Source organism: Cellulomonas triticagri (assembly GCF_003696205.1).
In the GTDB taxonomy this organism is placed as follows: domain Bacteria; phylum Actinomycetota; class Actinomycetes; order Actinomycetales; family Cellulomonadaceae; genus Cellulomonas; species Cellulomonas triticagri.
This window is the reverse complement of the sequence record NZ_RFFI01000009.1, coordinates 1-54,114: the sequence shown is the minus strand read 5'-3', so window position 1 is coordinate 54,114 and position 54,114 is coordinate 1. Positions and strand designations below refer to the sequence as shown.

General features: G+C 74.1%; 64 protein-coding genes (1 of these 64 only partly in view). 26 read left to right on the top strand and 38 right to left on the bottom strand.

The annotated features are described in order from the left end of the window. Together EBM89_RS03060 and EBM89_RS03055 are read right to left on the bottom strand one after the other, a co-directional pair. On the bottom strand, positions 1-452 hold the 5' portion of the coding sequence (locus EBM89_RS03060) for an FBP domain-containing protein (protein ID WP_122147986.1). Its footprint begins 34 nt before the window's first position; only the first 452 of its 486 coding nucleotides appear in the window; the start codon lies at positions 450-452; the stop codon falls past the left edge of the window. Between the two features lie 280 nt (positions 453-732). Next, positions 733-1,188 carry a MarR family winged helix-turn-helix transcriptional regulator gene (locus EBM89_RS03055; RefSeq protein WP_122147985.1) on the bottom strand — a complete coding sequence of 152 codons (456 nt, stop codon included), beginning with the start codon at positions 1,186-1,188 and terminating at the stop codon, positions 733-735. Positions 1,189-1,246: 58 nt separating this feature from the next. On the opposite strand from EBM89_RS03055, the gene EBM89_RS03050 reads away from it, so the two are divergent. Both EBM89_RS03050 and EBM89_RS03045 read left to right on the top strand, forming a co-directional pair. Continuing rightward, positions 1,247-1,618, top strand: a complete 372-nt coding sequence (locus EBM89_RS03050) for a VOC family protein (protein ID WP_122147984.1) — start codon at positions 1,247-1,249, stop codon at positions 1,616-1,618. Between the two features lie 261 nt (positions 1,619-1,879). Next, positions 1,880-2,386, top strand: a complete 507-nt coding sequence (locus EBM89_RS03045; protein WP_122147983.1) for a GNAT family N-acetyltransferase — start codon at positions 1,880-1,882, stop codon at positions 2,384-2,386. A 294-nt stretch (positions 2,387-2,680) separates the two neighbouring features. Here EBM89_RS03045 and EBM89_RS03040 read toward each other — a convergent pair whose 3' ends face one another. Then, positions 2,681-3,253 (bottom strand): GNAT family N-acetyltransferase, encoded by a 573-nt coding sequence (locus EBM89_RS03040; protein ID WP_122147995.1) that lies wholly within the window; start codon positions 3,251-3,253, stop codon positions 2,681-2,683. 326 nt (positions 3,254-3,579) lie between these two features. On the opposite strand from EBM89_RS03040, the gene EBM89_RS03035 reads away from it, so the two are divergent. Next, positions 3,580-4,599, top strand: a complete 1,020-nt coding sequence (locus EBM89_RS03035) for a hypothetical protein (RefSeq protein ID WP_147463430.1) — start codon at positions 3,580-3,582, stop codon at positions 4,597-4,599. A gap of 114 nt (positions 4,600-4,713) precedes the next feature. Here EBM89_RS03035 and EBM89_RS03030 read toward each other — a convergent pair whose 3' ends face one another. Then, positions 4,714-5,334 carry an HAD family hydrolase gene (locus EBM89_RS03030; protein WP_233571500.1) on the bottom strand — a complete coding sequence of 207 codons (621 nt, stop codon included), beginning with the start codon at positions 5,332-5,334 and terminating at the stop codon, positions 4,714-4,716. A 260-nt stretch (positions 5,335-5,594) separates the two neighbouring features. On the opposite strand from EBM89_RS03030, the gene EBM89_RS03025 reads away from it, so the two are divergent. Next, positions 5,595-6,125: a DUF1214 domain-containing protein gene (locus EBM89_RS03025; RefSeq protein ID WP_199731952.1), complete on the top strand. Its 531-nt coding sequence runs from the start codon at positions 5,595-5,597 to the stop codon at positions 6,123-6,125. Here the strand turns inward: EBM89_RS03025 and EBM89_RS03020 are convergent. Beyond that, positions 6,115-6,285, bottom strand: coding sequence for a formylglycine-generating enzyme family protein (locus EBM89_RS03020; RefSeq protein WP_233571499.1), 171 nt, complete (start codon positions 6,283-6,285; stop codon positions 6,115-6,117). The genes EBM89_RS03025 and EBM89_RS03020 overlap by 11 nt on opposite strands. Positions 6,286-6,700: 415 nt before the next feature. On the opposite strand from EBM89_RS03020, the gene EBM89_RS03015 reads away from it, so the two are divergent. Together EBM89_RS03015 and EBM89_RS03010 are read left to right on the top strand one after the other, a co-directional pair. Then, positions 6,701-8,245 (top strand): sulfatase-like hydrolase/transferase, encoded by a 1,545-nt coding sequence (locus tag EBM89_RS03015; RefSeq protein ID WP_122147980.1) that lies wholly within the window; start codon positions 6,701-6,703, stop codon positions 8,243-8,245. Between the two features lie 254 nt (positions 8,246-8,499). Further along, positions 8,500-10,212 (top strand): thioester domain-containing protein, encoded by a 1,713-nt coding sequence (locus EBM89_RS03010; RefSeq protein WP_199731951.1) that lies wholly within the window; start codon positions 8,500-8,502, stop codon positions 10,210-10,212. A 256-nt stretch (positions 10,213-10,468) separates the two neighbouring features. On the opposite strand, the gene EBM89_RS03005 is transcribed toward EBM89_RS03010, so the two are convergent. After that, the gene (locus EBM89_RS03005; RefSeq protein WP_122147978.1) at positions 10,469-10,981 is read right to left on the bottom strand and encodes a PspC domain-containing protein; all 513 of its coding nucleotides are present in this window, start codon (positions 10,979-10,981) and stop codon (positions 10,469-10,471) included. Beyond that, a complete protein-coding gene (locus EBM89_RS03000) occupies positions 10,978-11,301 on the bottom strand; it encodes a PadR family transcriptional regulator (RefSeq protein ID WP_122147993.1) in 324 nt (107 codons plus the stop codon). The genes EBM89_RS03005 and EBM89_RS03000 overlap by 4 nt, the downstream gene beginning before the upstream one ends. A 256-nt stretch (positions 11,302-11,557) precedes the next feature. Here EBM89_RS03000 and EBM89_RS02995 point away from each other — a divergent pair, with 256 nt between their 5' ends. Beyond that, a complete protein-coding gene (locus EBM89_RS02995; RefSeq protein ID WP_122147977.1) occupies positions 11,558-13,063 on the top strand; it encodes an MFS transporter in 1,506 nt (501 codons plus the stop codon). A gap of 41 nt (positions 13,064-13,104) precedes the next feature. Next, positions 13,105-13,653 carry a TetR/AcrR family transcriptional regulator gene (locus tag EBM89_RS02990; RefSeq protein ID WP_122147976.1) on the top strand — a complete coding sequence of 183 codons (549 nt, stop codon included), beginning with the start codon at positions 13,105-13,107 and terminating at the stop codon, positions 13,651-13,653. 254 nt (positions 13,654-13,907) lie between these two features. Here EBM89_RS02990 and EBM89_RS02985 read toward each other — a convergent pair whose 3' ends face one another. Then, complete coding sequence (locus tag EBM89_RS02985; RefSeq protein ID WP_122147992.1) at positions 13,908-14,768, bottom strand: helix-turn-helix transcriptional regulator; 861 nt, start codon at positions 14,766-14,768, stop codon at positions 13,908-13,910. 147 nt (positions 14,769-14,915) lie between these two features. On the opposite strand from EBM89_RS02985, the gene EBM89_RS02980 reads away from it, so the two are divergent. Continuing rightward, entirely contained in the window at positions 14,916-15,770 is an 855-nt protein-coding gene (locus tag EBM89_RS02980) for an SDR family oxidoreductase (RefSeq protein WP_122147975.1), read from the top strand. Between the two features lie 38 nt (positions 15,771-15,808). Here the strand turns inward: EBM89_RS02980 and EBM89_RS21005 are convergent, their stop codons facing one another. The 3 genes from EBM89_RS21005 to EBM89_RS02965 all read right to left on the bottom strand — a co-directional run bounded on the left by EBM89_RS21005 (position 15,809) and on the right by EBM89_RS02965 (position 18,367). Further along, entirely contained in the window at positions 15,809-16,288 is a 480-nt protein-coding gene (locus EBM89_RS21005) for a CPBP family intramembrane glutamic endopeptidase (RefSeq protein WP_158609466.1), read from the bottom strand. A 268-nt stretch (positions 16,289-16,556) separates the two neighbouring features. Further along, positions 16,557-17,744 carry a PrsW family intramembrane metalloprotease gene (locus EBM89_RS02970; protein WP_122147973.1) on the bottom strand — a complete coding sequence of 396 codons (1,188 nt, stop codon included), beginning with the start codon at positions 17,742-17,744 and terminating at the stop codon, positions 16,557-16,559. Then, positions 17,741-18,367, bottom strand: a complete 627-nt coding sequence (locus EBM89_RS02965; RefSeq protein ID WP_147463429.1) for a hypothetical protein — start codon at positions 18,365-18,367, stop codon at positions 17,741-17,743. The genes EBM89_RS02970 and EBM89_RS02965 overlap by 4 nt, the downstream gene beginning before the upstream one ends. Before the next feature lie 132 nt (positions 18,368-18,499). On the opposite strand from EBM89_RS02965, the gene EBM89_RS02960 reads away from it, so the two are divergent. After that, the gene (locus tag EBM89_RS02960) at positions 18,500-18,724 is read left to right on the top strand and encodes a hypothetical protein (RefSeq protein ID WP_122147971.1); all 225 of its coding nucleotides are present in this window, start codon (positions 18,500-18,502) and stop codon (positions 18,722-18,724) included. A gap of 29 nt (positions 18,725-18,753) precedes the next feature. Here the strand turns inward: EBM89_RS02960 and EBM89_RS02955 are convergent, their stop codons facing one another. Both EBM89_RS02955 and EBM89_RS02950 read right to left on the bottom strand, forming a co-directional pair. Beyond that, positions 18,754-19,029, bottom strand: a complete 276-nt coding sequence (locus tag EBM89_RS02955) for a hypothetical protein (protein WP_122147970.1) — start codon at positions 19,027-19,029, stop codon at positions 18,754-18,756. Further along, complete coding sequence (locus EBM89_RS02950) at positions 19,026-19,487, bottom strand: hypothetical protein (protein ID WP_122147969.1); 462 nt, start codon at positions 19,485-19,487, stop codon at positions 19,026-19,028. The genes EBM89_RS02955 and EBM89_RS02950 overlap by 4 nt, the downstream gene beginning before the upstream one ends. Positions 19,488-19,574: 87 nt before the next feature. Here EBM89_RS02950 and EBM89_RS02945 point away from each other — a divergent pair, with 87 nt between their 5' ends. After that, positions 19,575-19,877 carry a hypothetical protein gene (locus tag EBM89_RS02945; RefSeq protein ID WP_147463428.1) on the top strand — a complete coding sequence of 101 codons (303 nt, stop codon included), beginning with the start codon at positions 19,575-19,577 and terminating at the stop codon, positions 19,875-19,877. A 12-nt stretch (positions 19,878-19,889) separates the two neighbouring features. Here EBM89_RS02945 and EBM89_RS02940 read toward each other — a convergent pair whose 3' ends face one another. The 3 genes from EBM89_RS02940 to arr are packed head-to-tail and all read right to left on the bottom strand — an operon-like array spanning position 19,890 to position 21,082. Next, positions 19,890-20,309, bottom strand: coding sequence for a hypothetical protein (locus tag EBM89_RS02940; protein WP_122147967.1), 420 nt, complete (start codon positions 20,307-20,309; stop codon positions 19,890-19,892). Between the two features lie 7 nt (positions 20,310-20,316). After that, on the bottom strand, positions 20,317-20,649 hold the full coding sequence (locus EBM89_RS02935) for a hypothetical protein (protein ID WP_122147966.1): 333 nt from the start codon (positions 20,647-20,649) through the stop codon (positions 20,317-20,319). 22 nt (positions 20,650-20,671) lie between these two features. Then, entirely contained in the window at positions 20,672-21,082 is a 411-nt protein-coding gene (arr, locus tag EBM89_RS02930; protein WP_122147965.1) for an NAD(+)--rifampin ADP-ribosyltransferase, read from the bottom strand. A 43-nt stretch (positions 21,083-21,125) separates the two neighbouring features. Here arr and EBM89_RS02925 point away from each other — a divergent pair, with 43 nt between their 5' ends. Then, entirely contained in the window at positions 21,126-21,524 is a 399-nt protein-coding gene (locus EBM89_RS02925; RefSeq protein WP_158609464.1) for an SMI1/KNR4 family protein, read from the top strand. Here EBM89_RS02925 and EBM89_RS21000 read toward each other — a convergent pair. The 5 genes from EBM89_RS21000 to EBM89_RS02900 all read right to left on the bottom strand — a co-directional run bounded on the left by EBM89_RS21000 (position 21,521) and on the right by EBM89_RS02900 (position 23,948). Further along, entirely contained in the window at positions 21,521-21,799 is a 279-nt protein-coding gene (locus EBM89_RS21000) for a hypothetical protein (RefSeq protein WP_158609462.1), read from the bottom strand. The genes EBM89_RS02925 and EBM89_RS21000 overlap by 4 nt on opposite strands. Positions 21,800-21,809: 10 nt before the next feature. Continuing rightward, on the bottom strand, positions 21,810-22,022 hold the full coding sequence (locus EBM89_RS02915; protein WP_122147963.1) for a hypothetical protein: 213 nt from the start codon (positions 22,020-22,022) through the stop codon (positions 21,810-21,812). A 45-nt stretch (positions 22,023-22,067) separates the two neighbouring features. Continuing rightward, positions 22,068-22,481, bottom strand: a complete 414-nt coding sequence (locus tag EBM89_RS02910; RefSeq protein WP_122147962.1) for an arsenate reductase ArsC — start codon at positions 22,479-22,481, stop codon at positions 22,068-22,070. An 86-nt stretch (positions 22,482-22,567) separates the two neighbouring features. Further along, on the bottom strand, positions 22,568-23,302 hold the full coding sequence (locus tag EBM89_RS02905; RefSeq protein WP_122147961.1) for a GOLPH3/VPS74 family protein: 735 nt from the start codon (positions 23,300-23,302) through the stop codon (positions 22,568-22,570). A gap of 73 nt (positions 23,303-23,375) precedes the next feature. Then, positions 23,376-23,948 carry a DUF4303 domain-containing protein gene (locus EBM89_RS02900; RefSeq protein ID WP_122147960.1) on the bottom strand — a complete coding sequence of 191 codons (573 nt, stop codon included), beginning with the start codon at positions 23,946-23,948 and terminating at the stop codon, positions 23,376-23,378. A gap of 43 nt (positions 23,949-23,991) precedes the next feature. On the opposite strand from EBM89_RS02900, the gene EBM89_RS02895 reads away from it, so the two are divergent. After that, positions 23,992-24,825: a TrmH family RNA methyltransferase gene (locus tag EBM89_RS02895; RefSeq protein ID WP_122147959.1), complete on the top strand. Its 834-nt coding sequence runs from the start codon at positions 23,992-23,994 to the stop codon at positions 24,823-24,825. A gap of 35 nt (positions 24,826-24,860) precedes the next feature. Here the strand turns inward: EBM89_RS02895 and EBM89_RS02890 are convergent, their stop codons facing one another. Both EBM89_RS02890 and EBM89_RS02885 read right to left on the bottom strand, forming a co-directional pair. Further along, entirely contained in the window at positions 24,861-25,031 is a 171-nt protein-coding gene (locus EBM89_RS02890) for a DUF1059 domain-containing protein (protein WP_122147958.1), read from the bottom strand. A gap of 51 nt (positions 25,032-25,082) precedes the next feature. Next, positions 25,083-26,183 carry an EAL domain-containing protein gene (locus EBM89_RS02885; RefSeq protein WP_158609460.1) on the bottom strand — a complete coding sequence of 367 codons (1,101 nt, stop codon included), beginning with the start codon at positions 26,181-26,183 and terminating at the stop codon, positions 25,083-25,085. 177 nt (positions 26,184-26,360) lie between these two features. On the opposite strand from EBM89_RS02885, the gene EBM89_RS02880 reads away from it, so the two are divergent. Further along, the gene (locus EBM89_RS02880) at positions 26,361-27,137 is read left to right on the top strand and encodes a DinB family protein (protein WP_369408617.1); all 777 of its coding nucleotides are present in this window, start codon (positions 26,361-26,363) and stop codon (positions 27,135-27,137) included. A gap of 6 nt (positions 27,138-27,143) precedes the next feature. Here EBM89_RS02880 and EBM89_RS02875 read toward each other — a convergent pair whose 3' ends face one another. The 4 genes from EBM89_RS02875 to EBM89_RS02860 all read right to left on the bottom strand — a co-directional run bounded on the left by EBM89_RS02875 (position 27,144) and on the right by EBM89_RS02860 (position 30,214). Beyond that, on the bottom strand, positions 27,144-27,875 hold the full coding sequence (locus tag EBM89_RS02875; RefSeq protein ID WP_122147956.1) for a hypothetical protein: 732 nt from the start codon (positions 27,873-27,875) through the stop codon (positions 27,144-27,146). Positions 27,876-27,939: 64 nt separating this feature from the next. Then, positions 27,940-29,229, bottom strand: a complete 1,290-nt coding sequence (locus tag EBM89_RS02870; RefSeq protein ID WP_233571502.1) for an RNA polymerase sigma factor — start codon at positions 29,227-29,229, stop codon at positions 27,940-27,942. Between the two features lie 83 nt (positions 29,230-29,312). Further along, positions 29,313-29,744 carry a YciI family protein gene (locus EBM89_RS02865; RefSeq protein ID WP_122147954.1) on the bottom strand — a complete coding sequence of 144 codons (432 nt, stop codon included), beginning with the start codon at positions 29,742-29,744 and terminating at the stop codon, positions 29,313-29,315. 134 nt (positions 29,745-29,878) lie between these two features. After that, on the bottom strand, positions 29,879-30,214 hold the full coding sequence (locus EBM89_RS02860) for a cupin domain-containing protein (protein WP_122147953.1): 336 nt from the start codon (positions 30,212-30,214) through the stop codon (positions 29,879-29,881). Between the two features lie 126 nt (positions 30,215-30,340). Between EBM89_RS02860 and EBM89_RS02855 the strand changes: the two genes are divergently transcribed. After that, positions 30,341-31,078, top strand: coding sequence for a methyltransferase domain-containing protein (locus EBM89_RS02855; RefSeq protein WP_122147952.1), 738 nt, complete (start codon positions 30,341-30,343; stop codon positions 31,076-31,078). Positions 31,079-31,087: 9 nt separating this feature from the next. On the opposite strand, the gene EBM89_RS02850 is transcribed toward EBM89_RS02855, so the two are convergent. Beyond that, positions 31,088-32,245 (bottom strand): AI-2E family transporter, encoded by a 1,158-nt coding sequence (locus tag EBM89_RS02850; RefSeq protein WP_122147951.1) that lies wholly within the window; start codon positions 32,243-32,245, stop codon positions 31,088-31,090. A 161-nt stretch (positions 32,246-32,406) separates the two neighbouring features. Here EBM89_RS02850 and EBM89_RS20995 point away from each other — a divergent pair, with 161 nt between their 5' ends. Continuing rightward, positions 32,407-32,571 (top strand): hypothetical protein, encoded by a 165-nt coding sequence (locus tag EBM89_RS20995; RefSeq protein ID WP_158609459.1) that lies wholly within the window; start codon positions 32,407-32,409, stop codon positions 32,569-32,571. Between the two features lie 36 nt (positions 32,572-32,607). Here the strand turns inward: EBM89_RS20995 and EBM89_RS02845 are convergent, their stop codons facing one another. After that, the gene (locus EBM89_RS02845; RefSeq protein ID WP_122147950.1) at positions 32,608-33,273 is read right to left on the bottom strand and encodes an MBL fold metallo-hydrolase; all 666 of its coding nucleotides are present in this window, start codon (positions 33,271-33,273) and stop codon (positions 32,608-32,610) included. Positions 33,274-33,424: 151 nt separating this feature from the next. Between EBM89_RS02845 and EBM89_RS02840 the strand changes: the two genes are divergently transcribed. After that, on the top strand, positions 33,425-34,195 hold the full coding sequence (locus EBM89_RS02840) for a ParA family protein (protein ID WP_122147990.1): 771 nt from the start codon (positions 33,425-33,427) through the stop codon (positions 34,193-34,195). A gap of 41 nt (positions 34,196-34,236) precedes the next feature. Here EBM89_RS02840 and EBM89_RS02835 read toward each other — a convergent pair whose 3' ends face one another. After that, the gene (locus EBM89_RS02835) at positions 34,237-35,352 is read right to left on the bottom strand and encodes a LacI family DNA-binding transcriptional regulator (protein WP_122147949.1); all 1,116 of its coding nucleotides are present in this window, start codon (positions 35,350-35,352) and stop codon (positions 34,237-34,239) included. A 182-nt stretch (positions 35,353-35,534) separates the two neighbouring features. Here EBM89_RS02835 and EBM89_RS02830 point away from each other — a divergent pair, with 182 nt between their 5' ends. The 7 genes from EBM89_RS02830 to EBM89_RS02800 are packed head-to-tail and all read left to right on the top strand — an operon-like array spanning position 35,535 to position 46,021. Continuing rightward, a complete protein-coding gene (locus EBM89_RS02830) occupies positions 35,535-36,824 on the top strand; it encodes a sugar ABC transporter substrate-binding protein (protein WP_158609457.1) in 1,290 nt (429 codons plus the stop codon). Next, a complete protein-coding gene (locus tag EBM89_RS02825; protein ID WP_122147947.1) occupies positions 36,821-37,771 on the top strand; it encodes a carbohydrate ABC transporter permease in 951 nt (316 codons plus the stop codon). Before EBM89_RS02830 ends, EBM89_RS02825 begins: the two co-directional genes overlap by 4 nt. Positions 37,772-37,773: 2 nt before the next feature. Continuing rightward, positions 37,774-38,673, top strand: coding sequence for a carbohydrate ABC transporter permease (locus EBM89_RS02820; RefSeq protein ID WP_233571498.1), 900 nt, complete (start codon positions 37,774-37,776; stop codon positions 38,671-38,673). 59 nt (positions 38,674-38,732) lie between these two features. Next, positions 38,733-40,976, top strand: coding sequence for an exo-beta-d-1,3/1,6-glucosidase (locus EBM89_RS02815; RefSeq protein ID WP_122147945.1), 2,244 nt, complete (start codon positions 38,733-38,735; stop codon positions 40,974-40,976). Beyond that, positions 40,973-41,839 (top strand): DUF624 domain-containing protein, encoded by an 867-nt coding sequence (locus EBM89_RS02810; protein ID WP_122147944.1) that lies wholly within the window; start codon positions 40,973-40,975, stop codon positions 41,837-41,839. The genes EBM89_RS02815 and EBM89_RS02810 overlap by 4 nt, the downstream gene beginning before the upstream one ends. Position 41,840: 1 nt before the next feature. Continuing rightward, a complete protein-coding gene (locus EBM89_RS02805; RefSeq protein ID WP_122147943.1) occupies positions 41,841-45,242 on the top strand; it encodes a hypothetical protein in 3,402 nt (1,133 codons plus the stop codon). Next, entirely contained in the window at positions 45,239-46,021 is a 783-nt protein-coding gene (locus EBM89_RS02800; protein ID WP_158609455.1) for an endonuclease/exonuclease/phosphatase family protein, read from the top strand. Before EBM89_RS02805 ends, EBM89_RS02800 begins: the two co-directional genes overlap by 4 nt. 114 nt (positions 46,022-46,135) lie before the next feature. Here the strand turns inward: EBM89_RS02800 and EBM89_RS02795 are convergent, their stop codons facing one another. The 8 genes from EBM89_RS02795 to clsA form a co-directional block, all read right to left on the bottom strand. Next, positions 46,136-46,720, bottom strand: coding sequence for a MerR family transcriptional regulator (locus EBM89_RS02795; protein ID WP_122147941.1), 585 nt, complete (start codon positions 46,718-46,720; stop codon positions 46,136-46,138). A 142-nt stretch (positions 46,721-46,862) separates the two neighbouring features. Beyond that, the gene (locus tag EBM89_RS02790) at positions 46,863-47,417 is read right to left on the bottom strand and encodes a bifunctional nuclease family protein (RefSeq protein WP_122147940.1); all 555 of its coding nucleotides are present in this window, start codon (positions 47,415-47,417) and stop codon (positions 46,863-46,865) included. Between the two features lie 71 nt (positions 47,418-47,488). Next, complete coding sequence (gene ftsR / locus EBM89_RS02785) at positions 47,489-48,310, bottom strand: transcriptional regulator FtsR (protein ID WP_233571497.1); 822 nt, start codon at positions 48,308-48,310, stop codon at positions 47,489-47,491. Further along, entirely contained in the window at positions 48,307-48,819 is a 513-nt protein-coding gene (locus EBM89_RS02780; RefSeq protein ID WP_122147939.1) for an FHA domain-containing protein, read from the bottom strand. Before EBM89_RS02780 ends, ftsR begins: the two co-directional genes overlap by 4 nt. 110 nt (positions 48,820-48,929) lie before the next feature. Continuing rightward, positions 48,930-49,727 carry a DUF881 domain-containing protein gene (locus tag EBM89_RS02775; RefSeq protein ID WP_158609453.1) on the bottom strand — a complete coding sequence of 266 codons (798 nt, stop codon included), beginning with the start codon at positions 49,725-49,727 and terminating at the stop codon, positions 48,930-48,932. A 1-nt stretch (position 49,728) separates the two neighbouring features. Continuing rightward, entirely contained in the window at positions 49,729-50,061 is a 333-nt protein-coding gene (locus EBM89_RS02770; RefSeq protein WP_122147937.1) for a small basic family protein, read from the bottom strand. After that, positions 50,058-50,981, bottom strand: coding sequence for a DUF881 domain-containing protein (locus EBM89_RS02765; RefSeq protein ID WP_122147936.1), 924 nt, complete (start codon positions 50,979-50,981; stop codon positions 50,058-50,060). Before EBM89_RS02765 ends, EBM89_RS02770 begins: the two co-directional genes overlap by 4 nt. 1 nt (position 50,982) lies before the next feature. Continuing rightward, positions 50,983-51,624: a cardiolipin synthase ClsA gene (clsA, locus tag EBM89_RS02760; RefSeq protein WP_233571496.1), complete on the bottom strand. Its 642-nt coding sequence runs from the start codon at positions 51,622-51,624 to the stop codon at positions 50,983-50,985. A gap of 91 nt (positions 51,625-51,715) precedes the next feature. Between clsA and EBM89_RS02755 the strand changes: the two genes are divergently transcribed. Beyond that, positions 51,716-52,132, top strand: coding sequence for a CoA-binding protein (locus EBM89_RS02755; protein ID WP_122147988.1), 417 nt, complete (start codon positions 51,716-51,718; stop codon positions 52,130-52,132). 221 nt (positions 52,133-52,353) lie between these two features. Then, the coding region (locus EBM89_RS02750) for a DEAD/DEAH box helicase (protein ID WP_122147987.1) at positions 52,354-54,114 on the top strand (1,761 nt) is incomplete at its 3' end.

Genomic DNA, 54,114 nt, shown 5'->3' with positions numbered 1-54,114 from the left:
CTGCGCTCCTTCAGCCCGGCGACCCGGCGCTGCACGACGGCCTCGGCGTCGTCTCCCGCCTCGACGATGGTCGGGCGGCGCCGGACGTTCTTCGAGCACGCGAAGTCCGCGCAGATCAAGGTGCCCACGGTGTCGCCGTTGCGTCCGGCGGTACCGGCGCGCTTGGCGACGAGCAGCGACACCTCGTTGGTGGCGATGACGTCCTCGCACCACGAGCACACCGCGCTGCGGCGGGTCGCGCCGTCGGCCGTGCGCAGCACGATCCCGGTCGGCCGGTCGTCGACCCATGTCACGACGTAGGCGCGGCGTGGGTTCTTCGGGTCGGTCCAGCCGAGGTAGTCCAGCCGGTCCCAGTCGAGGGCGGACAGGTCGGGCAGGACGGCCTGGGCGGCCTCGCGGCGGGTGGAGTTGACGAAGGACGCGTGGATCTCGGGTGCGGTCAGGGCACGCATGGGGGACTCGCTCTCACGGGAGGTGGGGGCGCCCGGGCGGTCGACGCCGCGCGGGCATGACGAGGCGGCCGTCGCGGGGGACCTGGCTGCTCACCCTCGGGTGGTGCGGTCCGGCGCGACGGGCGGGGCCCCGTCACACAAGGTGGCCTGTGCGGCCGACCTCGTTCCCTGCGGACATCCGCGATCTCCTCGTGCTGGTCCGTGCCGCAGCGGTTCGCGCGGCACCCGACGTCCACCCTGCACCTCGGGACCCTGTCCTGTCACGCGGATTGCGTGCGGGCTACGGCTCGGTGGGTGCGTCCGGTGCGTCGAGCGCCGCGACGAACGCGCTCAGGTCGGTGCGCACCCGGGCGAGCGCGGCGGGGGAGAGGGCCGCCACCATCCGCTGCTCCACCGCCGCGACCGCGGTGCTCGCGGCCGCCAGCGCGGCCCGGCCCTCGCCGGTGAGGTCGGTGGGCAGCGCCCGGCCGTGCGGGGCGCTCGCCGGGCGGGTCAGCAGCCCGCGCTCCTCGAGGCCGCGCAGCAGCGCGTGCATCGACTGCCGGGTGACGAAGACCGCCCGGGCGAGCTCCGACCCGGACATGCCGGGTCGGGCGCCGAGCTGCTCCAGGCACGCGTACTGCGACACCGTGAGCGACAGCGGGCGCAGGGCCGCCTCCATCGCGGTCCGGAGCGCCGTCGCGGCCTGCTTGAGCAGGTAGCCGACCGACGTGTCGAGCTCCACGCGTGCATCCATGTCAGAAGTCTGACATACAGTGGGTGTTGTCAACTTCCTGACATCGAAGGAGCCTGCTGTGCCTACCGTGACCGGACCCGACTTCCTCGCCCTCCAGGTGCGCGACCTCGACGTCGCCGCGACGTTCTACGAGACGCACCTCGGACTGCGGCGCGCGGCCGCGAGCCCGCCCGGCGCCGTGGTGTTCGCGACGACGCCCGCGTTCGCCGTCCGCACGCCGCTGCCGGGGGTCGACCTCGACGCGATCACACCCCGTCCCGGCGCGGGGATCGCGCTGTGGCTGCACGCCGACGACGCCCAGGGGCTGCACGACGCGCTCGCCGCGGCGGGCGTGGAGATCCTCGCGGCACCGACCGACACGCCGTTCGGGCGGACGTTCACGTTCGCCGACCCGGACGGGTACGCGGTCACGATCCACGACCGGGCGTGAGTGCGGGGGAGAGGAGCGGGCGACGGCCGGTCCGCGCGTGTCCGCGCGTCGCCGCCCGGGCCCGCGTCGCCGCGGGGTCCGAGTCCGTCCGGGTGCGTCCGGGTGCGTCTACCGCCGACGCCGGTCGGCGTGGGACTGTCGCGGTGGGCGCCGGGACGACGGCGCACCGGCTGGCCGCCGCTCGGCGGCGACCCGCGCTACAGGTTATGACAATTCGACCGTTCGGTGCCGGTCGTGGTCGGGGATGGCAGGGTGTGTGCCGTGATCGCCGCCCTCACACTGCCGACGACCGTCCCGCTCCCGCGCGGCACCCTCGCGCTCCGTCGTGCCGTCCTGGACGACATCGCGCCGCTGGCGCGCCTGCTCGCCGACGACGAGATCAGCGCGACCCGCGGCGACCGGGCGGCTGACGACGACCTCGACGCGTACCGGGACGCGCTCGGTGGGATCGTCGCGGACGGCTCCAACGACCTCGTCGTCGGCTCCGACGGCGACCAGGTCGTCGCCGTGCTGCAGCTCACCCGCATCCCGGGACTGTCGCGGCGTGGCACGACGCGGCTCCAGGTCGAGGCCGTTCGGGTCGCGAGCGACCGCCGGTCGGCAGGCATCGGGACGGCGTTCCTGCGGTGGGTGCTCGACGTCGCGGCGCCCGCCGTCGGCGCGGGCCTGGTCCAGCTGACGTCCGACTCGGCCCGCGGCGATGCGCACCGGTTCTACGAGGCGCTGGGGTTCACGGCGTCGCACGTGGGGTTCAAGCGGATCGCGTGAGGTCAGCCTGGCGCCTGGAGCGCTGTCCGCGAACCGGTCGAGCGAACGCCGATAATGGACGTTATGTCAGTTCGACCACTGCGTATGGCCGTGACCTGCGTAAATGCCCCTAGCGGGCGCGCTAACTGTGGCGCGCTCATGCGGCGCCACGGTTGCCGACGGACTAGCGGTTCATCCGCGCAGCGGGACCTTCTTAGGCCCTGGATGACTAGAGATCCCGGCGAACCCGCGCTCTACACCGCGAGCTGCACCCCCAGCGTCGGGACGTCGCGCGAGCTCGGCCGAGGTGACCGGCTACGAGGTCCTGGTGTCGGCAGCGACCTCATAGATGATCTCCAGGCCGTCCTCGTCGTCCCACTGCTCCCCCACGGCGGAGAAGCCGTACTGCATGGCTAGCGCGAGGGAAGCGGTGTTCCCCGGAGCGATGGTGACCCGCACCCTGCGCACCGTCGGCTCGTCCCGAGCTCGCTGGAGCAGCGCCTCGAGTGCCGCACGGGCGTAGCCACGGCGACGAAGCGCAGGATCGACCGCGTACCCGACCTCCACCATGCCGTCGGCATCCGGCGGTCCGTGGAAGCCGGCGCGACCGGCGGGCAGGCACTGGTCCTCGTCCCAGATGACGCCCGTGACCCAGGCCGCGCTGGCGGGGTCCCGGCGAGCCTGCTCGCTCCGCCTCGCCCACGTACTGCGCCAGTCGGGACCGGCGAAGTACGCGGTCAGCGGTACCGGGCTGCACGACTCGGCACGAGCAAGGGCACCGGAGGCCAGTGCGTCGAACACCGCGCCTGTCAGATGGACGATGCGGACCCGGCGGCCGAGGCGACCAGAGGCGATCACGGGAGGGCTCTCATGGGGCGGCACGGGCATGCTCTCCACACGTCGGCTGGAAGATCAGCGTTGTCGAGCGAACGATACGGCGTTGGTCGACAAGGCTCGCCGGTGTCGATCGAGGACGTGACCGCTCCGTGCCCCTGAGCCCTACAAGTCCGGTGGACCGTGCAAACGAGGCTCCAGGAGCCCGAACACCCGGGGGTAGGACTGAGACGGACCCGACGCCGACACCTGGCTCGACGTCGTGCTGCTGGAGAAGCGCCTGTAGCACCAGCCCGCCCGCACCTGATGCGGCCCTCGCGGTGTCGGGGTGGCGTGGCAGGCTCGGCCTCGTCTCGACCAGCACGAGAGGGGTGCCGCCGGTGGATCCGCACGGCCAGGACGTCCCACCCGAGTTCCGCCGCGCGGCCAAGCTCCTACGCAAGGTCGCCCTCGCGACGCTCGACCTCACCGACGCCGCCCGTCCTGCCCGCCCGGGGAGCGTCGCCGAGCACGAGACCGCTGACGAGTCGTTCGACGGAGCCTGGGGCCGAGCCACCTTCCAGCTCGAGCACGAGGTGCCGCCACGGCTCATGGCCACTGCAGACCACATGACGGCCCTGGCCGCGCTCACCCTCGAACCACGAGTCATCCTCGCCATGGCCTCGGTCGTGCGTCCCTGCCTGGAGAACCTCGCCATCGTGTTCTGGCTCTACGAACCCGGCATCGATACCCGAGAGCGCGTCCGACGCCGGATGAACCTGCGACTGTCCGCGCTCGTCGAGCAGCAGAACATCTCCGCGGCGACCGGCAACGGCAAGGACGCCGGCGTCGCACGCAGCCTGCTCGCCATCAGGTCCTCAGCCCAACAGCACGGCTACACCTGGAAGGTCCGAAGAGGACGCCCGCTGCCCAACGCCATGCTGCACGATCGCTTCCTCGACGAGCAGATGCCCACCCAGCGCCGCCTGCTCTCCGAGCTGTTCGCCGACTCCGACGGCACCGATCAGGGCCTGGGCAAGCTCCTGCAGCACCTCACCAGCTCAGTCCTGCACGGGCACCTCCACGGCACTGCGGCGTTCATCCTCGACACCGAACCGTCCTCGATCGCCGAGGTCGCCACAGCCGGCATCGGGCTCGACGCCTCCCGCTTCGCCCAGCTCTACGGCGCCGTCCTCGTCGGCGCGGTCTCGACGATGGCCCGGTGCGGGCAGCACTTCGGTTGGGAGCTCGGGCCGTGGATGGCCACCGCCCACCAAACGATGAGCACCCTCACACCGTGGATCGAGACCCGGCCACAACGCTCCCGACGCCCCGCTGCACGCCCGTCGGGCGGATCCTCGTTCTTCGCCCCGGCCCACCCCACCCGACCGCTCGACCGAGGCGAGTACGACCGATCGTGATACGCAGGGTTGCCAGTACTAGTTTGCGCATCGTTCTGACCAGCGAGTTTGTCTGATAGGCAGATCTGAACCGGCGTCTGAGCGCACACAGCGGCTCGCACGGCACCAGCTGCTCTAGGTGCTGCGCGGCAGCACGTCGGTGAGCTGCATCAGGTTGCCGAGTTCGAGGTCTGGCCGTGTTTCGTCAGTGTGAGGCTGCTGCAGGTACGCCCATGGTCCGCGTCGCAGCCACGCCGTCCGTAGGCCTGCGGCACTTGCTGGACGGATGTCGTTGTCGAGGCGGTCGCCGACGTACAACACGCGGCTCGGGTCGGTCTGCGTCTCGGTGACCACGTGTCGGAAGAACTCGAGCGACGGCTTCGCGACGCCCCATGTCGCCGAGGCGACCACGAAGTCGACGTCGACGCCAGCTGCTCTCAGAGCGGCTTCAGCTCCCCTGGGCTGGTTTCCCGCAACCCCCACCACGAGCCCGGCCGCGCGGACCCCGCGGAGGCATTCGAGCGCATCCGGATAGAGATCACCCGGGCCGATGTCAGGCGCGACATCCGGCGGCGCGATCCCGAGAAGCGCCCATGCATCTCGGTGGTCGCGCCCCTGGGCGATCACCGATCCGATCGCGGCCATGAGGCTGAACGGCGTGACACCAGCAGCCCTTGCTTGCTCGCTCCATGCTCGTGACTCATCAACGAGCGTCTCCCCCACGTCGAAGACGACCGCACGCAGGTCGGCGAGCACAACGTCTGGATTCACATCAGCAGCATGCCGCACGTCGCCCGAGGCCGGTCGGAGTACGACCGATCCTGATACGCAGAGGTGCCAGTAGTAGCCTGCGTATTGCATCTGATGTAACGCGCGGCCAGCGCCACCACTCCCGGCGCGCAGCTCGATTCGGCCTCTGACCAGTGCAAACGCTCCGAATCTCATACGGGACCGCAGTGCACGGCACCACGGGCTCGCGATGAGCGCTCCTGTGCCGTTGCGCTGACCTGCAGGCCTTGCCCTGGTGTTGCATCGGATGCCCCGAGAACGCGGCCTGGCAGGTCGACGGCCGGACCGACGTCGAAGCGCGCGACAAGTGGTTCTACCAGGCGATCGCGACCTCGCCCGTGATGTTCCGCCGGCAGCCGGGTCAGGGGTCGGTGTACTGGCTGGGTCTGAACGACGCGGACGGCGACTACCTCGACGGCGGTCGCCGCTACCGGCTGCGTCTCCCCCTACCTGTGCCGGCGGGGCTGCTCTGGTCCGTCACGGTCTACGACGCGCAGACGCGCAGCCAGATCAGCACGGAGCAGGGCACCCCTGCTCTGCGGTCGCTGTTCGAGCTCCGGGACCACCTCGACGGCGACGCGATCGACCCGTGGTTCGGGCCCGACGCGCCGACCGACCCCACGGCACCGTGGGTACGGACCGTGCCCGGTCGCGGATGGTTCACGTACCTGCGTGTGTACGGGCCCACCGCGGCAGCGTTCGACGGGTGCTGGGTGCCGGGCGACCCTGAACCCCTCGACTCGGCGGCTACACGATGATGTCGAGGTGCGCGAGCTCGGCAGGGTCCGCAGCGGGGAACGCCGCGGGGTCGAGGTCCCGCTCTGCGACGGTCACGTACGAGGTGGCGCTGACGAGATCGGCGAGCATCGCGTTGGTGACCGGGTGCCGGTCCATCAGGAACGGCCGGACGTCCCGCACGTGGACGGGACGCTCGTCGGGGTAGAACCCCTCGACCCCATGGAGAACGAACCGCCCTCGACGGGCACCATGTCGTGCGTCCCGATGGTCGTCACCCCGCCACGGTACGCACCCCGATCGTCCGTCCGCCCGCCCCGGGCCTTCACCTTGCGGCCCTGGTTCCCTAGAGTGATCGCGACCACGAGCGACGGAGGTCAGGATGCCGAGCACGTCTCACGTCCGCCTCGAGGGTGCGCTGCTCCGGACCGGCCACGCCGTCCACGGGTCGACGGGACGCACGGTGGCGGACCGGCCCCCCGGCCCGCTCCCCCGGCGCCCCTCGGTTCCGGACTTCCACGGTTCTGCCGGAAGCCGGACGAGCTCGTTCGACCCGATGCGCTACTGAGCCGGACCCCGGGCTAGGAGAAGAGCAGCCATGCGCGAGCAGCCCAACATCGTCGTCTTCTTCTGGGACAACCTCGGGTGGGGCGAGGTCGGCTGCTACGGCGGCGGCCTGCTGCGCGGCGCGCCGACGCCCAGGATCGACGGCCTCGCTGCCGAAGGGCTGCGGTTGCTGAACTTCAACGTCGAGGCGCAGTGCACCCCGAGCCGGTCGGCGCTCCTGACCGGACGCCACCCGATCCGTTCAGGCACCCACTCGGTCCCACTCGGAGGCGGCGCGGACGGGCTGACCCGCTGGGAGGTGACCATCGCGCAGGCGCTGGCGGATGCCGGTTACGCCACGGGGATGTGGGGGAAGTGGCACCTGGGCAGCGACCCGGATGAGCGCGGTCCGGTGGACTTCGGGTTCGACGAGGCGGTGTGGAGCCCGCGCACCGCCGACGAGGTGCTCTGGACGATGCAGTCGTACTTCCCCGACGGGCCGGTGACCGCCACGCCGTACGCGGGTACTGAGGAGATCTCCCTCGAGCACCAGCTGGTCCACTCTCGGCGCAAGGGTGAACCCTCCAACGTCGTCGCCACCTATGACGCCGCGTGGCGCGCAGGGTTCGACCGCAAGATCACTGACTGGGCGGTCGACTTCATGCGCCGCTCGACCGAGTCGAGCCAGCCGTTCTACGCGTACCTGCCGTACACCCAGGTGCACATCCCTCCCATCCCCGACCCGGAGTTCGCCGGTCGTACGAGGCGAGGCAACATGGCCGATCTTCTCGCCCAGATGGACGCGTTCACCGGCCGGATCCTCGACGAGCTCGATGCTCTGGGCATCGCGGACGAGACGATCGTCGTGTGGGCGTCCGACAACGGGGCCGAGCCGACCTGGCGCGAGCCCGGCATGGACCCCGATCCGCTCGGCGGCCTCTGGAGCGGCGTGTCCGGGCCGTGGCGCGGCGCGTACTTCACCTCGCTGGAGGGCTCGATGCGCAGCCCGTGTCTCATTCGCTGGCCAGGGGTCGTCCCGGCGGGCCGGGTCAGCAACGAGCTCGTGCACGCCGTGGACCTGTTCACCACGCTCGTGCTGGCCGGCGGTGGGGGCGTCCCTGCGGACCGGCGGATCGACGGGATGGACATGCGTCCCTTCCTGCTCGGCGGCGACGACGCGTCAGGTCGCGACACGGTCCTGTGCTTCCAGGGCAACCGCCTGCAGGCGGTCAAGTGGCGCCAGTGGAAGGCGCACTTCTTCCGGCAGGACGACAGCCTTGACACCTACGTGCCGTACAACGGGCCCCGCATCCACAACCTTGAGTGGGACCCGCGCGAGGAGCACGAGGTCGATTTCCCGCACGGCTGGGTGATCCATCCGATGGCGACGGCCGTTTCGGCGTTCCTCAGGACGCTGGCTGCCGAGCCTCCCATCAAGCCTGGGACCGCTGACCCCTACACGCCACCCGCCTCCGGCGAGCTCCGTGCCGAGGAGCACCTGCAGCTCGGTGCGGTCATCCAGTACGTCAGCTCGCTGAGCCGCACACCCGACGCGCCGCCCGATCCGCAGCACGGGATCACGCACACGTCCGGCTGACGACGCCGAGGCGGTCGTCGTTCCCCCGCTCTGGTCGCGCTGCCGCGTATCACCCGCGAAGGGCGATGACTGGGCTCTTCCCTCGCGGGAGTGTCGCAGGAACCTTCGTTCACGGCGACGTCAGGGGCAGACCGATGCGAGGACAGATCCGAGCTGCGGCGTCGTGCGCGACGCTTCTCGTTCTCGTCGTCGGCTCCGCAGCAGTCTCGTCGGCCAAGCCGGAGCCCGGGGGCGGCCTCGGTGACCCTGCCGGGTTGTTCACCGAGGTCCGTGTGACAAGCCTCGCGAACGGGACCGCCGTCGACGGGTTCGCCGCGCCCGACACGTTCGACCCGCTCACCGGGTACCCGGCGACCGTCCCCGCGGAGTCGACCCCGGAGCCCGCGTCGTTCGCCGGGACCATCGGCATCACCGACCCCGTGAGCGGGCAGAGCGCCCTGGCGTACTGCATCGACCTGTTCACCGACACCCAGGTCGGCGTGCACTACGCGCTGGGCTCGTGGGACGCCAGCAACGTGGCCAACCTGGGCTACGTCGGGTACGTCCTGGAGAACTACTTCCCGACCGTCCCGACAGCGCCCGCCGCAGCGAGCGACGACGTGCGCGCCGCCGCGGTCCAGGCGGCGATCTGGTTCTTCAGCGACCGCTACGTCCTGGACCCCGCGAGCCCCGTGCGTCCGCTCACCGAGGCGATCGTCGCCGACGCGCTCGCGAACGGGCCTGCCGTCGAGCCGGCGGCTCCACAGCTCGACGTCTCCCCCGACGTGCTTCCCGCGCCCTCGACCGGTGAGCTCGTCGGACCCTTCCAGGTCACGGGCGACGGGCCGGCCACGCTGCGCAGCGTCGGGGTGGAGGTCTACAGCGACCCGGACGGCACCACCGTGCTCCCCGACGGCGCGACCGTCGCCCCGGGGACCTCGCTCTGGTCCCGCAGCGTGTCCGCGACGACGCCGCAGGGGTTCGTGCTGGAGCGCGCCGTCACGGTCGTCCAGTCGTCCGTGTACCTGTATGACGGGTCCAACCCCGGGCGGACCGCCGCGCAGAAGCTCGTGCTCGCCCAGACCTCCGACCTCGTCCGGCGCGCGGGTGCGCTGCTGGAGCCCTACCCCGCCGGGTCGGTCACCATCGACAAGACCGTGGCCGGTACGGGCGCCGGACTGCAGGGCGAGGTCGTCCTGACCCTGTCGTGCACTCCCGCCGGTGGCGGACCGATCTCGACGTACCAGGCGACGATCGAGGCGGGCGCAGCGGCGGGAACGAACTCCCGGACCATCGGCGGGATCCCCGCCGGAGCGTCGTGCGCCGTCGAGGAGACCACCGACGGCGACAACGGACTGGTCACGCCATCGAGCCCACCCGTCGTCGTCCCGTCGACCGTCACCATCGCGCAGGGCGCCACTGCCAGCGTCGCGGTCACCAACACCTACGACCGTGCCGTCGGGTCGCTGCAGGTCACGAAGACCATCGCCGGCGCCGGGGCCGGCCTGCAGGGCATCATCGTCATCGACGTCGACTGCGCCGAAGGCACCGGTGGCTACGACCGCACCTACACGATCGACCGGGCGTCACCGGCCGGCGCCTACGCCCAGGCCGTCGTCGCGGGCATCCCCGCCGGCACCGTCTGCGAGATCAGCGAGACCGATGCGGGCGGCAACGGTGCGGTCGTCGCAGAGACGCAGGTCAGCGCTGACACCGTCACCCTCGTCGAGGGCCTGGCCAGCGCGGTCGCGGTGACGAACACGTACTCCGTCGTCGACCCGCGCGTCCCGGACGACCCCACCGTGCCGAACGGCCCCGCTGATCGAGCCGGATCGGGCACCGTGCGCTTCGCGAGCGACGTGCTCGCGGCGAGCGGCGCGGATCCCGTCCCCGGGCTACGGACGGCGCTGATGCTGCTGGCGTCTGGGGTCGCATGCGTCCTGACCGCACACATGACCCGAGCGCGGACATGCCCCGTCCGAGGCTGACTGGAACCCGCGCTGCAACGTCCCGACGTCAGCTTCGATCTCGTGCGGGCGCCGCTGACGTTCTCACCGAAGCCGTGGACGCCGCGTAGACGACGCGAGTACGACCGATCCTGATACGCAGGGGCGCCAGCAGTCGTCGGCGTCGTGCTTCTCGATGCCACAGACCGCCAGGACCGCCTCTCCTTGACGCACGAGCCGGCCCTCTCCCCGAGCAGCACGAACGTCCCGGTGTCCTGCTCGCACCACGTGGTGCTCGTCAGCGCTGCTCGCGTCGCCGGTCGGCCTCGATCGCCCGTCGGTACTCGCCGGTGGTGCGCATGCGCGGTGCGAACAGAAGGGCGACGAGGTACGCGACGACGAGCAGCCCGCCGCTGAACAGGCCCAGGATGACCGCGATGCTGCGCAGCCAGTCGACGCGGACGTCGGCACGGGTCGCGAGCCCGAGGCAGAGGCCGCTGATCTGCTTGCCTTCGACGATCCGGCACAGGAACGGAGCGCGTGCTGCGGGTGCGGCCTCCTCGTCCGAGGAGACGGGACCGAACTGCTCCAGGACGCGCGTCGTCACGTCGCGGTCGATCTGGCCTCCGTCGTCGAGAATGCGCCGGAGCTGATCGCCGATCGCCGCCTCGACGTCGCGGACGGTCTCGTCGCCGGCAGGACTGGCTCCCATCGCCGTGCGCGCCCGCTCGAGGTACTCGAGGATCAGCGCCCGTGCTTCCGCACTCATCGGGAACGCACCGCCGTGTCCGGCGAGAGCGAGATCAGTCATGGTCGTCGTCCTATCGAGTCGAGCGTCGTCGCGAGGGTGTGGATGTACGTGCGGAACGCCTCGAGTTCTCGCCTGCCGAGGTCGGAGATCGCCAGATACTTCCTGGGCGGACCCGTGGGTGACTCGCGCCACTCGTGCGTGACGAGCCCCTCCCGGCGCAGCCGGCTGATCAGGGGGTGAAGCGTCCCGTCCTGGACCGGGAACCCTGAGGCGCGAAGGGTTTCCGCGATCTCCGCCGCGTATCGCTGCTCGTGCTCGACGACAGCGAGGACGGCTGGCTCGAGCATCCCCCGGCGGAGGGCGGCCAGCTTTGCTTCCATGTCGGTACCGTACTGGAGCCCGGTACCTAGCACAAGCAAGGACGGCTTCGCTTCAGGCCCGCCCGCGTCCACGTCACCGTCGTCCTGCGTCGCCGAAGGCCCGAGGCCGGAGCGCCGCGGCCGCTCCCCCACCTCGACGCCGACTCACGCGGTCGAAGTCAGCGGCATGCGCCGCTCCGGTGCCGCCCGCGGTCGTCCAACTGTACAAACACGTTAGTATAGTTTGACGACTGAACTCGCACAGGAAGCACGGTTGATGGAGAACGGGACGTCGAAGCGGCGCTGGGCGCTGCTCGCCACGGTGGGCGCTGGCCTGCTGCTGATCACCTTGGACAACTCGATCCTCTACACCGCGCTGCCGACGCTGACCGCGGAGCTCGGCGCGTCGGGGTCGACGGCGCTGTGGATCATCAACGCCTACCCCGTGATGATGGCCGGCCTGCTGCTGGGCGCCGGCACGCTGGGTGACCGGGTCGGCCACCGCCGGATGTTCGTGGTCGGCCTGTCGGTCTTCGGCATCGCCTCGCTCGCGGCTGCCTTCGCGCCGAGCCCGGAGCTGTTGATCGCGGCCCGCGCGCTGCTGGCGGTGGGCGCGGCCTCGATGATGCCGGCGACGCTCGCGCTGATCCGCCTGTCGTTCGACGATGAGCGTGAACGCAACCTGGCCATCGCGATCTGGGGAAGCCTGTCGGTCGTGGGCGCCGCCTTGGGCCCGATCCTCGGCGGCACGCTCCTCCAGCACTTCTGGTGGGGCTCGGTCTTCCTGATCAACGTCCCCGTGGTGATCGCCGCGCTCATCGCCACGGCGATCGTCGCCCCGCACGACGACGCCGACCCCTCCAAGCGGTGGGACCTCGTCTCCTCGCTGCAGGCCATGGTCGGCCTGGTCGGAGCGGTGCTGTTCATCAAGGAGCTGGCGCACGTCCCCCAGAACTGGGTCACGATCGCCGTCGCGGCGGTCGCCGCCGCGGTCGGGTTCTCCCTGTTCGTGCGCCGGCAGCGCAAGCTCGACGAGCCGATGCTGGAGTTCTCGATCTTCCGGAACAAGGCGTTCAGTGGCGGGGTGATCGCCGCGGCCTTCGCGATGTTCACCATCGCCGGCGCCCAGCTAGTCACCACCCAGCGGTTCCAGCTCGTCGAGGGGTTCAGCCCGCTGGAGGCAGGCCTGCTCGTCGCGACGATCGCGCTCGGCTCGCTGCCCTCGGCGCTCATCGGCGGTGCGTTCCTGCACCTCCTGGGTCTGCGCTTGCTGATCTCGGGGGGCCTTGGTGTCGGCGCGCTCGGAGTCGCGACCACGGTGGCCGCGGTGGCGACCGGCGCCTTCCCTCTGCTGGTGATCGGGTTCGTGGTGACCGGTCTCGGTCTGGGTGGGGCGTTCTCGGTCGCGTCGGCGGCGATCATGGGCAACGCGCACCCCCGCAAGGCGGGGATGGCCGCCTCCGTCGAGGAGGTCTCCTACGAGTTCGGGTCCCTGTCTGCCGTCGCCCTGCTCGGCAGCCTGCTCACCTTCGTCTACTCGGCCACCGTGAAGCTGCCTCCTGGCTCCCCCGACGCCGCCCGTGAGAGCCTGTCGGACGCGCTTGCTCACGCAGGTGGGGACAAGGAGCTGATCGCGGCCGCCAACGCCGCCTTCGACACGTCCTACCTCGTCACGATGGTCGTGCTCGGCGTCATGCTGGTGCTCGGCGCCCTGGTCACGAACCGGCTGCTACGCGCCTACGGGCGTGGGACCGAGGCGATGGAACATGCCGAGAACCACTGATCACGACGTCCGTCGACGGTCGGGCAAGGGAGATGTCACCAGTGCGACAGAGCAACAAGACCGCGATCCTCGACGCGGCTGTCAGCGTGATCGAGGCCGAAGGCATCACCGCGGTCACGTTCGACTCCGTCGCCGCCGCGTCAGGAGTGACGCGCGGCGGGATCATCTACCACTTCCGTTCCCGGGACGAGCTGATCGCAGCGATCCACCTGCACCTCGCGCAGCGCTGGGAGCGGCAACTCGAGGCTGCTTGCGGTATGCGCGCCGGTGATGCGACCGAGCTCGAACGGCTCATCGCCTACGTCCGGGTGGCCACCACGTCGGCCACCCGAGCCGAGCTCCTGATGATGCTCGAGAGCCCGAACAGCGAGCACCAGCAGGCGTGGACCGACGTCATCGAGCGGTGGATCCCGTCGCCCGTCGCCGGGGCGACGGGGGCGTCCAGCTCGCGCACGATCGCGCTCCTGGCGGCCGACGGCCTGTGGGTGAACGATGCCATCGGCAGCAACCGCATGTCGCCAGAAGAGCGCCTGCGCGCTGCCGAGCGGATCATCGGGCTGATCCGTGACGCGTCGGGATCGGTGGGGTAGGACGACCAATCCTGATACGCAGCGGTGCCGGTACTGGTCTGCGTCTTGCGTCTGATGGAGCACGTCTAAGGGCGCTACCCCTCGCTCCGCGCAGAGCCTTCGAACCTCTGACCAGGGTCAACGCCGTGAGTCGGCCATGATCCTGAGATGCGCGGCCGCGGTGGGCCATCAGCGGTGCGACGGTGCCGACGGCATGGCCTGCGGGTCTCCGTCCGGTGTGTGGGGCGCCCTGCCCCGTTCCGGAATCGGCGGTGTCAGACAGACGGGTGCCCGGCTCCTTCCAGTGTCCAGCTCGTCAGAAGGTCGAGCGCCTGCCGCGACGGTGACCCGGGTTCGGCTGTGAACAGGAACAGCACCTGCTCCGGGTCGCCCGGGTTGGTCAGTGTCTCGTACTGGAGGGTGAGGTCGCCGACCACGGGATGGCGGAACCGCTTGTCGCCGAATGTGCGCTGGTGGACCCGGTGCTCCTCCCACCATCGGGCGAAATCGGTGCTGGCGATGGTCAGGGCGCCGACGAGCGCCTGCGTCGCCGGGTCGTCGGGGTCGCGGCCGGCTTCGAGACGGAGGTTCTCCACGACGGTCCGTGCCTGCGCGTCCCAGTCGACGAGACGCTCGCGCGCACCGGCATCGAGGAACATCCACCGCGCGTAGTTCCGGTCACGAGCGGGCATCGCATCGAAGTCGGCGAGCAGGGCGCGGGCGAGCCTGTTCGCGGCGAGCACGTCCGTACGCCGTCCCAGCAGCAGCGCCGGGACGCCGTCCAGAGCGTCGAGGAGCTGATGCAGTCCCTGGCGGGCGCTCTGGGCGCGGACGGGCCGTCGGGACGGGCGCGGGGTCGCGCCGATGAGGTGGGTCAGGTGCGCGCGTCCAGCGTCGTCCAGGTCCAGGGCGGTCGCGATCGCCGCCACGACGCCTGCCGACGGGACGATCCGTCGGCCCTGCTCGAGCCTGGTGTAGTAGTCCGTCGAAACGCGGGCGAGCGCAGCGACCTCCTCCCGGCGAAGACCCGGCACGCGCCGCACCCGGTCGTCCGGAGGGAGGCCCGCCCGGGCGCGGTCGGCCTGGCCGCGGGCACGGCGCAGGAAGTCGGCGAGTTCGCGGTTGACGTCGGCCACCACTCGATCTTCGCGCACCACGTCGTCGCCGCGCCTGGCCCTGCGCGTCCTAGGCGCGAGCCTCCTGGGCTCCGCAGAGCCGGTTGTGCGGCCCCACGACCCCGCCGCCCACCGGAGGCTGAAAGGACCGACGAGAGAGGAACTCCCATGACCTACCCCACCGACCGCCCCGCCACCTGGTTCATCACCGGGACCTCCCGCGGGCTCGGCCTCGCCCTGGTCCGCCATCTGCTCGAGCGCGGCGACCGCGTGGTAGCCACGACCCGCTCGACCGAGCGACTGCTCGCCGCACTCGACGGCGCCCCGAGTGGGAGCCTCCTGGCGCTCGAGGTCGACCTCACCGACCCGCACTCCGTGCACGTCGCCGTCACGGAGGCGACCACGCGGTTCGGCGGCGTCGACGTCGTGGTGAACAACGCGGGCTACGGCTACCTGGGCGCGGTCGAAGACACGAGCCACGCCGACGTGCGCCGCATGCTCGACGTCCAGGTCGCAGGCACCTGGAACGTCCTGCGCGAGGTGCTGCCGGGCATGCGCGCGGCCGGGTCCGGGCACGTGATCACGGTGTCCTCGATCCTGGGGCTCCTGGCCTTCCCGGGCTGGGGTCTCTACTGCGCCGCGAAGTTCGCCGTCGAGGGGCTCACGGAGTCACTGGCCGGCGAGGTCGCCGACCACGGCATCGATGTCACCATCGTCGAGCCCGGGTACTTCGACACGGACTTCCTCCGGCCGAGCTCGCTAGAGGTCGCCACGGACACGGGAGACGCGTACCCGGCCATCGCTTCGATGATCGAGCAGCACCGCGCGATGCCGGGCACCCAGCCCGGCGACCCCGTCAGGGCAGCTCGTGCAATCGCGTCGATCGCGGCGCGTGCGGACGGGCCGCTTCGCCAGCAGCTCGGCTCGGACTCCTCAGGAATGGCGGCGGAGCGGGCGACGGCCCTGGCGTCCGACGTCGCCGCAGCCCGTGACCTCGCGCTGACGACCGACAAGCCGTCCTGAGGGTCGGCGTCGGCGCTCGTCCGCGGAGATCGTCGATGTCAGCACGGTGGGCGGACGACCTCGGGAAACTCGGCCGCCCACCGTGCTCCAGCAGGCGCCGCGGGTGGACCGGAGCAGTTCTCCCCGGCAGTCGGCCGGTGCCCTGATCTGCACGTCGCCCACGAGACGGCGCAGCGGGAGTACGACCGACACGATCCGCAGAGGTGCCAGGAGACATCTGCGCATCGATCTGATCTCGCGTCTGCGGTGATGATGGGTACGGGACGGCTGCGACCCGACCGTGTCATCCGCGGCGTCGTCGGCCTCACGTGAGGCCTTGTCGGCAGGGTGTCGGTGACGGACTGCCCCAGCACGACGTCGATCCCGTGCATCAGTCCGAACAGGGCGCTGGAGATCAGCGCGACCGCGACCTTGCGGGTGCGGCCCCGCAGTGCGGTGAGCAGCGGACCGCGGCTGGTCAGCTCCTCGTCGAAGCCGACGAGCACGCCGAGGGTCAGACCGGCGACGACGAAGTCCACGCCCACCTCGCCCGCGTCGTGCGCCGCTCGCGCAGCGCGGGCCGCCACCAGCCGAGCCACGTCGTGATCGCGGCTACGACGACGGCGCCGACGGCGAGCGAGACGACGGCGCCGCGGCGCCAGACGTTGCTCGCGGAGTCGCCGAACTGGGTGGACGGAACACCGCTGACCGCCTGGACGGCGGCGACGACGAGGTAGAGCGCCTAGATGGCCAGGCCGATCCAGGCTGGGGGTTGCACGCGCACGAGCACTCCTTCGGAAGGGGATGTCAGCGGTGGCGCAGCCGGTCGATCTCGGCGCGGGAGTGCTTGACAGCCGGGCTGACCTGGCCGTCGCTGTCGGACAGGTCGTGCGCCAGGTCCAGCGCGGCGGCGAGCACGTGCTTCTCCCGCCGGCGGCTGACACCCTCGGCCCGAGCCCGCACGGCGGCTCGTCGGTCGCGCCGACGGTGGCTGCGCTCCCCCACCAGCGCCTGGAGCTCGACGTCGGTCAGCACGCCGGCCTCGACCTCGGGGGCGAGGACGTCGTGCAGGTAGCCGCGCTCGCGGTGCGCGCCCCAGCGCAGGGCCAGGAGCAGGATCGCGACGCTGGCCAGGGTGATCGCGAGCATCAGGCCGGACACCGCGAAGCCGTTGCCATCGGCGAGGGCGGCCGCCGAGTCCCAGGTCCCGTGGACGAGCATCGCCCCGAGCACCAGCAGCACCCCGCGTCCGACCCTCCGGGGCTGCGCGCGGGTGCCGACCAGGTAGATGATGCCGGCGGCGAAGATGGCGGTGTACATGGCGTGCGAGGCCACGCCGGTGGCGGACCGCAGCACGAAGGTGTGCAGCACCGAGCCGACCTGGTCGACGCCGAAGTTCTCGTAGGCGCTGTTCTGGCCGTAGAGCATGTCCTCGAGCACCTGGAAACCCAGCCCGACGAACGCGCCGACGATCAGCCCGTCGTACACGGTGCGGATGACGCGCGGCGCGAGGCCGAGCAGCAGGACGAAGACGGCGGCCTTGGCGGTCTCCTCGACGAACGGCGCGGTCAAGCCGGCCTTCCAGTCGGTGGCCCACGCCTGGCCGAACAGCTTGCCGTACAGGTCCATCAGGGCGGCGTTGCCGGGCAGCGCCATCGCCCACGGCGCGGCGATCCCGCCGCCGACGAACGCCGCCACGGCGAGCGAGGCGGGGGTGCGCTCGTAGCGGTCGACGTGGCGCAGGAACAGCACGAACAGCAGGCCGAACACCCCGGCCGACCCGACGGCGGCGAGGTTGGCCTCCGCGAACACCTCGGCCGTCGGGGCAGCGAGCTCGTACAGCTGCCGCGCGCCGAGCGCGACGGCGAGCAGGTACACCCAGAAGCACAGGTTGCGCGGCTGCAGGAGGCGGAACCGGGCGCCCCACCCGGACTCCTCGATCGCGGCGGCGCGCCGCTGCTCCAGGCCCGGTGCGGGGACGGTGGTCGTGGTCATCGCGTGGCCTCCTCGGCGGTGAGCGAGGCGATCATCGCGTCGACCTCCCCGGTCAGGGCCGTGACCTGCGCCGGGGCGCCGACGACCTGGATCTCGATGCCGGTGCCGTCGACGACGAACGCCGTCACCGTCCCGGTGCTGGAGGCGGAGGTGAAGTCCTGCTCGACCCCACGCAGACCCGAGGCGGTCGTGACCGCACGCTCGTCGCCGGAGACGTGGAAGCCGCTGCTTCCCGCGCCGGTGATCCGCTCAGCCTGGGCGAGCAGCCGATCGGGCTCCTCGGTGAACGGCCCCTGCAGGATCGAGAACACCACGCCGTCCTTGACCAGCACCGTCTGCTGGGCGGACTCCTGCCCGCTGCGGGTGTCGTCGGTGGTCCGCAACCCGCTCACCACGCCCCACCCGGGCGCCGCCGTCAGCGTCGTGCCGTCGGTGACCTGGATGGCCTCACCCGCCCGGATCGGGTCGTCCCAGGCGACCTGGGCCGCGACCCACGGCGCGACCCACGCCCAGAGCGCGATCACTCCCAGGGCCACCAGCGCGTACGGGATGGACCTGCGGTCCATCCCCAGCCAGCGGTGCTCCACCGGCACCCGGACCTCGTCCACACGCGCTGTCAACACAGCGGCCCCCCGGCGCTCGACTCGACCTGTGAGGGAACTGTGACACGGAAGGCCTCGCCGGGCGAGGCCTTCCGACCTATGGATCGCTCCTCGTGGTGGTCGTGCGGTTCCCGTCCCGTTACCTTCGGCGACATGCTGCCGGAGGCCCCGTCGAGCGACTACCTGCTGCTCACGCTCATCATCGCCGTCACCGGTGGTGTGCCCTACGCCGTGATGCTCGTGGCTCCGGTGGTCCTGCGGCACCGTCGCGAGGCGACCGAACCGCGACGGACTGCGCCCGCCTGGGTGCTGGTGGCGGTGCCCGTGCTGCTCGTCGCGTGGTGGTTCGCCGCGGCGTGGCTCTTCCTCGCGGACTGACCCGCGGGTCCGCCTCGTGGCTCGCCTGGTCAGCGCTCCGCGCCGCGCAGGGCGACGAGCGCCGCGTGGTGCTCCGCGAGCATCGCGTCGGCGTCGATCCCCCCGGCCTCCGCGCGGGCCCATCGCCGGGCGGACTCCCGCACCCGGTCCGCGGGGTCGTCGGGCAGGTCCTCGTCGAACCGGCGCAGCAGGACCCGCTGCGCGACCTTCGGGTGCGCGGAGCGGGCCTCGACGTCGAGACGGGCACCGAGGTGCCGGACGAGGTCGGGGTCGCCGTCGTGCTGCGCGAGCCGGGCGCGCCTCACGACGGCGGACTCGGACGGGGTCCCACCGTCGGAGTCGCCCGGGGGGCCCGCCCGCGGGGGGGGGCGCGGCGGGGGTGCGCGCCCCGGGCGCCCCCCCCGCCGGCGGACTCGACGGGGGTCCACGCGTCGTAGTCGCCCGTGAACTCGACCTGCTCGGCACCCGTGACGGCCGTCCGGGCGGCGTCGAGGTCCCCGGCGACGTAGGCGGCCCAGGCGTCCGCCGCGCGGGCGTCCCACGTCGCGGGCAGCCACGGCACCGGTCCGTCGACCGGGGTGAGCCGGTCCCCGTCGGCCGGGCGCAGCGCCGCGTCGCCGGGCGCGGACCGCACCGTGCCGTCCACGAGGTGCACGGTGACCGTCGTGCCGTCGGGGTCGAGCCACTCGACCCGGTCCACGGGCGAGCCGGTCAGGCCGTCGTCCAGCACGACGGCGCCCTCGGGGAGGTCGCGCAGCAGCATGCGGGAACCGTACTCGGCGGGGCGTGACGGCGGTGGGTGCGCGGTGGGACGATCGTCGAGGCGCCGCACCCCCGTCCGGAGGTCACCATGACCAGCAGCCGCACCCACCCGGGATCCCACCCGCGCCGCTCGTTCCTGTCCTTCCGGTCGAGCGGGTCGGTGCTCTCCGTCGGGTCCACGGACTCGGTGCTCTCCATCGGCAGCATCGGGTCCGTCGCGTCGGTGGGGGGCATCAGCTCGATCGCGTCCGTCGGCTCGATCGCGGCGGTCGCCTCGATCGGGTGCTGGCTGGCCGTGGGGTCGGTGCTGTCCGCGGTCTCGGTCAGGTCGGTGCTGTCGTGGTGCGCGTCGGGGGCGAGCCTCGCCGCCCCCGAGAAGCACAGGCGGTAGGCCGGGGGCTCCTCACGCCCCGGTGCCTGCCGCGGCCGTCCGCACGGCTGCGAGCGCGGCTAGGACCGGGTCGAGCCGCAGCCCCTGGGCGCTGCGGGGCACGCGCGCGGCCGCGAAGCCGCGGACCAGCCACCCCGCGACCTCCTGGGCGGCGTCCGCCGGCAGGGTGTGCGAGGCGTGCTCGTGCGGGACGGCCACGGTCAGCAGCAGCCGGGACCGTGCCGCGGAGTACCGCATGGTCGCCGCGAACCCGCCGGCTCCGTGGTCGGTCGTGCTCCCGCCGATCCACACCTCGAGGTCGAGGAGGCCGACGCCGTCGACGGCCACCGGGGCGAGCGCCGCCTTGAGGCGGTGCCGGACCGCGACGACCCCGGGCAGGAAGGTCGCGCCGACCTCCGGGCCGCCCATGCGGCCGCCGAGCGTCACGTCCACGGTGCGGTCACCGCTCCCACCGGTCGGCCGGCAGGTCCTCCCCCGGCCCGACGGCCGCGAGGTCGGCGAGCGCCGCGTCGACCTCGTGCCGGTGCAGCGCGTACTGGACCGGGTAGTCGACGCCCTGCCCGCCGACGGTGAGGTCGATCGTGTCGTCGTCCTCGTCACCGTCGGGCTGGTCCGCGGTGACGGCGTTGGCGACGGAGTCCCCCGCGGTGGCGGTGAGCACGAAGCGCTCGGGCCCGCCGCCGACCATGACCTCCCACTCCCCGATCCGGTCGGCCACGAGCGTCTCGTGCACGCCGTCGAGTCCGTCCACGCGTGCGGCCAGGCTGGTCATGAGCCCAGGCTACGGTGCGGTGTCAGTTGATGATCTCGCCGCGCGCGTCGGCGGCGAGGACGGCGAGGCGCGCGCGCCAGGTGGCCAGGGCCTCGGGGCTGAGCCGGGGCCAGCCGTCGACCTCCCGGACGACGCGCAGCGGTGCGGTGCTGCGGTAGGACCGCGTGGGGTTGCCGGGGAACTTCTTGTCGGTGACGTTCGGGTCGTCCTCGTAGGAGCCGGTGGGCTCGACCTCGTAGACCCGGGGCGCGGCGTCGCCGGGCGCCAGCTCGGCTGCCAGGCCGGCGCCGTCGACCACGGCCGTGAAGTAGACGTGGTTCATGACGACCTCGGGCCGGTAGTTCGACCGGAAGCCCGCGGTGAGGAGGTCGCCCTCCCCCAGATCGGCCTTCGTGCCGTGGAAGAACGGGCCCGTGTCGCGCACCTGGTTCACGTCCCTCAGGGTAGGCGGCGGGGCTCCGTGGCACCATGACGCCGTGGACGACTGGCACGAGGAGGGCGCCCCGGTCGACGCGGCGCTGCTGGCCGCGACGGAGCGCGCGATCGGCACCGTGCTGCCCGCACCGCTGCGCGAGTTCTGGGCCCGGCACAACGGCGGGTGGCCCGAGGATGACGAGCCGCATCCGCTCGGGGTGCACGGCTACGTCCCGCTCGGCGAGGGCCCTACCTGCGTGGTTGCGCTGCACGCTGATCTGGTTGACGCCGATCCCGACCTCGCGGGGCTGATCCCGTTCGCCTACGACGCGGGCGGCAACACGTTCCTCGCGCCGGGGGCCGGGGCGGACGACCGGCCGGTGCTGTGGCTGCACCAGGAGGGGGCGGCGGTCGCGCTGGACCACCCCCTGGCGGCGTTGCTGCCGCCCGACGCGCGCTAACCGAGCAGGTCGAGCAGCTCCCGGGCGCGGGCCCGCTCGTCGTCGAGCACGTCGTCCGCGTCGGGGAGGTCCGCGGCGAGGGCCTCGGTCAGCACCTCCCGCGCCGCGGCCGCGTCGTGCTCGGCGAGCAGGTCGCCGAGCACCACCAGCGCCTGCACCCGCACCGTGCCCGCGGGCGCACCGTCGAGCAGCGCCCGCAGGGTCCGCTCCGCGCCGGCGGGGTCCCCGCGGTCCGCCAGCATGAGGGCCTTGTGCAGCGCGAGCCGGTCGTCCACGCCGGGCACGCTACCTCGCCGGACCCCGACGACGGCGCTCGCGCAGGTTCCACGACGCGAGGTACGCGCCCACGGCGAACTGCGCCGCCGCGACCACCGCGCTGAACACGCGCTCGTCGAGCGCCGCCGACACGCACAGGTAGAGGCCGCACAGGGCGACGACCGCCCCCGCGACGATCTGCGTGGTGCTGCCGGGCCGCCTGGACGTCTGCTCCTCAGCCATCACGCGAGTCTGCCAGGGGCGGGTCGGGCGCGCGGTGGGAACGGGTCAGCGACCGACCGGCTCGACCCCGAGGTCGGCGAGCAGGGCCACGACCCGCCCGCGGATCTCGTCGCGGATCGGCCGGACCGCCTCGATCCCCTGCCCGGCGGGGTCGGCCAGCGCCCAGTCCTCGTACCGCTTGCCGGGGAACACCGGGCAGACGTCACCGCAGCCCATCGTGATGACGACGTCGGACGCCTGGACGGCGTCGGTGGTGAGGACCTTCGGGCGCTCCGCGCGGATGTCGATGCCGACCTCCAGCATCGCGTCGACGGCGACCGGGTTGATCTGGTCCGCAGGGAGCGAACCGGCGGACCGGACCTCGACGGCGCCGCCGGACAGGGCCCGCAGGAAGCCCGCGGCCATCTGGGAGCGCCCGGCGTTCTGCACGCAGACGAACAGGGCGGAGGGGGTGGACATCGGGGTTCCTCGAGGAGTGTGCGGCGGGCGTTGCGCCGAGCGTACGGGAGCCGCCCGACCTCGCCGCGACCTGGCGACCGGCCGCGTCACCGCCCGGTGGTCGCGCTCGCGGCGACCGCGACGCTCGCCGCCGTGATCGTCGCGATGGTCCGGCGGACCGCCTCGGCCGCCTCGGCGGCGCCCCAGTCGGCGGCCTCCAGGGCCTTGCCCCGGTCGTGCACGGCACCGGACCACGGGATGTCGCGGTGCAGCGCGGGCAGGCTGCCGCTCGCGGACAGCAGGGCGGCGAGCGCCGCGGTGCGGTCGTCCGGCTCGGCGCCGTCCACGAGGGCGGCGCGGACCGGGGCGAGGAGCGTGTCGCGGCGGCCGGTGCCGCCGTCCACGAGGGCCTGGGTGGGGAACAGCCCGAGGAACCGGCGACGTTCGGTGCGCAGGTCGCCGCGGACCACGAGCCGGTCCACGGTGGGCGCGCGCAGGACGGGGCCGATCTCGGCGATGAGGACCTGCACGTCGACGGGGCTGCGGGCGGCGCGGTCCCAGGCGGGACGCAGCAGCGGGTCGCCGGGGGCGTCGCCGGTGGCCTCGACGAGGCGGCCGCGCCAGGTGCTGCGGTCGGCGATGACCAGGCGCTCCTGGACGGCGAGGTCGACCAGGACCCCGCCGGCGAGGACGTGGAACAGCGGCATGCCCTCCCCCGCGAACGTGCCGGAGCGGGGGTCGAGCAGCAGGAGCAGCAGGTCCTCGACGAGCGCGGGCCGGTCGGGCACGGGCGGATCGGGCACGGGCGGGTCGGGCACAGGTGCGTCGGGCGGGACGGTCATCGGTCCTCCTCGGGGGTGACGGTGATCCGGTGCGCGCGGTCCGGGGCGATCGGAGTGGCCGCCGCCGGGGTCGTCAGGTGTCCGCGGCCAGCTCCGGGAAGTGCTGCCGCAGCTGCTCGGGCGTCACGCTGAGCGGGACCAGGTCGGCGGCCTCGTCGAACGCGACGGCCACGAAGTCGGCGTCGACGGTCTCGTCGGCGACCAGCACCTCCCGCGCCGCGGCGGCCGCGCGCGGGAACACCCGCAGGTACGTCTCGTACACCCGGTCCCACTCGACGAAGTCCTCCGTGGCGACCGCCTGCGCCGCCGCGGCGACGTCCTGGCAGCGCGCGGCGAGCGCGTCCTGCGCGGCGTCGGGCTCCGTGAAGTACGGCAGGTCCGCGCCCGACCAGCGCAGCGCGTCCTCGCGGTCCGGCATGCCGAGCTCGTCGGCGTAGCGCGCCACGACCGCGGCCAGCGACTCGTCGGTGCCGACGGACACGCACGGCCAGGCCATGGCGGTGCCGTCGCCGTAGAACTCGTGCGGGACGGCGCCGTACACGTGCTCGTCGGGGTGCGCGGTGCGCACGGCACGGACGGCGGTCACCACCTGGGCGGTGGCCGCGGCGAGCAGCGCTTCGAGGTCGAGCCCGGTGGTGGCGTCCACGGCGCGAGCCTAGCCGGTGCGCCGGTGGCCATAGGGTGACCGCATGTCGACGGCAGCGCAGCAGGTCACGACGCGCAACGCGCGCTTCCAGCAGTGGCAGGCGCTGCTGACCAACCGGAACAAGCGGCAGCGGCTGCGGCAGTTCGTCGTGCAGGGCGTGCGGCCCATCACGGTCGCGCTGGAGCAGGGCTGGACGGTCGAGGCGCTGCTGCTCGACCGCGACCGGACCCTCTCGCCCTGGGCGCGGGACGTGCTCGGTGCCACGGACACCGTGCGCTACGCGCTGTCGCGCGACCTCATCGCCGAGCTCGGCGAGAAGGGCGACGACGCCCCGGAGCTGGTGGCCGTGCTGCGGATGCCGGAGGACGACCTCGCGCGGGTCGAGGTGGGTGCGGACTTCCTCGGGGTGCTGTTCGACCGGCCGACCAGCCCGGGCAATCTCGGGTCGGTCATCCGGTCCGCGGACGCGTTCGGCGCGTCCGGGGTCGTCGTCTCGGGGCACGCCGCCGACCCGTACGACAGCGCGGCCGTGCGCGCGAGCACGGGTTCGCTGTTCGCGGTGCCGACGGTGCGGGTCCCGTCGCCCGCGGAGGTCCTCGACCGGATCGCGGCGCGCCGTGCCGCCGGCGTGCCGGTGCAGCTCGTCGGCACCGACGAGCACGGCGACGCGGAGGTGTTCGACGCCGACCTCACCGCGCCGACGCTGCTGCTGGTCGGCAACGAGACGAGCGGGCTCAGCGCGGCGTGGCGCGAGGCGGCGGACGTGATGGTGCGGATCCCCATGACGGGGTCGGCGAGCTCGCTGAACGCCGCGAACGCGGCGAGCGTCGTGCTCTACGAGGCGCGTCGGCAGCGGCTGGCGGCAGCGCGCCGCTGACGCCAGGCCGTCAGCGGGTCAGGGGCGTCGGGGCGTCAGGCGGGGACCATCGCGGCGCGGACCTGCGCGACCAGCGCGTCGGGCACCTCGGTGAGGCCGTGGTCCTGCGTGGCGTGCGCGGCGACCTGCGCCAGGATGTCGTCCTCGGTGCCGGTGAACGCACGGGCGCAGCCCGGGACCACGTCGCCGCAGCGGAATGCCTTCATGGGGTGTCGTCTCCTCGTCGGTGGTCGGCCCGGTAGGGCGACCTGTGTCCTCTATCGGACGATCGCGTCCGGTCCTTCATCGCTGAGCGCCAGCATCACCCGGTCCAGGTCCACCACGCCGACCACGGCACCGTTCGCGTCGGTGCACACCAGCGGGTCCCAGCGCTGCTGATCGGGGCGCAGCATGGCCCGTCGCGCGACCTCGACCACGGACGCGCTCGGCGCGACGGTCATCGCCGGGACCCAGTCGCCCGCGCGCGTGCGGACCTGCTGCACCAGCCCGTTGGCCGCCAGGCGCACCCCGCCGTCCTCCCCCGCCGCCACGGGTCGCACCACGCTGGCGACCGCTCCGGTGAGCGAGACCCGCGCGGCGGTGGCCCGCAGGTGCGCCGCCTGCCCGGGCACGAGGTCGGTCACCAGGTCGGGCCCGGGCCGCCCGAGGGCCCAGCCCTGCCCGAGCGGCACGCCGAGGGCGACGACCGCGTCGAGCTCGGCGGCGGTCTCGATGCCCTCGGCGAGGATCCAGCCGTCCATGCGCCCGACGAGGTCGCCGAGCACCTGCACCAGCGCGCGCTTCACCGGGTCGGCGTCGAGGCCGCTGATCAGCGCGCGGTCGAGCTTGACGACGTCGGGCCGCAGGGCGAGCAGCAGCTCGAGTCCCGCGTAGCCGGTGCCCGCGTCGTCCATGGCGACGAGGGCGCCCGCCGCCCGGGCGCGGTCGAGCACGGTACGGCCGTCGTCGTCGGCCCGGCTGTGCTCGGTGAGCTCCAGCACCAGGCGGGAGAGGTCCGCGTGCTGCCCGAGGACGTCGGCGACGCGGTCGTCCGCGAGCAGGTGCGGGTCGACGTTGACGGTGAGGAACGTGTGCGGCGGCAGGTCCGCGCGGCGGGCCACGGCCCGCTCGAGCACGCGCGCCTGGAGCGCGGCGTTCGCGCCCCACCGGTCCGCCGCCGCGAACCACCGGTCGGGCGACGCCTGCCACGGTCCGGTGAACCGCGACAGCAGCTCGTAGCCCGCGACCGTCCCGGCCGCGAGGTCGACCACCGGCTGCGCGTGCAGGGCGTGCAGGGCCGGGTCGTCGAGGACCGCCCGCAGCGCGTCGCGCCACCGCGGGTCGTCGGTCGGCGGCGGGTCCGGGTGCTCGTCCGTCACCGGCTCCCCCTCGGGTCGTGCCGGCGTCGGGCGCGCCGGGCAGGTCGTCATGGTCGCCGACGGAGCGACGCCCGGGTTCGCGACGCGCCGGGCGGGCCCGGAGGAGGCCGGGTGGAGACTGGGTCCACGACGACGAGGCGGCACGCGATGGCGCGAGACGGGACGGGGTGGGGGCACGTGACCGGGACGGGCGGGGCGGACGGGATGGACGGGACGGACGGGGCGGGCGAGGCAGGACGACGGGAGTTCGTGGACGCGGACCTGTCGGGGGCGCGGTTCGTGCGGAGCAGCCTCGCCGGGGCGGTGCTGCGCGGCGTCGACGTGGACGGCGCGGACCTGGACGCGCCCTGGCTGCCGGAGGGGCGGTTCCTGGTGAACGGGGTGGACGTCGTCCCGTACGTCGAGGCGGAGCTCGACCGGCGGTTCCCGGGCCGGGCGCTGCGACGCGCGACTGACGCCGACGGGCTGCGGGCGGCGTGGGCGGCGGTGGAAGCCACCTGGGCGGCGACGCTGGAGCGGGTCGCCGCGATGCCCGCGGGGACGGTCGACGTGTCGGTGGCCGGCGAGTGGACGTTCGCGCAGACCCTGCGGCACCTGGTCATGGCGACCGACACCTGGCTGCGCCGCGCGGTCCAGGAGGTGCCCGAGCCGTACCACCCCATCGGCCAGCCGAACACCGAGTACGCGACCGACGGCTACGACCTCGCGGTGTTCAGCGCATCCGTGCCGACGTACGCGGAGGTGCTGGCGGTCCGCGCGGAGCGGGTCGCGATGGTGCACGAGCATCTGGCGTCGCTCACCGACGCCGACCTGGTCGGCGTGCGCCGCAACCCGTGGGGGCCGGAGCACCCGGAGACGGTGCTGTCCTGCCTGCACACCGTGCTGGAGGAGGAGTGGGAGCACCACCGGTACGCCGTGCGGGACCTCGACACGATCGCGGCCGGACGGGCGTGAGCCGGCTCAGGCGCCGGTGACCAGTCCGAGCACGAACGGGCCGAGCAGCAGGCCGAGCAGGAACGCCCACCCACCGGTGAGGCGGCTGCGGGGCGCGACGAGGGTCCGGCGCGACCACAGCGGCGTCGGCTCCAGCACCAGGTACGCCAGCGCGACCGGCCAGGCGGCGCCCCACAGCCAGAACCACGCCCACCGCGTCGCGAGCCGCGGCTCGGGCCCGGCGGCCAGCGCCACCACGAACCCGACCGCCCACGCGGCGACCGGCAGCGCGGCGACGGTCACCGAGCCCGGCAGCATCAGCCCGGTGGGCGGCATCCGGTCCACCGTGACGACCTCGACGTCCCGGGGCGACGCCGCGGCGGCCGCGAGCACGTCCCGGCCCTCGTCCTCGCCGGGGTCGTCCGTGCCCTGGTCACCGGCGAACCGGACGGTGTAGGTCCCCGTCGCGGGCCGGCCGTCGCCGGACCACCGCACGGCGTAGGTACCGGCCTCCCCCGGTGCCGTCGGCCGCTCCAGGGTCACGGCGGCGACCTCGACCGCCGCCAGGGCGCTCAGCAGGTCGTCGACGCTGCGCTGCACGGGCTGGAGCGCGGCGCCCACGACGGCGACCAGCAGCGGCACGAGCAGGGCGAGCCGCACGAGGAGGTGCCACCGGCCCGAGGGCAGGACCTCGCGCGGGAGGTCGACGGCGCCGTCGAGCGGCGGGTCGATGACGTCGGTGGTGGTGGCGGAGGACATCGCCGTCCACGCTAGCGGGGCGACGCGCCGCGGGTGGGAGGTTCCGGCGACCCGGATCCGCAGGTCAGCCGCTGGGCTTGCTGGGCCTGCTGGGTTCGTCGGGCTTGCCGGGCTTGCCGGACTTGCCGAGCGCGGCGAGCTTGCGGGCCAGCGTCTCGCGGTCGCGCGCGCCGGGGCAGCGCGCGACGGCCGTCGCCAGCGCGTCCCGGGCCTCGTCCGCGCGTCCCAGGCGGGTCAGCAGCTCGCCCCGCACGGCCGGGAGCAGGTGCGTCCCGGCGAGCGCCTTGTCGGTGGCGAGCGCGTCGACCAGCGCCAGCGCCGTGCCGGGGCCGCGGGTGTGCGCGACGGCGACCGCGTGGTTGAGGTCCACGACCGGTGACGGGGCGATCCGCGCCAGGGCCTCGTAGAGCAGCACGACGCGGTCCCAGTCGGTCGCGGCGACCGACTTCGCGAGCGCGTGCTGCTCGGCCACCGCGGCCTGCAACCCGTACGGGCCGAGCCCCCGGCCGACGCGCCCGGCGGCGGCGAGGGCGGCGCGCCCCCGCCGGATCGCGGCGCGGTCCCAGCGGCGCCGGTCCTGGTCCTCCAGCAGGACGGCCGACCCGTCGGGCGCCGTGCGGGCGGGGAACCGCGCGGCCGTGAGCTCCAGCAGGGCGAGCAGCCCCAGGACTTCGGGCTCGTCGGGCTGCAGCCGGGCGAGCACCCGCGCCAGGCGCACCGCCTCGCGGGCGAGGTCGTGCCGGATGAGGTCGTCCCCCGACGTCGCCGACGAGCCCTCGGTGAAGACCAGGTACAGCACCGCGAGGACGCTGCCCAGCCGCTCGCGCCGCTCGGGGCCGTTGGGGACGGCGAACGGCACGCGCGCCGCCCCGAGCGTCCGCTTGGCCCGGGTGATCCGGGCCTGGACGGTCGCCGTCGGCACCAGCAGCGCCCGGGCGATCTCGTCGCTGGTCAGCCCGCCGACGACGCGCAGGGTCAGCGCCACCTGCGCCTCGCGGGACAGCACGGGGTGGCACGCCACGAAGATCAGCGCGAGGACGTCGTCGTCCACCCGGTCGGGGTCGGCGAGCCCGTCGGCGCCCGCCGCGGTCCCGTCGAGCCCGCCGCTCGCGTCGAGGGCGCGACCGATCGCGGCGTACCGCTCGTCCAGCGCCGCGCGCCGCCGGTAGGCGTCCACGGCGCGGCGCCGACCCGCGGTGATCAACCACCCCGCGGGTCGGGCGGGCACGCCGTCCCGCGGCCAGGCGACCAGCGCCTCGGCCAGCGCCTCCTGGGCGACGTCCTCGGCGAGCGCCAGGTCGCCGGTGGACCGGGCGAGCGTGGCGACGATCCGGGCGGCGTCGGTCCGCCACACCGCCTCGACGGCGGCTCGCCCCGCTCCCGCCGTGCTGGTGGCGGGAGCGGGGACGGCGTCGGGGTCGGGAGCGGCACCGTCGGTCAGAGCTGCCCGGTGCGCTCGCGCCACGCGCGCTCCCGCTGGATCCACGGGTTGTCCTGCGGGAACTCGTCGATGCTCGCGATCCGGCGGACCTCGATCCGGGAGCCGATCCCGGCCACGGGCGCCCGGCGCGCCCACTCGACGGCCTCCGCCCGGGACGCGACGTCGAGGATCCAGAACCCGGCGAACAGCTCCTTGACCTCGCCGTACGGGCCGTCAGTGACCAGCGGCGGGGTCGCCGAGTGGTCGACCACGACGCTCTCGGCGGGGTCGTCGTCGAGCCCGTCCATCGCGAGCAGCACGCCCGCGGCGACGAGCTCCTCGTTGAACCGGCTCATCGTCTCGATGGACCGCTCGTACTCCTCCGCCGACGGCGGGGTGGCCGGCGGCGCGGCCTGCTCGGTCGAGCGCAGGATCAGCATGTACTTCACGGTGCACCTCCGGGTGGGTGGGGGGTCCGGGGCGGACCCCCGCACCCCCTGGTCGAACGGGGACCCCGCGGATCGACACCGGGCCGGATCAGACCGAGGCCGGATCAGACCACGGCCGGTTCAGACCGGCCGGATCAGGCGGGCGGGGCCGGCTCGGTGCCGGTGACGGTGGTGAGCAGGATCGCCGCGTCGCTCAGCGCCTCGACGCCGTGCCGGTCGTGGGTGAGCGTCGTGAGGAACCCGGCGGGCAGCGTCTCGACGTCGTCGGCGGTGGTGACGGCGACCGTCCCCCGCAGCACGAGGATGCTCCCGGCGGGCGGCGAGGAGTGCTCGGCGAGCCGGGTGCCCTTGGTCAGGGCGATGACGGTCTGCCGCAGCGGGCCGTCGTGCACGACGAGGTGCGCGCTGCGGCCGTGCGGGTCGGCGTGGGCGAGGTCGATGCGGTCCTGCGCGAGCTGGTGGGTGTCCATGCGGGGCCTCCCGGCGTCGTCGGCGGTACTCCCCCACTCAACACGCCCGGGGCGTCCGGGGCCATCCCGACCCGCGCGCGCCTATCGACTGGCGGTCGGGACGCCGCGGGTGCGAGCGTCAGGACCATGACGCACGAGGACATCTGGACCGAGGCGACCGCAGCGCGGTACGACGAGTCGAGCGCCGCGATGGCCACGCCGGAGGTGCTGGGTCCGACGATCGACTTCCTCGCGGCGCGGGCGGCGGGCGGTGCGGCGCTGGAGCTCGCGGTCGGGACGGGCCGGGTGGCGCTGCCGCTGTCGGCGCGCGGGGTCCCGGTCGCCGGGATCGAGCTGTCCGCGCCGATGGCGGCCCGTCTGGCGGCGAAACCCGGTGCCGAGCGGGTCCCGGTGACGATGGGCGACATGAGCACGGCGACCGCCCCGGGCCGGTTCCGGCTGGTCTACCTCGTCTACAACGGGATCACGAACCTGATGACGCAGGACGCGCAGGTCGCGTGCTTCCAGAACGCAGCGCGGCACCTGGAGCCGGGCGGGGCGTTCGTCTGCGAGGTGTTCGTCCCGCAGCTGCGCCGCCTGCCGCCGGGCGAGGTGGCGCTGCCGTTCGACGTCAGCGACGCGCACCTGGGCTTCGACCGGTACGACGTGGTGCACCAGACGCTGGTGTCGCACCACTACACGCGCGAGACGGACGGCAGCACCAGCACGGGCCGGTCGCCGCACCGGTACGTGTGGCCGGCCGAGCTGGACCTCATGGCCCGGATCGCCGGGATGGCGCCGACCGAGCGGTGGGCGGACTTCACCGAGGCGCCGTTCGAGGCGGAGAGCCCGTCGCACGTCTCGGTGTGGCGGACGCCGGGGTGACCGGGGCGCTCAGCGTCCGGCGACCGTCTCCCGTCGTTTCTGCTGCGCGGGTCGCGCGGGCTCGTGCTCGCCGTTCCACACCTGGATCGCGCCCCAGATCGACGCCGCGATCGGGACGGCCAGGACCGCGCCGGTGATGCCCGCGAGCACGGTGCCGACGGTCAGGGCGACGAGGATGACCAGCGGGTGCAGGGCGAGCGAGCGCGCCATCACGACGGGCTGCAGCAGGTTGCCCTCGAGCTGGTTCACCACGACGACGATGGCGACGACGATCAGCGCCTCGGTGAACCCGTTGGCGACGAGCGTGACGAGCGCGGCCAGCACGCCGGCCAGCGTGGCGCCGACGAGCGGGATGAAGGCCAGCAGGAACACGAGCACCGACAGCGGGATCGCGAGCGGCACGCCCATGATCACCAGCCCGAGCCCGATGCCGATCGCGTCCACGGCCGCGACGATCGCGGTGCCCCGGACGTAGCCGCCCATCGTCCCGACGGTGCGGCTGCCGATCCGCTTGCCGCGCGCGTAGTGCGCGCCCTCGAACGGGCGGAGGAGGAACTCCCAGATCGCGGGGCCGTCCTTGAGGAAGAAGAACAGCACCACGACCATGACGGCGAACCCGGTGAGGAAGTTCGCCCCCGCGGACAGCCCGGCCACCGCGCCCGACCCGAAGGTCGACGAGGTGAGGAACCCGGTCACGGTCTCCCGGAAGTCGGCGATCTGCTGGTCGGTGATCTCGATCGGCAGGCCGGACAGCGAGTCCTGCAGCTCCCCGAACCCGGCGACGGCCTGGTCCGCGAGCGTGTCCCACTGGTGGATCACCGAGTACACGACGGCCGTGAGGATCCCGCCGAGCACACCGACGACCAGCACCAGCGCGATCCAGGTCGCGGCGATGGACGGCATGCGCCGACGCAGCCACGCGACCAGCGGGTACATGGCGCTGGCCAGCACCAGCGCGATGAGCACCGGCACCACCACCAGCGTGAGCCGGGTGATCGCCAGCACCGCCACGGCGACGACGGCGAGCAGCGCGAGCACCTGCACGGACCGGGTCCCGATCCGGCCGAACCCGTCCGCCCACAGCGCCCCGGCCCCGCGCTCCGGCGGTGTGCCCTGCGGGGCGACGACCGGCGCCTCCGACGTCGACCTACGTCGCCCGAACCACATGTGCCAGTCCCTCTCGTCCGCCTGTGTGACCTCGGACGTTACGGGTCCGCGGGCCGGGGCGCGAGCGACGTGCCGTCTCCACCCGCCTCCACCTCACGGCGTACCCGGGGATCAGCCGTGAGGCCGACGACACCCGCACCCCCGCGCGGCAGGCTGGGGACATGCCGCAGGACCGACCGCACCGACTCGACGACGCCCGCGCCCGGGACCGCCAGACGCTGATCGCGCGGCGGCGCCGGGCCCGGACGCGGCTGCCCCTGGACGTGGCGCTGCGCCTGACGATGGACCCGGCCCCGCGCCGCGGGGAGCCCGCCGCCGCCCGCTGAGCGCGCGGTCCAGGCCGGTCGCCTCGGCCGCACCGCTCAGGCCGGGCGGGCCCAGGTGTACGGGTGGTCCCGGTCGACCCGGGTGTACTCCGCCCCGCCGAGGCCGCCGACCAGCCGGTCCGCGAGGGCGCGCCCGGGGTCGCTGAGGATGGCGTCGTGGATCGGCGCGGCGACCCGCGGACGCACGGCGCGCACGTAGTCGACGGCCTCCGCGAGCTTCATCCACGGCCCGGCGACGGGCACGAGCAGCAGGTCGACCGTCGCGCCCGCGGGTGGCTCGGTGAACGCGTCGCCGGGGTGCAGCGCCCCGCCGTCGACCAGGTACCCCACGTTGTGCGGGACCGGGACGTCCGGGTGGATGAGCGCGTGCCGTTCGCCCGTCACGACGACGGCGAACCCCGCCGCCTCGACCTCGTCGCCGGCGACGACCGCGTGCAGCCGGTCGGCGGGCGCCCCGGCGGCGGTGAGCACGTCGAGGGCGCCCTGCGGTCCCCGGACCCGCAGGTCGGGGTTCCGGTCCAGGGCGGCGACGAGGGCGGGGGCGTCGACGTGGTCCGGGTGCTCGTGGGTGAGCAGCACCGCGTCGGCGTCGTCCAGGACGGCCGCGTCCCCGAACGCCCCGGGGTCGACGACGAGGCGCCGCCCGTCCCGCTCGAACCGGACGCAGGCGTGGCCCCAGTGGGTCACCGTGATGTCAGCCATGGGGCCAGCATCACCCCCGGCGCCGACCCCGTCGAGCCGGGCGCCCGGGGTCGTGCGCCCGGGGTCGCGCGAGGGGCAGGTCGAGGACCGAGCGGACCGGGCCCGCAGGTCAGGATCGCGCGAACCCGCCCGCGCCCGATAGCGTGTGCCCGTGCTGGTGCTGGGAGTGTGCTCGCTCAAGGGCGGCGTGGGGAAGACTTCGGTGACCCTCGGGCTCGCCTCGGCCGCGCTGGAGCGCGGGCTGCGCACCCTGGTGGTGGACCTCGACCCGCAGGGCGACTCCACGCTCGCGCTGGCCGTGTCCGGCGCGCAGGGCGACGTCGCCGGGCTGCTCGACTCCCCGTCCGCCGAGACCCTCGCCGCGGCGACCGGGTCCAGCGCGTGGGCCGACGCCGGGCTCGACGTGCTCGTCGGGTCCGCGGCGTCCTCCCGGCACGACGCCTACGACGGCGCGGTCATGGACCTGGACCGGCTGCGGTTCGCGCTGGCCTGGGCGCACGACTACGACCTGGTGCTCGTCGACTGCCCGCCATCCCTCGGCGGCCTCACCCGCACCGGGCTGACGGCGTGCGACCGCGCGGTGGTCGTCACGGAGCCCGGCCTGTTCTCGGTCACCGCCGTCGGCCGCGCGATGCGGACGATCGACGACCTGCGCCGCGGGCCCGCCGGGCAGCTGCAGCCGCTCGGCGTCGTCGTCAACCGGGTCAAGGCCCGGTCGGTGGAGCAGGCGTTCCGCCTGGAGGAGCTCCGCGGCCTGTATGGGCCGCTGGTCCTGCAGCCGTTCGTGCCCGAGCGCGCCGCGCTGCAGCAGGCGCAGGGCGCCGCGCAGCCGGTGCACGCGTGGCCCGGTGCGGGGGCCAAGGAGGTCGCCGGGACGTTCGACGAGCTGCTGGACCGCGCGCTGCGCGCACCGCGCACCTGAGCCCGCGCACCTGAGCGGGCTCGGCGCGCCGCCCACGCGCCTCAGCGCGTGGCCGGCGTCCCCTCGGCGCAGCCACAGCTGCCGCGCGGGACCAGCCTCGTGGGCAGCGTCCGGGACTCCGCCGCCGACGTGGGGTCGGCCAGCCGGTCGGCGAGCAGCCGGACCGCGGTGCGGCCCATGTCCTCGAACGGCTGCCGCACGGTGGTGAGCGTCGGGGTGGACATCCGCCCGGCGAGGATGCCGTCGAACCCCGTGACGAGCACCCGCCCCGGGACGTCCACGCCGTGCGCCGCCAGCAGGTCGAGCACGTGCAGGGCCGTCTGGTCGCTCTGGCAGACCAGCGCCCGCGGCAGCCGGTCGGCGGCGACCGCCTCGTCGAGCGCGGTGACCCACGCCGTGGTGGCCAGCACCTCGTGCTCCGGCCGGACGGCGGTGCGCTCGGGGAGCAGCCGGGCGACAGCGTCGCGGAACCCGGTGAGCCGGTCGGCGAAGTCGTACATCGACCCCTCGCCGACGAACGCCAGGTCGGTGACGCCGTGCACGCCGACCAGGTGCTCGACCACGCCAGCCATCGCCCCGCGGTTGTCGACCGAGACGTGGCTGAACGACGGGTCGGCGCCGGGCGTACTGAACGCGACCAGCGGGATCGACTGGGCGATGCCGCGCACGGCGTCGAGGCTGTGCGTGCCCGGGAAGATCGCCAGCCCGTCGACGCTGCCGGCGACGTCGGCGACGGCGGTGCCGCTGGGCGCGCCGGAGGCGAGCAGCAGCGGCCGCCCGGCGGCCCGGCAGCCGAGGGCGAACCCGCGCTCGACCTCGTCGACGTAGAGCGGGAACACCCGGGGGTCGGGCTCCCCCACCGGGCCCGTCGCCGCGACCGGCGCGGCGTGCGGGGCCGGTGCCGCCGGGACCCCGGCACCCGCCTCCCCGTCGGCGAGCATCATGTCGAACGCGTACAGCCCGAACGCGCCCGTGCTCCCCCGGGCGAGGCCGCGCGCGCTGGCCGACGGCGCGTACCCGAGCTCCCGGGCCGCGTCGAGCACGGCCTGCCGGGTGGCGTCCTTCACGCGGCCGGGCTGGCGGAACGCGAACGAGACCGTGGTGATGGACACCCCGGCGCGCTCGGCGACGTCGTAGACGGTGGGTCGGCGTGCCACGGAGCTCCTCGACGACGAGTGGCGCGAGGCGCGGACCGCGACCCCGGGGTGGGTTGACAGCCGCAGTCTACACGCTTAGATTCGGCCACATGTAATGCGCATAACATGCATTGACCGGACTGTTTGTGCAGGTCAGCGTGGTGGCGCGGCGCATGCCCACCCCATCGTTCAAGGAGGAACGCATGTTTCGTCGTACCGTCCGGCGCGCGCTCGGCGCCGCCGCAGTGACGACCCTCGTCCTGGTCCCCGTCGCGGCCTGCGGCCGCTCCGACGACGCGCCGGGCTCCGGCTCCGCGGAGGCCGGGACGGTCGCCGACGAGGCCACCGGCGAGATCGAGATCTGGGCCGCCGCCGGCAACGGCGACGTGCTGAAGACCCTCGGCGAGCAGTTCACCGCCGACCACCCCGAGGCGTCGATCACGGTGACCGAGATCCCCTGGGGCGAGATCATCACGATGAACCAGACGGCGGTCGCCTCCGGCACCGGCCCGGACATCGTGATGACCGGCGCCGACCAGACGGCGTCCGTCATCGCCATGGGCGGCCTCGCGCCCGTCCCGGACGACGTCTTCGACCCCGACGACTTCTACCCCGCCGCCGTCGCCTCGGTGACCGGCGAGGACGCCCGCTACGCGGTGCCGTGGTACGTCGAGACGCGGTTCCTGTTCTACCGCGCGGACCTCGTGGCCGAGCTCGGCATGGAGGCCCCGACGACGTGGGAGGAGCTCGAGGAGCTCAGCGGTGCGCTCGCCGCGCGCGAGGGCGGCGAGTACGGCCTCGGCCTCCCCCGCCCGATCGAGAACCCCGCGCAGATCATCATCCCGTTCCTGTCGCAGGCCGGTGGCGAGGTCACCGACGGCGACGCGTGGACGTTCGACACCCCGGAGTTCGTCGAGGCGCTGGACTTCTACCAGGGCTTCTTCGAGCGCGGCGAGGCCCCGCTGTCCGAGTCGGAGGCGACGTTCGAGAACGGCCGCCAGCCGCTGCTGATCACCGGGCCCTGGATGGTCGACACCTACCAGGAGCTCGTCGACACCGGCGCGGCCCCCGAGGGCTTCACGGAGGACTCGGTCGGCATCGTGCCGCTGCCCTCCGGCGCGGCGAACAACGACTCGTACATCGGCGGCGGCAACCTCGGCGTGTTCGCCTCCTCGGACAACCAGGAGTCGTCCTGGCTGTTCCTGCAGTGGCTGCTCGAGGACGAGCAGCAGAAGACGCTGTTCGACGAGGCCGGCTCGTTCCCGTCCCGCCTGGAGTCGGCGGAGTACGAGCCGATCGTGGACAGCCCGGTGATGTCGGTGCTCAAGGAGCAGATGCCGAACACCGTCGAGACGCCGAGCTACCCGTCCTGGTCGCAGATCGGCGAGCAGATCGGCATCTACGCCGAGCGCGTCGCGAACGGCCAGATGACGTCCCAGGAGGCCGCCACCGCGATCCAGGCGGAGGCCGACCAGATCGGGTTCGGCTGGTGAGCAGCACCACGACAGAACGGCGCACACCGCCCGCGACGTCGCGGCGGCCGGGGAAGACCGTCTCCCTGGCCGCCCGGCGGCGCCGGACCGCCGTCGTCGCGTGGCTGTTCGCCGCGCCGTTCGTGCTCTCGTTCGGCGTCTTCGGACTCGTCCCCCTGGTGAGCTCGTTCGGCATGTCGTTCACCGACCTGCGCGTGAACGACATCCGCAACCCGTTCGCCGTGGACTTCATCGGCCTCGAGAACTTCGCGACGGTGCTGGGCGACTCGACGTTCCTGCGCGCGCTGAGCAACACGCTCGGCTTCGTGGTGGTCGGCGTCCCGCTGTCGCTGTTCTCGGCGCTCGTGCTCGCGGTGATGCTCAACTCGCTGGGCCGCCGGGCGGCGACCTTCTTCCGCGTCGGCTACTACATGCCGGTCGTCACGACGATCGTCGCCGTCGCCGTGGTGTGGCGGATCATGTACCAGCCCGACGGGCTCATCAACTCGCTGCTCGCGAGCATCGGCGTCGACGGGCCGAACTGGCTCGGGGACACCCGCACCGCGCTGCCCGCCCTGACGCTGATGGCCGTGTGGCGCAGCATCGGCTCGAGCATGGTCATCTTCCTCGCCGGGTTGCAGGCCATCCCGACCGAGGTCAAGGAGGCCGCGATGGTCGACGGCGCCTCGACGGTGCAGCGGTTCTTCCGCATCACGATCCCGATGATGATGCCGACGATCCTGCTGAACGCGATCCTCACGACGACCGGCTTCATGCAGTTCTTCGACGAGCCGTTCGTCATGACCAACGGCGGTCCGCTGCAGTCGACGACGTCCATCGCGCTGTACGTGTTCAACCAGTTCCAGTGGGGGAACTACTCGGTGGGTGCCGCGGGCGCGTACGTGCTCTTCGTGCTCATCAGCATCTTCGCCATCATCCAGTTCCGGTTCTTCCGGCAGAGGACATGACCATGACGACCTCGACCCCGCTCGCCCCGCCCACGACCGCCGTGCCGCTGGCACCCGTCGTGCACCGGCGCCGCCGGCGCCCCACCCCCGGCCGGATCGCCCTGCTCGTCGTCCTGTCGGTCGGCCTCGCCGGCACGCTGCTGCCGTTCGCCTGGATGCTCCTCGGGGCGTTCAAGACGAAGGCCGAGATCATGCGCCGGCCGATCACCTGGTGGCCGGAGGCACCCACGCTGGACAACTTCCGCGCGTGGTTCTTCGAGTTCGACATGACGCGGTACTTCGTGAACTCCGTGTTCCTGGCCGTCGTCTCGGTCGCCACCACGCTGCTGTTCTGCTCGATGGTCGGCTGGGCGCTGGCCAAGCTGGAGTTCCCCGGCAAGAAGGTGCTCATCACCGTCGTGCTGTCCACGATGTTCGTGCCCGGCATCGTCACCCTGATCCCGCAGTTCGTGCTCATCGCGAACCTGAACATGGTCGGCACCTACTGGGGCCTGATCCTCCCGGGCATGGTCGGCGCGTTCGGCGTCTTCCTCATGCGGCAGTTCATGCTCGAGATCCCGGACTCGCTGCTGGACGCGGCGCGCATCGACGGCGCCGGCGAGTTCCGGATCTTCGCCCGGATCGTCATGCCGCTCTGCCGGGCGCCGCTGGCGACGCTCGCGATCTTCACGTTCATGGGCTCGTGGAACGGGTTCCTGTGGCCGCTGATCGTCTCGCAGCGCGACTCGCTCTACACGCTGCCCGTGGCGCTGGCGCTCTACACCAGCCCCACCGGCGACAAGGGCGCCGAGTTCGGCCTGCAGATGGCCGGCTCCGTCCTGATCATCGTGCCCGTGCTGATCGTGTTCGTCGCCATGCAGAAGCACTTCGTGCAGGGCATCGCGATGACCGGGATCAAGTAGCACCCACCACCCCCGGCGGGGCCCGCGCGGCCGCGGGCCCCGCCCCGGAAGGACGCACCATGACGCACTACACCGACCCGACGCTGCCGGTCCCCGACCGGGTCGCCGACCTCCTCGCCCGCATGACGCTCGAGGAGAAGGTCGGCCAGATGATGCAGCTGTCCGCGCCGGACGGCATCGAGGAGCAGGTGCTCGAGAAGCACGTCGGCTCGATCCTGCACGCCTCGCCCGAGCTGATCCTCCAGGCCCACGACCTCACCGACCGGACCCGGTTGCGGATCCCGCTGCTCGTCGGGGAGGACGCGATCCACGGGCACTCGTTCTGCGACGGCGCGACGATCTTCCCGACCCAGCTCGGGATGGCGGCGTCCTGGTCGGCGGACCTCGTCGAGCGGATGGCCCGCGCCACCGCCGTCGAGGCCGCCGCGACGGGCCTGCACTGGACCTTCTCCCCCGTGCTCTGCATCGCCCGGGACCTGCGCTGGGGCCGCGTCGGCGAGACGTTCGGCGAGGACCCGCACCTGATCGGCGAGCTCGCGAGCGCGGCCGTGCGGGGCTACCAGGGCACCGGGCTCGCGGACCCCACCGCCGTGCTGGCGACCGCGAAGCACTTCGCGGGGTACTCCGAGACCCAGGGCGGGCGGGACGCCTCCGAGGCGGACATCTCCCGCCGCAAGCTGCGGTCCTGGTTCCTGCCGCCGTTCGAGCGGGTGGCCCGCGAGGGCTGCGCGACCTTCATGCTCGGCTACCAGACCATCGACGGCGTCCCCATCACGGTGGACGACTGGATCCTCACCGACGTGCTGCGCGGCGAGTGGGGCTACACCGGGATGCTCGTCACCGACTGGGACAACGTCGGCCGGATGGTCTGGGAGCAGCGCGTGCAGCCCGACCACGTGCACGCGTCCGCCGCGGCGGTGCGGGCCGGCAACGACATGATCATGACCACCGCCGGGTTCTTCGAGGGGGCGCAGGAGGCGGTCGCCCGCGGGATGGTCGCCGAGGCCGACCTCGACGTCGCGGTCTCCCGGATCCTCGCGCTGAAGTTCGAGCTCGGGCTGTTCGAGGACCCCCGCCGCCCGGACCTCGCCACGATGGGCGCGGTGGTGGGCTCGCACCAGGACCTCAACCTGGAGATCGCCCGGCGGTCGCTGGTGCTGCTGCGCAACGAGGGCGTCCTGCCGCTGCCCGCCGACCGGCCGCGCCGCGTCGCCGTGGTGGGCCCGCTGGCCGACGACCCGCAGACGCAGCTCGGCGACTGGGCCGGGTCGTCCGGGCAGGTCGGCGCGATGGCGCACGGCCAGCCGCGCGCGATGATCACGACGGTCCTGGACGGCCTGCGCGCGGCGGTCCCCGAGGGCTGGACGGTGACCTACGCCCCGGGCGCGTCGATCCTCACCCACGTCGAGGACCCCGAGGGCCCGTTCTTCCCCGACGGCCAGCCGCGGCCCCCGATCGCGGCCCCCGCGCCGGTGGACGAGGCGGAGCTCGCCGAGGCCGTGGCGGCGGCGCGTGCCGCGGACGTCGTCGTGGCCGTGGTCGGCGACCGCATCGAGCTCGTCGGCGAGGGCCGGTCCACCGCGACCCTGGACCTGCTCGGCGGGCAGGTCGCCCTGCTGGACGCGCTCGCCGCGACCGGCACGCCGGTCGTCGTCGTGCTGCAGGCGTCCAAGCCGCAGATGCTCCCGCCGTCGGCGATGAGCGCCGACGCGATCGTCTGGGCCGCCAACCCCGGCATGACCGGCGGCCGTGCGCTCGCCGAGCTGCTGCTCGGGCAGATCGAGCCCAGCGGCCGGCTGCCGATCTCGTTCGCCCGGCACGTCGGCCAGCAGCCGACCTACTACAACCAGGTCCGGGGGCAGCACGGCACCCGGTACGCCGACCTCACGCAGGACCCGGCGTTCGCGTTCGGCGAGGGCCTGTCGTACACGACCATCGGGTACGAGGACCTCGTCATCGAGGACCCCGACGTCACCGTCGACGGCACCGTCCGGGCGCACGTGACGCTGATCAACACCGGGGACCGCCCCGCGCTCGAGACCGTCCAGGTCTACGTGCGCGACCTGGTCACGTCGGCGTCCTGGGCCGACCGGGAGCTGAAGACCTTCACGCAGGTCGAGGTGCTGCCGGGGAGGTCGGTCCGGGTCGACCTGGCCGTGCCGGCCGGGGCGTGCACCCTCGTGGACGCCGCCGGACGGCGGGTGGTCGAGCCGGGCGGGTTCGAGCTGCTGGTCGGACCGAGCAGCCGGCCGCGCGACCTGCTGGTGGCGGGGTTCCGGATCACGGACGGGGCGGCGTCGTGACCGCCGCGCGGGTCGCGGTCGTCGTCCCCGAGGTGGGCGAGGCCGACGCGGTCGACGGCACGGAGGTCGTCGACCCGCTCTCGTTCCCCGTCACGCCCCGGGGTGGGCACAGCGGGTACGGCACCGGAGCCGCCGGGCGCGGCGACGAGGTCGGCGACGAGGTCGGCGACGGGCCGTTCGGCCGGGCCGTGACCGCGTTCGCGTGGGGCGCCGCGCTGACCGCCCTGCTCACCGCGGCGAACCTCCCGCTGGTGGCCGCCGCGCTGCTGCTGCGGCCCGAGCCCTCGCTCGCGTGGCTCGTGGCCCTCGCCGCCGTGCCGCTCGGCCCGGCGCTGGCCGCCGCGCTCTACGCCGTCCGGGAGCACTACGTCGCCCCCGGAGTCCCCGTGCTGCGGGCGTTCGGCCGCGGCTACCTCCGCAACTGGCGGGACGCCGCGGTGCTCTGGGTGCCGGCGTGCCTGGTCGGGGTCGTCGTCACGACCGTCGGCGTCGGCGGCCGCGCCGCGGGCGTGCCGCCCCTCGTGACCGGGCTCGCGCTCGGCACCGCGGTGCTGCTCGCCGTCGTCACGCTGCACGCGCTCGCCCTGCGCACCTTCTACCGGCTGCGGTCCCTGGACGCCGTCCAGGCCGCCGTCTACTACCTCGGCACCCGCCGGCTCGCCTCGCTCGGCGTGCTGCTGCTCGTCGTCGGCGCGGTCGTGGTCGCCGCGGCCGCCTCCGACGCGCTGCTCGTGCTGCTCGGCGGCGCGTGGGTGTGGGCCTGGTACCGCGCCTCCGCCGCCACGCTGCGCGACGCGGGCGCCCGCTTCCTCGCCGGGACGCCCGGCACCGACCGCCCGACCGCCACCACCCCCGGGACCTGAGATGACCGACGCACCGATGCTCGCGCGCACCACCGACCGGACGACCCTCGTCGACGCGGGCGGTGGCCTCACCGTCCGCCTCACCCCCGCCGGCGACGTCGCCGAGATCGGCGCCCCCGACGGCCACCGCCTGAACCTGTACCGGGTCGGTGAGCACGACGCCGCCATCGCCGGGCCGTACCTGCGCCGGACGACGGCCGACGGCGTCATGGATCACGTCGCCCTCACCGGGTCGAGGTCCAGCGCCGCCTGGTCCGCGCACGACGGGGCGGTCCGGTGGACCGGCTCCGGTCTGGGCACCGCGTGGACCGTGCACCTGGTGCTCGACCCCGCGCGCCCGGCGCTGGTCTGGCGGGTGGCGCTGACCGCGACGGCACCGGCCGACGGCGCCACCTGGGACGTCGCGACGACGCAGGACCTCGCGCTCGCCCCGGTGGCCGCCGCGCAGTCCTCGGAGCCGTACGTGTCGCAGTACGTCGCGCACCGCCTCGCCCCGTCGGCGGCGCTGGGCACCGTGGTGCTGTCCCGGCAGACGATGGCGTCGGCGCCGGTGCTGCCGCTGCTCGCGCTCGCCGTGGCCGAGGGGTCCGCCGGGGCCGGGACCGACGGGTTCGACCTGGTCGGCACCGCCGCGCGTGCCGGGGCCGTGCCCGCGTTCCTCACCGGGGAGCCGTGGCCCGACCGGGTGCGGCAGCACGAGATGGCGATGGCCGGGCTGCTGTCCGCGCCGACGACGCTGCCCGAGCCGACCGTGGTGCACGTGGTCGGCCGGTACTGGCCGGACCGCCGCGGGGCGATGCTGGACGCGGTGCCCGACCTGGAGCTCACCGTGCCGGACCTGGTCGCGCTGGCGGACGCCCGGGCGGACGCAGGGGCCGCCGACGCACCCGTGCCCGCGCCGTCGCAGGCGCCGTCACTGCTCGCGACGGCACCCCTGCTCGGCGGCGACCCGCTCGCCGACGACGACCTGCTCGCCCTCGGCGCCGGTGCGCGGCACGTCGAGCACGACGACGACGGCCAGGTGCTGTCGTACTTCACCGACGGCGGCGTGCACGTGGTCCGCGGCGAGAAGGACCGCACGCTGCTGCGCCCGCACGGGCACGTGCTCCTCGCGGGCGACGCCCTGTCCCCGGACCGGCCGGTGCTGTCCACGACGGTGTTCGCGCACGGGGTGTTCGGTTCGCACACGGTGCTCGGCAACACGTCGTTCGACACGTTCAGCAGCGTGCACCGCAACCACCTCAACCTGCTGCGGTCCAACGGCGTCCGGGTGCTCGTCCGCACGGACGGCGGCGGCGCCGACGACGGGCCCGGGGGCTGGCGGCTGCTCGGAGCGCCGTCCGCGTTCGTGCTGGACGTCGGCGAGGCCCGCTGGGTGTACGTGCTCGGCGACCGCCGGGTCGAGGTGCGCACGGTCGGCGACGCCGCCCGGGACGCGCTGCTGCTGGAGGTCACGACCTCGCACCCCGCCGACCTGCTCGTGACCACGGATGTCGCGCTCGGCGAGGGCGCCTGGTCCGCCCGGGAGTCCGGCGGCGCGCTGGTCGTCACCGCGGACGAGGGCACGGCGACCCGCGCCCACCACCCGGGGCTGGCGTACGTGCTGGCGGCGACGCCGGGCGCCGAGGTCACCGGGGACGCCCCGCTCCTCGGCTCCCCGCACGCCACCTCCGTGCTGACCGTCCGCGCGACAGCCGCGACGACGCTGCGGGTGGCGACCACCGCCGACCGGTCGGGCGGGAGCAGCGCCGATGTCGCCCGCGACCTCGTCGCGCACGGGCTGGACGCCGCGCACGAGGCCGCCGGGCACCGCGCGACCCTCGCCCGGCTGACCCGCGGGCTCACCGTGGCCGAGGGGTCGAGGTTCGCCGAGCTCGGCGTCCTGCTGCCCTGGTGGGCCAACGACGCCCGCGTGCACTACCTCGTCCCGCACGGCCTGGAGCAGTACCAGGGCGCGGCGTGGGGCACCCGTGACGTCTGCCAGGGCCCGTTCGAGCTGCTGCTCGCCGCCGGGCTGCTCGACGGCTGCCGGGACGTCGTGCTGCGGGTGCTCGGCGCCCAGGGCGTCGACGGCACCTTCCCGCAGTGGTTCATGTTCGACGCGTACGCCGAGATCTACCAGGAGCACGCGCACGGCGACGTCGTGCACTGGCCGCTGTTCGCGCTCGGCCAGTACCTGCGCGCCTCCGGCGACCTCGACGTGCTGCACGCCGAGGTCCCGTTCCGCACCGGCGAGCCCGCGACCGTGGCCGACCACCTCGACGCCCTGCTCCGGCACCTGGAGACCGACCTCGTCCCCGGCACGTCGCTGCCCGCGTACGGGGACGGCGACTGGGACGACACGTTGCAGCCCGCGCGCTCGGAGATGCGCGCCTCGATGGCGTCCACCTGGACGACCGCCCTGGCGGTGCAGACGCTCGAGCTCGCGGCGGCGCAGCTGCGCCGCGGCGAGCTCGAGCACGCCGCCCTGGCCGACCGGATGGCGACGCTGGCGTCGGCGATCACCGCGGACCTGCGGCGGCACATGCTCCCCGACGGCGTCGCCGCCGGGTTCGTCACGGTCGCCGACGGCGTCGCCACGCCCGTGATCCACCCGCGGGACACCGCGACCGGGCTGACCTACCGGCTGATCCCGATGACGCAGCTCGTGCTCGCCGGGGTGCTCGACCAGGCCGAGGCCGACCGGCACGAGGCGATCGTCCGGGAGCACCTGCTGTTCCCCGACGGCGTGCGGCTCACCGACCGGCCCACCCGGTTCGCCGACGGGGAGACCGAGTCGTTCCGGCGCGCCGAGCAGGCCGCGTTCTTCGGCCGCGAGGTCGGGCTGATGTACGCGCACGCGCACATCCGGTGGGCCGAGGCCCTCGCCGCGCTGGGACGCCCCGACGTCGGCGACGAGCTGCTGCGGCTGTCCCCCATCGGCATGGGCGACCGCGTCCCGAGCGCGACCCGCCGGCAGCGCACCTGCTACACCTCGTCGTCCGACGCGACCTTCCCGGACCGCTACACCGCGGCCCGCGACTTCGGGCTGCTGCGCACCGGCGAGGTCCCCACCGCCGACGGGTGGCGGGTGTACTCCTCGGGCCCCGGCATCTACCTGCGCCAGGTGCTGCACGCGCTGCTCGGCCTGGACGAGCGGCACGACGCCCTCGTGGTCGGACCGACGCTGGACGCGGCCGACGACGGGCTGGAGGTCGCGCTGACGCTCGCCGGGGCGACGCGGACGGTGCGGTACCGCGTGGACCCCGCGGCCACCGGCGTCACGGTGCGGGCCGACGGGCGCGACGTGGCCACGACGCCGGTGCCGCACCCGTACCGGTGGGCGAGCGCGGCGCTCGACCCGGCGGGGCTCGACGGGGTCGCCGTCCTGGAGGTCACGACGCCGCCCGGCACGGCGGCGTGAGCCCGGCGCTCCGCGTCGGGTCGTACAACCTGTGGGTCGCGCACTGGCCCGCGACGCCGACGTACGACCGGGTGCCGCTGGTGCGGGCGGCGTTGGACGCCGTCGACGTGCTCGGCACCCAGGAGGGCACCCGCGCGCACCTCGACGCGCTGACCGACGGCACCGGGTTCGCGGCCGTGGGACGGTCGCGGGACGGCGGGAGCACCGGGGAGCACTCGGCGGTGCTGTGCCGCACGGCGCGCGTCGAGGTGCTGGAGCACGGCGACTTCTGGTGCTCCCCCACCCCGGACGTGCCGAGCACCGGCTGGGACGCGACCACCTACCGGCGGATCTGCACCTGGGTGCGCTTGCGGGACCGTGCCGACGGCGCGCGGGTGGTCGTGCTGAACGCCCACCTGGACCACGAGGGGGCGCGGGCCCGTGTCGAGTCGGCGCACCTGCTGCTCACGCGGGCCGCGGCGGTCGCGGCCGGCGACCCGGTGGTCGTCACGGGCGACCTCAACGCGGAACCCGGCAGCGAGCCGCTGCGCGTGCTGCACGCGGGCGGCCTGCGCGACGCCCGGGCGCTGACGGCGACCCCGCCGACCGGCCCGGTCACGACGTTCACGGACCTGTCGGACCTGGGTCGGCCCGGTGAACGGCGCCGCATCGACCACGTGCTGGTGGGCCCGGACGTCGGCGTCGAGGGGTACGCGGTGCTCGACGCCCGACCCGGCGGCCGGTACCCGTCGGACCACGACCCGGTCGTCACCGCGCTCCGGCTGCCGCTCCCCGGCTGACGACGACCGCCCCTGACGACGACCGCGTCCGACGAGAAGCGGCCGGGGACCACGAAGGCCCTGGGACCCCGAACGGCCCGGACCCCACGGGGTCCGGGCCGTTCGTGCGGAGTGTCAGCCGGCGTTGCGCGCGCGGCGGCGCTCGGCGAGCTCGTCGTGCCCGTGGGCGACCGTGCCGTCGTCCTCGGCGCGCTCGGTCGGCAGCTCGGCGAGGCTGCCCTCGACCTCGCGCCAGACCCGGCCGACGGCGATGCCGAACACGCCCTGGCCGCCCTGCACCAGGTCGATGACCTCGTCGGCGGAGGTGCACTCGTAGACGCTGGCGCCGTCGGACATCAGGGTGATCTGCGCGAGGTCGTCCACGCCGCGCTCGCGCAGGTGACCGACGGCGGCGCGGATCTGCTGCAGCGAGACGCCGGTGTCGAGCAGGCGCTTGACGACCTTCAGCACGAGGATGTCGCGGAACGAGTAGAGGCGCTGCGTGCCGGAGCCGGTGGCCGGGCGGACGGACGCCTCGACGAGCCCGGTGCGGGCCCAGTAGTCGAGCTGGCGGTAGGTGATGCCGGCCGCACGGCAGGCGGTGGGCCCGCGGTAGCCGGTGGTCTGGTCGAGGTCCGGGAGGTCGTCGCCGAACAGGAGCCCCTGGGCGCGCTGGGGGACGCTGCCGGCCGCCTCGGCTGTCTGCTCGGTGCCGCTCACGGGGGTCCTCCAGTCGTCGCGTCCGCCCTCGCCGGTGCGGCGTCGCGGTGTGTGCTGATCTGGGTGCAACGCTAGGGCCGTCGCAGGGGGTGGTCAACGACCGCCGCGCCCACGAGTCTCGGCGTGTCGCTCTCGGCGTGTCTTACCCTCCACCTGAGGTTGAACCTCGGGGTGGCGGGCCGGGCTCCCCGCGCTCGAAGTCGTCCGGCGACACGTGGTCCAGGAACTCCCGGAACTGCGCCACCTCCTCGTCCGGGCTGGTCCGCCCGGCCTCCTCGGCGGTGACAGGCGCGGCCTCCAGACCGGCCTCGGCCAGCACCTCCGTCGCGCACATCACCGGGCACCCCACGCGCACGGCGAGCGCGATCGCGTCCGAGGCCCGCGCGTCCACGCGCACCCGCGGGTGCCCCAGCACCAGCGCCGCGTGGAACACGCCGCCGACCAGCTCGGTGATCTCGACGCGCTCCACGGTCGTGCCGACGGCGCCGAGCACGTCCCGCAGCAGGTCGTGCGTCATCGGGCGCGGCGGGACCACACCGGCCTGCGCCGTGGCGATGGCCCCGGCCTCGGTCGCGCCGATCGCGATCGGGACCACGAGCTCCCCCACCGGCTCCAGCAGCAGGACCACGAGCTCGTCGTCCCCGGGGTGCCGGCGCACCCCCAGGACGTCGAGCTCGACCAGGTCGTCCTCGTGCATGGGGCCCACGCTACGACGGCACGCCGCGGCGCGCACCGCCCGGCGGTCCCGGGCGCTCGACCACCGGAGGATCAGGGGGCGAGGTCCGCCACGCCCGCGCGCACCAGCGCGGTGTTCAGGCGCGTGCAGAGCTCCCCCACCTCGGCGGCGACCGTGCTCGCCCGCCCGCGCGCCGACGGCGAGGACTGCCCGCGCCACGGCGCGACCACGGCCTCGACCATGTCGACCTGCCGGTCCGCCGCGCTGCGCAGCGCCCGCAGGTGCCGGGCCTCCAGCCCGTGCTCCGCCAGCGCCGCAGCGACGACCACGACGTCCTTCGCCCACGCGTCCAGGTGCCCGGACGCGGACGGCCGCAGCACGCCCGCCTGCACGAGGTCCTGGACGACGCGCTCGTCCACCGCCGCCTCCCGGGCGAGGGCCGCCGTGGTGTAGCGCGCGTCGACCGGGCCCGAGCGCGGGACGCCGTCCTCCGTGACGATCAGCGCGGGCCCCGGGCCGTCGAGCTCCTCGCCCGCGTCCAGCGCCGCGAGCCGCTCGCCGATGACCTTGAGGGGGACGTACCGGTCGCGCTGCTCGCGCAGCACGAACCGCAGCCGCTCCAGGTCCGCCGGGCTGTACTGCCGGTACCCCGCGGGTGTGCGGACCGGGTCGACCAGGCCCTGCTCCTCGAGGAACCGCAGCTTGGAGTTCGTCACCGCCGGGAACTCCAGGCGCAGCGCCGTCAGCACGTCCGAGATCCGCATGGTGGCGCTGCGCGACAGGCCGCGCGGCCACGGTGCGGGCTCGCCGACGGGCGCCGCGTCGGCGGCGTGGTCCGGCAGAGCCGGCGCGGCGTGCGCCGCGACGTCGTCCGGGACGGCTGCGGTGCGCTGCGCGGGACGCGCCGGGCTCACGAGGCGGGGTCGGCCGCCTGGCCGCCCGGTTGCGCCGCGGGGCTCGGGTGGAACGTCATGCGGAACTTGCCGATCTGCACCTCGTCGCCGGGGCGCAGGACGACCGAGTCGATCCGCTCCCGGTTCACGTACGTGCCGTTCAGCGAGCCGACGTCGCGGACCACGAAGTCGTCCAGCTCGCGCACGAACTCCGCGTGCTTGCGGGACACCGTCACGTCGTCCAGGAAGATGTCCGCCTTCGGGCTGCGCCCGGCGACGGTGCGGTCCGCGTCCAGGAGGAACCGCGCGCCCGAGCTCGGGCCGCGCTGCATGACGAGCAGCGCCGACGTCCGGGGCAGCGCCTGCACGGCGGCCGCCTGCTCGGGGGTCAGGCCGATCGGCCCGGCCGGTTCCGCGTCGAGCGAGCCGAGCGACCCGAAGCTGATGGTCGTGTCCGGGGTCGCGGGGTACGCCGCCCCGTCCGGCGTCGGGGGCGTGCTGCCGCCCGGCACCTGCTGCTCGTCGCTCATGGAACCTCCCAGACCTGCGGTGTCGCACCGGCCCCGACCTGCACCGGGGTCCCGGACAGCCTATGCGGTCGGTCCGCGTGCGCACACCCCGCCGGGCGGGTGGACCGCCCTCAGTCGTCGGTCGCGGACCGCGGCGTCGCGTGCTCGGGCTCCGCGACCGCGCGCGTCGCGGTCACCTCGACCTGGTCCTGCTGCTGCACGTCCGCGGTGCCCCCGTCGATCTGCACCTTCGCCAGGGCGCCGCCGGGGATCGCCAGGGCCGTGGCGATGGTCGACGGGTCGCCGATCGCCACCCACCGGTACGGCGGCGCCACGACCGAGCCGTCGACCACCACGCCGTCGTCGCCGCCGACCACGTAGCTCGACGCGGTCAGCCGCAGGTCGTTCAGCTGCACCGCCTCGGCGCCGGCGTTGCGCAGCTCCTCCAGCAGGTTCAGCAGCGTCAGCGCGGACACCGAGCCCGTCGGGTCCGACACCGTCACCACGACCCCGGGACCCTGGGCAGGCAGCCGGCCCGACAGGATGCCCTGCGCGGCCGCGCTGCGGGTGGCCGCCTCCAGGGCCGCCTCGCGGCTGGTGCTGCCGGACTGCAGCTCGGAGTGCGTGCGCTCGAGCTCGTTGACCTGCTGCTGCAGCTCGTCCGCCTGCCGGGTCGTCTGGTCCAGCAGCGACACCAGCTCGGACTCCCGCAGCACGGTGAGTCCGGACTCGTCGGTCTGCTGCACCTGCACGACGATCGCGAAGCCGAGCAGCGCGCACAGCACGCCGGTGAGCGCCTGCGCCCGCGTGGCGCGGGGCCGCAGCGCCCGTCCCGCCGCACGCCAGCCCACGACCGGCGTCGGGGCCGGGCTCCCGGCGGGCGACGGGTCGTCGGGCGACGGGGCGGCAGGCTGCGGGTCGGTGCTCACGTCACGCCTTGAACAGGTGCCGGCGGATCGCCGCGACGTTGGAGAAGATCCGGATGCCGAGCACGACGACGACACCCGTCGAGAGCTGCGAGCCCACGCCGAGCTGGTCGCCCAGGAAGACGATCAGGGCCGCGACGACGACGTTCGACAGGAACGACACCAGGAACACCCGGTCGTCGAAGATGCCGTCCAGCACCGCCCGCAGGCCGCCGAACAGCGCGTCGAGCGCGGCGACGACCGCGATCGGCAGGTACGGCTGCAGCGCCGCCGGGATGGTCGGCTCCAGCACGAGGCCCGCGACGACCCCCACCAGCAGCCCGATGACCGCGATCACAGCTCCCCCTCCGACGTCCCGGAGGACAGTGTGCCCGACACCGACGCGCTGCCGGTGGGTCCGTCCGTCGCGCCGGGCGGCAGCACGGACACCCCCTCCGGGAGAGCCGCCGACCGCAGGGTGATCGCCGCCGAGGCGGGCAGGTCGAGCTCCCGCTGCGCGGACACCTGCGTGCGGATGCCGTACGTGGACTGCAGGACGGCGAGCAGCTGCCCGCCCGACGTGCGCGCGAGCCCCGTCTGCAGGCCCTGCGGGTCGCCCAGCGCCTCGACCGTGTACGGGCCGACGAGCGGCACGACGTCGACGAGGATCGCGTCACCGGCCGTGCGGATCGCCGTCGTGGGTCCGAGACGCTGGTCGTTGACCGCGACCGCCTCGGCGCCCGCGGCCCACAGGCCGTTGACGACGGTCTGCAGGTCCGAGTCGCGCACCCGGCCGTCCGGGTCGTCCTCCCCCGGAGCCACCTGCGCGTCCTGCAGGGTGATCCGCAGCCCGTCGCCGGTCACGGCCACCGCGCCGGACGCCACCGAGTCGGTCTGCAGCTGGTCCAGCAACGGCGAGTCCGCGGCGGACAGGGCCTGCTCCTGCAGCGCCGTCACCTGGTCCGCCAGGTCCGCGCTCTCCTCGCGCAGCCGCTCGACGTCCGCACCGCGCTCCACGATCTGCTCGGCGAGGACCTCGCGCGCGGCGAGCTCCGAGGACTGCGGCGTGCGCAGGGCGAGCACCGCCCACGTCGTCCCCGCGCCGAGCGCCACCGCGAGCAGGGCGGTCGCGACGGCGCCGACCCCGCCACGGCGGCGCGGGGCACCGGTGCGCGCCCGGCGCTCCGCGGCGGCCCGGTAGCCCGGGTCGAGGGGGTTGCTGGTGACCTGGGTCAGCAGCGACATGGACGCGTCGGGGCGCCGCGTCCGCGGGGTCATCTCAGGCCGCCACCGGGCGGGGCTCCCCGGTGTCCGTGTCGCCCTGACGGGCGAGCAGCACCCACGCCTGCCGCACGTACAGCATCCCGGCGAACCAGTAGAGCGCGACGCCCCACCAGGCGAACGCCCAGCCGAGCACCGACGCCAGGTCGCCGACCAGTCCGCCCCAGTGCGCGAGCAGCAGCAGCGGGAACGCGTACAGCAGCGCGAACGTCCCGGCCTTGCCCGCCAGGTGCACGTGGAGCGGGCCGTAGCCGTGCCGCGCGAGCGCCATGAGCATGACCAGCAGCATCGCCTCGCGGGCCAGCAGCACCACGACGAGCCACCACGGCACGACGTCGCGCGCGGCGAGGCCGAGCAGGGTCACGAGGATGAACAGCCGGTCCGCGGCGGGGTCCAGCACCTGCCCGAGGCGCGACACCTGCCCGAGCCGGCGCGCCAGCACGCCGTCGAGCCAGTCGCTCGCCCCCGACCCCGCCAGGACCAGCAGGGCCCAGCCGTCGTGGCCCTGCGCGATGAGCACCGCGAACACCGGCACCATCAGCAGCCGGACGAAGCTGATCACGTTCGGCACCGTCCAGACGCGGTCGCTCACCACGTCCCGCTCCGCCACGCGCGCCCCCACCTCGTCGGTCCTGATCAAGGCCACATCCTATCCACGGCGGGCGGCCCTCCCCGGACAGCCCGCCGCCGCCCGCGCGCCGGAGGGCCCCGGGCTGTGGTTCGCTGGCCCCATGGCCGCCGTCAACGACCCCGAGGTGATCCGCCGCCTGCTCACCACGCCGGGCACGTGGGCCGTGGTCGGGCTGTCGACCAACCGGGCCCGCGCCGCGTACGGCGTCGCCGCCTACGTCCAGGGCCTGGGCCACCACGTCGTCCCGGTCCACCCCCGCGCCGAGCGGGTGCACGGCGTCGCGGGCGTCGAGCGCGTCGCGCAGGTCGATCCCGTCCCGGACGTCGTGGACGTGTTCGTGAACTCGCGCCTCGCCGGTGCCGTCGTGGACGAGGCGGTCGCCGCCGGGGCCCGCGCCGTGTGGCTGCAGCTCGGCGTCGTCGACGAGGCCGCCGCGCAGCGGGCGCTGGACGCCGGGCTCGACGTCGTGATGGACACCTGCCCCGCCATCGAGGGCCGACGCCTCGGCCTGGGCTGAGCCCTGTGCCGGACGTCACCGCGTCCCGCACCGCCGCGCGGCGGGTCCGCCCGGTAGACTGGTGGGACTCGGAGTTCGTCGCAGTGTCCCGTGAAGTGCGTGCCGAGGCCCCCTCCTTCTGAGCGTGGCCTCGTGTTGTGTGGGTGTGGGAGTGCGACCGCGAGCCGACCGACCGGGTCGGCCCAGCAGCTCCCCCAGCAACACGAACGGTGCTGTCCTCGATGACGACTGTCCTTGACCCTGCCCTGCCCGAGAACGCCCCGGAGCCCGCCGCGGCTCCCACCGGCCCCACCTTCGCCGACCTGGACCTGCCCGCGCCGCTGCGCGAGGCCGTCCTCGGGCTCGGCTTCACCACCCCGACCGCCATCCAGGCGGAGGCCATCCCCGCGCTGCTGTCGGGCCGCGACATCACCGGCGTCGCGCAGACCGGCACCGGCAAGACCGCCGCGTTCGGCCTGCCGCTGCTCGCCGCCGTCGACCCGGAGCTGCGCGAGGTCCAGGCGATCGTCCTGGCCCCGACCCGCGAGCTCGCCATGCAGGTCGCCGAGGCCCTCGAGTCGTTCGCCTCGAAGATGCCCGGCCTCGAGGTCGTCCCCGTCTACGGTGGCTCCCCGTACCTGCCCCAGCAGCGCGCGCTGCGCGGCGGCGCGCAGGTCGTCGTCGGCACCCCGGGCCGCGTCATCGACCACCTCGACCGCGGGTCGCTGTCGCTCGACTCCGTGCGGTTCCTCGCGCTGGACGAGGCCGACGAGATGCTCCGCATGGGCTTCGTGGACGACGTCGACCGCATCGCGTCCGCCACCCCCGCCGACAAGCAGGTCGCGCTGTTCTCCGCGACCATGCCGCCCGCGATCCGCCGCGTCGCCGCCCAGCACCTGACGAACCCCGTCGAGATCACCGTCGCCCGGCAGTCCTCCACGGTCGCCAGCGTCGAGCAGACCTACGCCGTCGTCCCGTTCCGGCACAAGGCCGGCGCGCTGGCCCGCGTCCTCGCGGTCACCGACGCCGACGCCGCCATCGTGTTCGTCCGCACGCGCTCCGCCGCCGAGGACGTCGCCGTCTCGCTCGTCGAGCGGGGCGTCGCCGCCGCGTACATCTCCGGCGACGTCGCGCAGGGCGACCGCGAGAAGATCGTGGAGCGCGTGCGCTCGGGCGCCATCAACGTCCTCGTCGCGACCGACGTCGCCGCGCGCGGCCTCGACATCGACCGCATCGGCCTGGTCGTGAACTTCGACGTCCCCGGCGAGCCCGAGGCGTACGTGCACCGCATCGGCCGCACCGGCCGCGCGGGCCGCACCGGCGAGGCGCTGACGTTCGTCACCCCGAACGAGAACGGCAAGCTGCGCGCCATCGAGCGCACGACGCGCCAGCAGATCCGCCAGATCCAGATCCCCTCCCCCGCCGACGTCTCCGCGCACCGCGTCACCAAGCTGCTCGCGCGCGTCCCGGAGCGCCGCGACAAGGGCCGCCTGGACCTGTACCGCACCGCCGCCGCGGAGTTCCTCGCCGCGCACCCGGACCTCGACACCACCGACCTCGTCGCGGTGCTCGCGGCCCTGGCGGTCGGCGACGAGGGCCCGGCCCCGCGCCCGACCGAGGGCGACGACCTGGACGACGCGCTGTCCCGCGCGCACCTCGCCCCCGAGCGCCCGGAGCGCGGGCCGCGTCGTGACGGCCGCGACGGCGACCGCCCCCGCAACCCCGCGCACCCCACCGGCAACCCGCGCTACCGCGTGGCCGTCGGCGCGCAGCACGGCGCCCAGCCCGGTGCGATCGTCGGTGCCCTGACCAACGAGGGCGGCCTCAACGGCAAGGACCTCGGGAAGATCGACATCTTCTCGACGTTCTCGCTGGTGGAGATCCCCGGTGGCCTGTCCCCCGAGGCGTTCGACCGCATCGGCCGCGCCCGCGTCGCCGGTCGCCCGCTGCGCATCCGCGTGGACGAGGGCCCGCGCGGCGGCGGCCGCCCGGACCGCGGCGCG

Coding starts and splice junctions, on each gene's coding strand:
- EBM89_RS03055 (WP_122147985.1), bottom strand. CDS start 1,188: ATGGATGCACGCGTGGAGCTCGACACGTCGGTCGGCTACCTGCTCAAG.
- EBM89_RS03040 (WP_122147995.1), bottom strand. CDS start 3,253: ATGCCCGTGCCGCCCCATGAGAGCCCTCCCGTGATCGCCTCTGGTCGC.
- EBM89_RS03015 (WP_122147980.1), top strand. CDS start 6,701: ATGCGCGAGCAGCCCAACATCGTCGTCTTCTTCTGGGACAACCTCGGG.
- EBM89_RS03005 (WP_122147978.1), bottom strand. CDS start 10,981: ATGACTGATCTCGCTCTCGCCGGACACGGCGGTGCGTTCCCGATGAGT.
- EBM89_RS03000 (WP_122147993.1), bottom strand. CDS start 11,301: ATGGAAGCAAAGCTGGCCGCCCTCCGCCGGGGGATGCTCGAGCCAGCC.
- EBM89_RS02995 (WP_122147977.1), top strand. CDS start 11,558: ATGGAGAACGGGACGTCGAAGCGGCGCTGGGCGCTGCTCGCCACGGTG.
- EBM89_RS02980 (WP_122147975.1), top strand. CDS start 14,916: ATGACCTACCCCACCGACCGCCCCGCCACCTGGTTCATCACCGGGACC.
- EBM89_RS02970 (WP_122147973.1), bottom strand. CDS start 17,744: ATGACCACGACCACCGTCCCCGCACCGGGCCTGGAGCAGCGGCGCGCC.
- EBM89_RS02960 (WP_122147971.1), top strand. CDS start 18,500: ATGCTGCCGGAGGCCCCGTCGAGCGACTACCTGCTGCTCACGCTCATC.
- EBM89_RS02950 (WP_122147969.1), bottom strand. CDS start 19,487: ATGCTGCTGCGCGACCTCCCCGAGGGCGCCGTCGTGCTGGACGACGGC.
- EBM89_RS02945 (WP_147463428.1), top strand. CDS start 19,575: ATGACCAGCAGCCGCACCCACCCGGGATCCCACCCGCGCCGCTCGTTC.
- EBM89_RS02935 (WP_122147966.1), bottom strand. CDS start 20,649: ATGACCAGCCTGGCCGCACGCGTGGACGGACTCGACGGCGTGCACGAG.
- EBM89_RS02915 (WP_122147963.1), bottom strand. CDS start 22,022: ATGGCTGAGGAGCAGACGTCCAGGCGGCCCGGCAGCACCACGCAGATC.
- EBM89_RS02910 (WP_122147962.1), bottom strand. CDS start 22,481: ATGTCCACCCCCTCCGCCCTGTTCGTCTGCGTGCAGAACGCCGGGCGC.
- EBM89_RS02905 (WP_122147961.1), bottom strand. CDS start 23,302: ATGACCGTCCCGCCCGACGCACCTGTGCCCGACCCGCCCGTGCCCGAT.
- EBM89_RS02895 (WP_122147959.1), top strand. CDS start 23,992: ATGTCGACGGCAGCGCAGCAGGTCACGACGCGCAACGCGCGCTTCCAG.
- EBM89_RS02890 (WP_122147958.1), bottom strand. CDS start 25,031: ATGAAGGCATTCCGCTGCGGCGACGTGGTCCCGGGCTGCGCCCGTGCG.
- EBM89_RS02875 (WP_122147956.1), bottom strand. CDS start 27,875: ATGTCCTCCGCCACCACCACCGACGTCATCGACCCGCCGCTCGACGGC.
- EBM89_RS02860 (WP_122147953.1), bottom strand. CDS start 30,214: ATGGACACCCACCAGCTCGCGCAGGACCGCATCGACCTCGCCCACGCC.
- EBM89_RS02855 (WP_122147952.1), top strand. CDS start 30,341: ATGACGCACGAGGACATCTGGACCGAGGCGACCGCAGCGCGGTACGAC.
- EBM89_RS02850 (WP_122147951.1), bottom strand. CDS start 32,245: ATGTGGTTCGGGCGACGTAGGTCGACGTCGGAGGCGCCGGTCGTCGCC.
- EBM89_RS20995 (WP_158609459.1), top strand. CDS start 32,407: ATGCCGCAGGACCGACCGCACCGACTCGACGACGCCCGCGCCCGGGAC.
- EBM89_RS02845 (WP_122147950.1), bottom strand. CDS start 33,273: ATGGCTGACATCACGGTGACCCACTGGGGCCACGCCTGCGTCCGGTTC.
- EBM89_RS02830 (WP_158609457.1), top strand. CDS start 35,535: ATGTTTCGTCGTACCGTCCGGCGCGCGCTCGGCGCCGCCGCAGTGACG.
- EBM89_RS02820 (WP_233571498.1), top strand. CDS start 37,774: ATGACGACCTCGACCCCGCTCGCCCCGCCCACGACCGCCGTGCCGCTG.
- EBM89_RS02815 (WP_122147945.1), top strand. CDS start 38,733: ATGACGCACTACACCGACCCGACGCTGCCGGTCCCCGACCGGGTCGCC.
- EBM89_RS02805 (WP_122147943.1), top strand. CDS start 41,841: ATGACCGACGCACCGATGCTCGCGCGCACCACCGACCGGACGACCCTC.
- EBM89_RS02790 (WP_122147940.1), bottom strand. CDS start 47,417: ATGCACGAGGACGACCTGGTCGAGCTCGACGTCCTGGGGGTGCGCCGG.
- EBM89_RS02780 (WP_122147939.1), bottom strand. CDS start 48,819: ATGAGCGACGAGCAGCAGGTGCCGGGCGGCAGCACGCCCCCGACGCCG.
- EBM89_RS02765 (WP_122147936.1), bottom strand. CDS start 50,981: ATGACCCCGCGGACGCGGCGCCCCGACGCGTCCATGTCGCTGCTGACC.
- EBM89_RS02755 (WP_122147988.1), top strand. CDS start 51,716: ATGGCCGCCGTCAACGACCCCGAGGTGATCCGCCGCCTGCTCACCACG.